Annotated in this window: 51 protein-coding genes (2 of these 51 cut by a window edge); 19 read left to right on the top strand and 32 right to left on the bottom strand. The window is 47.9% G+C overall.

The genetic code is table 11. The features are described 5' to 3' along the window. From D515_RS00500 to bfr (D515_RS00480), 5 genes are all read right to left on the bottom strand, one after another. A protein-coding gene (locus tag D515_RS00500; RefSeq protein ID WP_002535117.1) for a tetratricopeptide repeat protein crosses the window boundary here: on the bottom strand, positions 1-417 show its 5' portion. It extends 957 nt beyond the left edge of the window; 417 of the gene's 1,374 nt are visible here — the first part of the coding sequence; its start codon is at positions 415-417; its stop codon lies off the left edge, out of view. Between the two features lie 168 nt (positions 418-585). Then, entirely contained in the window at positions 586-5,148 is a 4,563-nt protein-coding gene (locus tag D515_RS00495; RefSeq protein ID WP_002535116.1) for a calcium-binding protein, read from the bottom strand. A gap of 306 nt (positions 5,149-5,454) precedes the next feature. Further along, complete coding sequence (locus D515_RS00490; protein ID WP_002535114.1) at positions 5,455-6,054, bottom strand: DJ-1/PfpI family protein; 600 nt, start codon at positions 6,052-6,054, stop codon at positions 5,455-5,457. Between the two features lie 157 nt (positions 6,055-6,211). Continuing rightward, positions 6,212-6,685: a bacterioferritin gene (bfr, locus tag D515_RS00485; protein ID WP_002535113.1), complete on the bottom strand. Its 474-nt coding sequence runs from the start codon at positions 6,683-6,685 to the stop codon at positions 6,212-6,214. 2 nt (positions 6,686-6,687) lie between these two features. Further along, entirely contained in the window at positions 6,688-7,158 is a 471-nt protein-coding gene (bfr, locus tag D515_RS00480) for a bacterioferritin (RefSeq protein WP_002535112.1), read from the bottom strand. Positions 7,159-7,475: 317 nt separating this feature from the next. Between bfr (D515_RS00480) and D515_RS00475 the strand changes: the two genes are divergently transcribed. Next, a complete protein-coding gene (locus tag D515_RS00475) occupies positions 7,476-8,162 on the top strand; it encodes a class I SAM-dependent DNA methyltransferase (protein WP_002535110.1) in 687 nt (228 codons plus the stop codon). Between the two features lie 17 nt (positions 8,163-8,179). Here D515_RS00475 and D515_RS00470 read toward each other — a convergent pair whose 3' ends face one another. Further along, on the bottom strand, positions 8,180-8,773 hold the full coding sequence (locus tag D515_RS00470) for a TetR/AcrR family transcriptional regulator (RefSeq protein ID WP_002535109.1): 594 nt from the start codon (positions 8,771-8,773) through the stop codon (positions 8,180-8,182). A gap of 187 nt (positions 8,774-8,960) precedes the next feature. On the opposite strand from D515_RS00470, the gene D515_RS00465 reads away from it, so the two are divergent. From D515_RS00465 to D515_RS00435, 7 genes are all read left to right on the top strand, one after another. Then, entirely contained in the window at positions 8,961-10,055 is a 1,095-nt protein-coding gene (locus D515_RS00465; RefSeq protein ID WP_002535107.1) for an efflux RND transporter periplasmic adaptor subunit, read from the top strand. 2 nt (positions 10,056-10,057) lie between these two features. Continuing rightward, a complete protein-coding gene (locus tag D515_RS00460; RefSeq protein ID WP_002535106.1) occupies positions 10,058-13,108 on the top strand; it encodes an efflux RND transporter permease subunit in 3,051 nt (1,016 codons plus the stop codon). A 122-nt stretch (positions 13,109-13,230) separates the two neighbouring features. Beyond that, positions 13,231-13,581, top strand: a complete 351-nt coding sequence (locus tag D515_RS00455) for a DUF7079 family protein (RefSeq protein WP_002535105.1) — start codon at positions 13,231-13,233, stop codon at positions 13,579-13,581. A gap of 218 nt (positions 13,582-13,799) precedes the next feature. After that, positions 13,800-14,753, top strand: a complete 954-nt coding sequence (locus D515_RS00450; RefSeq protein ID WP_002535104.1) for a hypothetical protein — start codon at positions 13,800-13,802, stop codon at positions 14,751-14,753. After that, positions 14,750-15,859, top strand: a complete 1,110-nt coding sequence (locus D515_RS00445) for a hypothetical protein (RefSeq protein WP_002535102.1) — start codon at positions 14,750-14,752, stop codon at positions 15,857-15,859. Before D515_RS00450 ends, D515_RS00445 begins: the two co-directional genes overlap by 4 nt. A gap of 524 nt (positions 15,860-16,383) precedes the next feature. Beyond that, a complete protein-coding gene (locus D515_RS00440; protein ID WP_039849395.1) occupies positions 16,384-19,335 on the top strand; it encodes an RNA-dependent RNA polymerase family protein in 2,952 nt (983 codons plus the stop codon). 32 nt (positions 19,336-19,367) lie between these two features. Beyond that, entirely contained in the window at positions 19,368-19,844 is a 477-nt protein-coding gene (locus D515_RS00435) for a hypothetical protein (RefSeq protein WP_038126998.1), read from the top strand. Positions 19,845-20,297: 453 nt separating this feature from the next. Here the strand turns inward: D515_RS00435 and D515_RS00430 are convergent, their stop codons facing one another. Then, positions 20,298-20,555 (bottom strand): hypothetical protein, encoded by a 258-nt coding sequence (locus tag D515_RS00430; protein ID WP_002535099.1) that lies wholly within the window; start codon positions 20,553-20,555, stop codon positions 20,298-20,300. A gap of 388 nt (positions 20,556-20,943) precedes the next feature. Here D515_RS00430 and D515_RS00425 point away from each other — a divergent pair, with 388 nt between their 5' ends. Next, positions 20,944-21,519 (top strand): hypothetical protein, encoded by a 576-nt coding sequence (locus tag D515_RS00425; protein WP_039849374.1) that lies wholly within the window; start codon positions 20,944-20,946, stop codon positions 21,517-21,519. A 127-nt stretch (positions 21,520-21,646) separates the two neighbouring features. Here the strand turns inward: D515_RS00425 and D515_RS00420 are convergent, their stop codons facing one another. Then, positions 21,647-22,021 (bottom strand): hypothetical protein, encoded by a 375-nt coding sequence (locus tag D515_RS00420; protein WP_039849394.1) that lies wholly within the window; start codon positions 22,019-22,021, stop codon positions 21,647-21,649. Between the two features lie 137 nt (positions 22,022-22,158). Between D515_RS00420 and D515_RS00415 the strand changes: the two genes are divergently transcribed. Continuing rightward, positions 22,159-22,545, top strand: a complete 387-nt coding sequence (locus D515_RS00415) for a hypothetical protein (protein ID WP_039849372.1) — start codon at positions 22,159-22,161, stop codon at positions 22,543-22,545. A gap of 63 nt (positions 22,546-22,608) precedes the next feature. Here D515_RS00415 and D515_RS00410 read toward each other — a convergent pair whose 3' ends face one another. The 6 genes from D515_RS00410 to D515_RS00385 form a co-directional block, all read right to left on the bottom strand. Further along, the gene (locus D515_RS00410) at positions 22,609-24,486 is read right to left on the bottom strand and encodes a propionyl-CoA synthetase (RefSeq protein ID WP_002535091.1); all 1,878 of its coding nucleotides are present in this window, start codon (positions 24,484-24,486) and stop codon (positions 22,609-22,611) included. A gap of 32 nt (positions 24,487-24,518) precedes the next feature. Continuing rightward, positions 24,519-25,715 carry a 2-methylaconitate cis-trans isomerase PrpF gene (gene prpF, locus D515_RS00405; protein WP_002535089.1) on the bottom strand — a complete coding sequence of 399 codons (1,197 nt, stop codon included), beginning with the start codon at positions 25,713-25,715 and terminating at the stop codon, positions 24,519-24,521. 9 nt (positions 25,716-25,724) lie between these two features. Further along, positions 25,725-28,319 (bottom strand): Fe/S-dependent 2-methylisocitrate dehydratase AcnD, encoded by a 2,595-nt coding sequence (gene acnD / locus D515_RS00400; RefSeq protein WP_002535088.1) that lies wholly within the window; start codon positions 28,317-28,319, stop codon positions 25,725-25,727. Positions 28,320-28,342: 23 nt separating this feature from the next. After that, on the bottom strand, positions 28,343-29,470 hold the full coding sequence (gene prpC, locus D515_RS00395; RefSeq protein WP_002535087.1) for a bifunctional 2-methylcitrate synthase/citrate synthase: 1,128 nt from the start codon (positions 29,468-29,470) through the stop codon (positions 28,343-28,345). A gap of 134 nt (positions 29,471-29,604) precedes the next feature. After that, positions 29,605-30,504 (bottom strand): methylisocitrate lyase, encoded by a 900-nt coding sequence (gene prpB / locus D515_RS00390; RefSeq protein ID WP_002535085.1) that lies wholly within the window; start codon positions 30,502-30,504, stop codon positions 29,605-29,607. A 12-nt stretch (positions 30,505-30,516) separates the two neighbouring features. Then, positions 30,517-31,221 (bottom strand): GntR family transcriptional regulator, encoded by a 705-nt coding sequence (locus D515_RS00385; RefSeq protein WP_002535084.1) that lies wholly within the window; start codon positions 31,219-31,221, stop codon positions 30,517-30,519. A 350-nt stretch (positions 31,222-31,571) separates the two neighbouring features. Between D515_RS00385 and D515_RS00380 the strand changes: the two genes are divergently transcribed. Next, entirely contained in the window at positions 31,572-32,528 is a 957-nt protein-coding gene (locus D515_RS00380) for an AEC family transporter (RefSeq protein WP_002535083.1), read from the top strand. Positions 32,529-32,631: 103 nt separating this feature from the next. Here the strand turns inward: D515_RS00380 and D515_RS00375 are convergent, their stop codons facing one another. The 6 genes from D515_RS00375 to D515_RS00350 form a co-directional block, all read right to left on the bottom strand. After that, complete coding sequence (locus tag D515_RS00375; RefSeq protein ID WP_002535082.1) at positions 32,632-33,915, bottom strand: ferredoxin reductase family protein; 1,284 nt, start codon at positions 33,913-33,915, stop codon at positions 32,632-32,634. Positions 33,916-34,312: 397 nt separating this feature from the next. Next, a complete protein-coding gene (locus D515_RS00370) occupies positions 34,313-34,978 on the bottom strand; it encodes a TVP38/TMEM64 family protein (RefSeq protein WP_002535081.1) in 666 nt (221 codons plus the stop codon). A 9-nt stretch (positions 34,979-34,987) separates the two neighbouring features. After that, on the bottom strand, positions 34,988-35,425 hold the full coding sequence (locus D515_RS00365) for a DUF2141 domain-containing protein (protein ID WP_039849370.1): 438 nt from the start codon (positions 35,423-35,425) through the stop codon (positions 34,988-34,990). Then, on the bottom strand, positions 35,426-36,157 hold the full coding sequence (locus tag D515_RS00360; RefSeq protein ID WP_002535079.1) for an SDR family oxidoreductase: 732 nt from the start codon (positions 36,155-36,157) through the stop codon (positions 35,426-35,428). Positions 36,158-36,251: 94 nt separating this feature from the next. Then, positions 36,252-36,863, bottom strand: a complete 612-nt coding sequence (locus D515_RS00355) for a Crp/Fnr family transcriptional regulator (protein ID WP_002535078.1) — start codon at positions 36,861-36,863, stop codon at positions 36,252-36,254. A 67-nt stretch (positions 36,864-36,930) separates the two neighbouring features. Continuing rightward, complete coding sequence (locus D515_RS00350) at positions 36,931-37,836, bottom strand: LysR family transcriptional regulator (RefSeq protein ID WP_002535077.1); 906 nt, start codon at positions 37,834-37,836, stop codon at positions 36,931-36,933. A gap of 114 nt (positions 37,837-37,950) precedes the next feature. Here D515_RS00350 and D515_RS00345 point away from each other — a divergent pair, with 114 nt between their 5' ends. After that, complete coding sequence (locus D515_RS00345; RefSeq protein ID WP_002535076.1) at positions 37,951-38,928, top strand: MBL fold metallo-hydrolase; 978 nt, start codon at positions 37,951-37,953, stop codon at positions 38,926-38,928. A gap of 168 nt (positions 38,929-39,096) precedes the next feature. Continuing rightward, positions 39,097-39,639: a hypothetical protein gene (locus tag D515_RS00340; RefSeq protein ID WP_039849368.1), complete on the top strand. Its 543-nt coding sequence runs from the start codon at positions 39,097-39,099 to the stop codon at positions 39,637-39,639. A gap of 58 nt (positions 39,640-39,697) precedes the next feature. Here D515_RS00340 and D515_RS00335 read toward each other — a convergent pair whose 3' ends face one another. Together D515_RS00335 and D515_RS00330 are read right to left on the bottom strand one after the other, a co-directional pair. Further along, entirely contained in the window at positions 39,698-40,315 is a 618-nt protein-coding gene (locus D515_RS00335) for a LysE family translocator (protein ID WP_002535074.1), read from the bottom strand. A 35-nt stretch (positions 40,316-40,350) separates the two neighbouring features. Next, complete coding sequence (locus D515_RS00330; protein WP_002535073.1) at positions 40,351-41,211, bottom strand: LysR family transcriptional regulator; 861 nt, start codon at positions 41,209-41,211, stop codon at positions 40,351-40,353. Between the two features lie 109 nt (positions 41,212-41,320). Here D515_RS00330 and D515_RS00325 point away from each other — a divergent pair, with 109 nt between their 5' ends. Next, positions 41,321-42,655 (top strand): serine hydroxymethyltransferase, encoded by a 1,335-nt coding sequence (locus D515_RS00325; RefSeq protein WP_002535072.1) that lies wholly within the window; start codon positions 41,321-41,323, stop codon positions 42,653-42,655. A 67-nt stretch (positions 42,656-42,722) separates the two neighbouring features. Here the strand turns inward: D515_RS00325 and D515_RS00320 are convergent, their stop codons facing one another. Then, positions 42,723-43,028, bottom strand: a complete 306-nt coding sequence (locus tag D515_RS00320) for an NIPSNAP family protein (RefSeq protein ID WP_002535071.1) — start codon at positions 43,026-43,028, stop codon at positions 42,723-42,725. Positions 43,029-43,067: 39 nt separating this feature from the next. Next, the gene (locus D515_RS00315) at positions 43,068-43,376 is read right to left on the bottom strand and encodes a DUF1272 domain-containing protein (protein WP_002535070.1); all 309 of its coding nucleotides are present in this window, start codon (positions 43,374-43,376) and stop codon (positions 43,068-43,070) included. A gap of 295 nt (positions 43,377-43,671) precedes the next feature. On the opposite strand from D515_RS00315, the gene D515_RS00310 reads away from it, so the two are divergent. The 3 genes from D515_RS00310 to D515_RS00300 all read left to right on the top strand — a co-directional run bounded on the left by D515_RS00310 (position 43,672) and on the right by D515_RS00300 (position 46,020). Continuing rightward, positions 43,672-44,889 carry a DUF418 domain-containing protein gene (locus D515_RS00310; RefSeq protein WP_002535069.1) on the top strand — a complete coding sequence of 406 codons (1,218 nt, stop codon included), beginning with the start codon at positions 43,672-43,674 and terminating at the stop codon, positions 44,887-44,889. 329 nt (positions 44,890-45,218) lie between these two features. Continuing rightward, the gene (locus tag D515_RS00305) at positions 45,219-45,587 is read left to right on the top strand and encodes a sulfite exporter TauE/SafE family protein (RefSeq protein ID WP_051997462.1); all 369 of its coding nucleotides are present in this window, start codon (positions 45,219-45,221) and stop codon (positions 45,585-45,587) included. Positions 45,588-45,639: 52 nt separating this feature from the next. After that, a complete protein-coding gene (locus D515_RS00300) occupies positions 45,640-46,020 on the top strand; it encodes a rhodanese-like domain-containing protein (protein WP_002535067.1) in 381 nt (126 codons plus the stop codon). Positions 46,021-46,025: 5 nt separating this feature from the next. On the opposite strand, the gene punR is transcribed toward D515_RS00300, so the two are convergent. Next, entirely contained in the window at positions 46,026-46,928 is a 903-nt protein-coding gene (gene punR / locus D515_RS00295; protein ID WP_002535066.1) for a DNA-binding transcriptional activator PunR, read from the bottom strand. Positions 46,929-47,028: 100 nt separating this feature from the next. Between punR and punC the strand changes: the two genes are divergently transcribed. Further along, entirely contained in the window at positions 47,029-48,240 is a 1,212-nt protein-coding gene (gene punC, locus D515_RS00290; protein ID WP_002535065.1) for a purine nucleoside transporter PunC, read from the top strand. A gap of 95 nt (positions 48,241-48,335) precedes the next feature. Here the strand turns inward: punC and D515_RS00285 are convergent, their stop codons facing one another. Further along, a complete protein-coding gene (locus tag D515_RS00285) occupies positions 48,336-49,229 on the bottom strand; it encodes a LysR family transcriptional regulator (RefSeq protein ID WP_002535064.1) in 894 nt (297 codons plus the stop codon). A 118-nt stretch (positions 49,230-49,347) separates the two neighbouring features. Here D515_RS00285 and D515_RS00280 point away from each other — a divergent pair, with 118 nt between their 5' ends. After that, entirely contained in the window at positions 49,348-50,019 is a 672-nt protein-coding gene (locus tag D515_RS00280) for a type 1 glutamine amidotransferase domain-containing protein (protein WP_002535063.1), read from the top strand. Between the two features lie 123 nt (positions 50,020-50,142). On the opposite strand, the gene D515_RS00275 is transcribed toward D515_RS00280, so the two are convergent. The 6 genes from D515_RS00275 to htpX all read right to left on the bottom strand — a co-directional run. Further along, entirely contained in the window at positions 50,143-50,715 is a 573-nt protein-coding gene (locus D515_RS00275; RefSeq protein WP_002535062.1) for a class I SAM-dependent DNA methyltransferase, read from the bottom strand. A gap of 180 nt (positions 50,716-50,895) precedes the next feature. Further along, positions 50,896-52,200, bottom strand: a complete 1,305-nt coding sequence (locus tag D515_RS00270) for a DUF1501 domain-containing protein (RefSeq protein ID WP_002535061.1) — start codon at positions 52,198-52,200, stop codon at positions 50,896-50,898. Further along, a complete protein-coding gene (locus D515_RS00265) occupies positions 52,197-53,723 on the bottom strand; it encodes a DUF1800 domain-containing protein (protein ID WP_002535060.1) in 1,527 nt (508 codons plus the stop codon). Before D515_RS00265 ends, D515_RS00270 begins: the two co-directional genes overlap by 4 nt. 410 nt (positions 53,724-54,133) lie before the next feature. Continuing rightward, positions 54,134-56,443 carry a penicillin acylase family protein gene (locus D515_RS00260; RefSeq protein ID WP_002535059.1) on the bottom strand — a complete coding sequence of 770 codons (2,310 nt, stop codon included), beginning with the start codon at positions 56,441-56,443 and terminating at the stop codon, positions 54,134-54,136. A gap of 183 nt (positions 56,444-56,626) precedes the next feature. Further along, entirely contained in the window at positions 56,627-56,944 is a 318-nt protein-coding gene (locus D515_RS00255) for a VOC family protein (RefSeq protein WP_002535058.1), read from the bottom strand. Positions 56,945-57,101: 157 nt separating this feature from the next. Next, a protein-coding gene (htpX, locus tag D515_RS00250) for a protease HtpX (protein WP_002535057.1) crosses the window boundary here: on the bottom strand, positions 57,102-57,671 show its 3' portion. It continues 312 nt past the right edge of the window; only the last 570 of its 882 coding nucleotides appear in the window; the start codon falls outside the window, past its right edge; the stop codon is at positions 57,102-57,104.

Raw genomic sequence — 57,671 nt, 5'->3', positions numbered from 1 at the left:
TCTTTCACCAAACCAGAAAAGGTTACCTGTAGACTGTCGAAAAGCGACCAGATCCAGCGGCCACTCATTCAAAATACCTGCCCAGACTTCCAGAGCAGCTTTGATATCCCCCCGCTGATAAGCTTCTAGTGCAGAAATATGTTGTTGCTCTCGGCTATTGGTTTGTTTGACGAGGGAACGAATGGAAGTCAACACATCAGAAATGCCAGCCAATGATGAATAGCGCCCTTCACTCGCAATGCTATAACCCTTCAAGACGTGGGCCATCACAAATTCTGGGTGTGCTTCCAGGATGGAGTCTATTTTTTCCATGGCATTTGGGCGATAGTCGAAAATCCATTCCAATGCAGCTTCAAACTTTTTAACGCCAGCGTCATCTGTGCCTGTATATATCAATCCTCTGCTGTCTGTGCCCATCGTTTTTGTTCTCCCTAGTCAACGTTTAAGTGAGACTAGCGAGCCCAATGAAGGGTGACAAACTAGGATAATTTGCCTGCAGGGAAACGATTTGTTTGTGTCACTAAGCAAGGATGACAAACAAAAACGCCCGGGATTTCTCCCAGGCGTTTGAATTCAAATCTTGATTTAGAAAGATTGCGTAACGAGTTTGCTCTCTTCAATCATGGCGTTAATGACATCCTGACCGGAAGCATCACTATCCAATCCGAAGGCGTTAACCATGTCTTCAATCGATGTTGATGCAAAGACCACTTGTTGATCCACCGTGTCACCGTCGGAAGCGACTGAAAGCACGGCTTCCCCATCGTCGTTTTCTTCCAGCGCAACCAGATAGCTGCCTAGGTCTTCATCACTGATATCACCCAGTACATCGGCGAAATCAAGCACATCAAGCTCTGGTTCGTAATCCATGATGGTATCCACGGTTCCGACAGAGGCATCGCTTTGCAGGAACACAAACGTATCGGATCCTTCGCCACCATACATGTCATCCGAGCCTGCTCCGCCTGCGATCAGATCGTTGCCTAAGCCGCCATCAAGAACATCATTACCTGCATATCCATAAATCTCATTGGTTTCATCACCCCCATTGAGGTTGTCATTCAGCTCGGAACCTTCGATGACTTCCATGAGATCCCCAAGCGAAATATCAACATCTTCACCAGCATTGATATCCAGAGACATGTCTGCGGTATCGCCGAAGTCATTTTCCAGCTTCAGTTCAAAGTGTTCGATCTCTTCGCCCAGTGAAGCATCAGATGCCAGTTGGTAAACGTACTCACCTTCTGCATGGCGGTCATCGTCCGAGCCATAAATGGTGAGCTCGCCGCGTTCAGTTTGAATCACCAATGTGCCATCTGGAATTTCGTAGACTGCCCCATCAATCTCGACCGTCTTCAAATTCCAATTGCCGGAAGTGTCGGCTTCTGCCAGCAAGTTGCCCGTCACGAGGAAGTTACCGGCAGACTGCTCCACGATACCTTCCTGACTGAAGGTTGGCGCTCCGTCATTGTTGAGTAGTGCTGAGAAGTCCTCTTCACTGACAAATTCAAAGTTATCTTCGGAGAGATTTTGCAACAGTGTATCTTCGAGTGTCAGGGTTTTGCTGCCCATGGTAATAACCACATCGACGCCGACCTGCGCCATCGCAAGCGCGCCGAATGACAGCACATTGGTTGAACGCGAAATCACCACTTTGTCGTCACGAGCGCTGAAGTCTATAACAGCATCATTACCTTTGCCGTCGTAAGCGACGGTATTGTTGCCGCTTCCAAGCTCCAGGCTGTTCTCGCCACCGCCGCCGTAGACGATATCGCTGCCGCTGCTACCTGAGAGCGTATCGTTACCCCAACCGCCAAGCATGATGTCATCATCACCACCGCCGTTCAGGGTATCGTCGCCGCTGCCACCGACCAGCACATCGGCACCGGAACCACCATAGAGGGTGTCATTGCCATTATCACCCCAGACAATGTCGTCACCGTTGCTGCCATAAAGGGTGTCGTTACCTAATCCACCTTTGACGAAGTCATTTCCTTCACCACCGTATGCCAAGTCGTCGCCATCTCCACCCTGGATGTTGTCATTACCATCATCCCCCCAGATGGAGTCGTTGCCGTCACCACCTGAGAGGGAGTCATTACCAATACCACTTTTCAGGATGTCATTGCCGTCGCCGCCGTTCAGGACGTCATCACCTTCCGCGCCGTAAAGCTCGTCGTTACCATCCCCACCATTGAGGACGTCGTCGCCCGTGCCAGCTTGCAGGATATCTGAGCCCTCGCCACCATTTAGGGTGTCATCGCCTTCATCGCCATACATGACGTCATTGCCCATGCCACCGTTCAGCGTATCGTTGCCGTCTTCCCCCGTGAGAATGTCAGCACCAAGACCGCCGTTCAGGACATCATTGCCAATGCCGCCTCGTACAGTATCTTTACCATCGCCACCATTGAGCACGTCATCGCCGACGTCGCCTTTGACATAGTCGTTTCCATCGCCGCCGTTGACGATATCATTGCCATCGCCGCCGTAGAGTTTGTCTGCGCCGGAGCCACCGTTTAGAACATCCGCCCCCGCACCACCGTAAAGTGAGTCTTCACCATTACCACCGTTGAGCACATCATCGCCCGACCCGCCGTAGGCAAGGTCGTTGCCATTTCCCGCATGTAACGTATCGTCGCCGCTGTCACCGCGAAGCGTGTCAGCGCCTAATCCACCATAGAGCTTGTCGTTGTCAGAACCGCCATAGAGCGTATCCGCGCCCCTCCCGCCGTATAAGGTGTCTTCGCCTGAGTCGCCTTTGAGTACGTCGCTTCCTCTTCCACCTTTAAGCGTATCGTTGTCTTTACCGCCGTTGAGCTCGTCGTTGCCTCTGCCGCCGTGCAGTAAATCTGCGCCATCGCCACCATGTAAGACGTCACGGCCTCTACCGCCGTTTAGGCTGTCATCACCCAAACCACCATTGAGTACATCAGCACCTCTGCCACCAAGCAGGGAATCATCACCAGCCCCGCCATCGAGAATGTCAGCACCGATACCGCCATTTAAGGAGTCATTACCTTCACCGCCGTTTAACGTATCATCCCCTCTACCGCCAAATAGAGTGTCTTCACCGTCCCCACCATCTAAAACGTCAGCACCTCTGCCACCTTTCAGATCGTCGTTTCCATCCCCACCACTGAGCGTGTCTTTTCCTCGACCGCCGAACAAGGTGTCTTCACCAACACCTCCCTCTAGAACGTCATCACCTCTGCCGCCTTTAAGTAAATCATCTCCGGTGCCACCATCCAAAATATCAGCACCGTTACCACCGTGGAGCGTGTCGTCACCAGACTCGCCATACAGTTCGTCTTTTCCGTTACCGCCATAAAGGGTGTCGGCATTACCTGAAAAGGTGACGTTTTCTCCGTCGACCTCTACCGTTTCATAGACTTGAACCAGAGAGATATTGTCGATCAGCGCGCCAAAGCTATCAGATTGACCTTCACCCGAAAAAGCAACCTTGATACTTTCTGTCCCCTCAGGCAGTAAAAGCAGACTGCTGAAAGATTCGTAGGCTTGATTTGATTGGTCGTTATCGAAATATTGGTAATACAGCACATCACCATCTTGATCCGTCACACTGACCGAAAAAGCACTGGTTGTGGTGTTACTACCACGATATCGGTTGGCATGGTCGAAACTGATTTCCATCGCCGCATCTTGTTGCGCCGAAATAGATGAAACATCGAATTGTTGGAAAACAGTCGCGTTTGCGGTGGAATCGAGTTCCATTACAGTGTTTGTCACATCATTGGCAGGACCGCCGCCAAAGCCACCCTGCTGGAGTTCCATCTTAATGTTGCCTTCGCTTTCCCAGCCAGGTACGTCTTCATCGTTGAGGAGGCTCCACATTCTCCTGCCATCGTCACCGTAAGATTCGAACCCGCCGTTGAGCACAAGGTTTGGCCCGCGTGTTGCTCCATCACCGTCATCGCCATAGAGCACATCAGCGCCTTGATTACCGCGCAGCACGTCGTTGCCCATGCCGCCTTTTAATTCATCATTGCCTCTGCCACCAGAGAGCGTGTCGTCTCCGGCATCGCCTTTCACATAGTCATTGCCACGGCCGCCATTCACAACATCGTCACCGTCGCCGCCGAATAGACGGTCTGCACCGCGGTTCCCATTAAGCACGTCATCTCCGCTGGCACCATACAACTCATCTGCACCTCTGCCACCGAAGAGTTGATCATCGCCACTGCCACCCTGCAGCAAGTCTGCGCCTTGGTTACCGTACAAGACGTCATTTCCATCTCCACCCCAAATGGAATCGTTACCTCGGCCACCAGAAAGCTCATCATCTCCAGTGCCGCCTTGAATAACATCAGCCCCGCGTCCACCGTCGATAACATCACTGCCGCTGCCGCCGTTTAGAACGTCATCACCATTTCCTCCGAAAATAGTGTCATTGCCTTCTTCACCAAACACCGTATCGTTACCACTGCCTGCATGGATGGTGTCGTTGTCGGTCTGTTCTATCGTTGTTGTTTGCGTAACGCCTATATTGAAAGTGACATCGTCGTAGTCTTTATCACCAAGACTCCAAATGTCTTCCCAGCCAGACGTTTCCCCGTCAAACGTCTCGTGATCCGCTCCGTCATCGTTCAATGACGCGTCGGAAACAAAGACCTCTACAGTGACACCATCTTGCGATACGGTGGGCCTTGAGGACGAAAAGTCCAGTTCAACGCTTCCTACATCAAAACCTCGGCTATAACCGTTGGGGATGAGGAACATACCGATGGTAGCGGCGTTAGAAGGAGTCGCAATGTCTAGAACTGTATCTTCTGCTGCTTTGGCATTATCTATGACGACTTCGGCTGAAAGCACTAAGCCATTTTCGTCCATGATGTAGTAGCCGAGACTGTTTCTAAATCCCGCTGAGGATTGAATATCTGAAAGGGTTATCCGGATGGAGCTATCAGGCTGGACATCGAACAATGTACTGTCCGGCGCGCCGTTTAGCGTGGTCTGCTGTGTCGTTGTTTCTCCAGTAGTCTCTGAGGTCCCGTTGCCAAAAATGACATCATCACCGCTTCCTGCACTGATATGATCATCGCCTAAACCACCGACGATATTGTCGATGCCAGACGTACCGCTTATCGTATCGTTGTCGACAGTGCCAACAATGTTATTTTCAGCCATAGTTTCGCCTCAGTATGTCTTTACTACCACTGGGTAAAAACTAGAAGCGAAAGTCGGATGACTCAAATATGAAAAATGCATCTCATTTTAAGAACTCCGCCCTGATGAGAGAGTTATAAGTAACAAGAGGCATATTGCTCTGTTTTTTCTGTGTTTTTTTCAAACAACGAAAGCAGCCTTATTTAACAATACGTTATGCGCTAAAAACCTTTTTATTTTGGGAATGAAGACGACGCTTGCTTTCTATACAAATTTTCGCAAACACTATACATATTTGGTTAAAAAGCATGAGGTAAGAGTGAACAACTAAATATCGCGAATTTTGTTTAGCGTGTGGTCAATTCTTATCTCCATTTCATCCTTGGGAATAGATGAGGCCAACATCTTCCGAGTGGCATTAATATCTAGTAAATTCAGAGCCATCCAAGACGCAAGATACTCTGCGGCCAGACACCCTCCGGCGGTGGCGATGTTGCCTTTAGAGGAAAATGATGAAGAGGAGAAAGAAAGCCCGGTAGCACTTGCCAGAGATTCTGTCTTTAAATCTGTCGAAATGGAAACATCGCTTCCAATTATTCCCTTAGCAATAAGCAGTAAAGCACCTGAGCATTGTGCGCCTATATATTGGCGATCGGGGTCAAGTTGAAATGATGAAATGAAGGTCGAATTTTCAGCGTATTGATTAGAAAGCTTGCTGCTCCCAAATATCACACCGTCATATTCCTCTAGCCTTTCTAACGTTGGATTAGCCTGAATACGCAAACCATTCATTGAAACGACATTTGAATGCGTTGAAACAATTTCCGCAACCAAACCAAGATTGTTAAGTCGATTCAGCATTGTAAAAGCGATCATCGAATCCATTTCGTTAAAGCCATCCAAAGTGACGATAGCAACTTTTTTCAAAATGGCTTCCTCTTCATTAAAAAGTCCACAATAGATTTAGTACCCCAAAAGCCTAAGATGGAAAGCCAACTAAGCCCATTGTTTACGAATACTATTTAACCTTGGACAACAAAAAGGCCGCTTTTGATAGCGGCCTTTGATTTCAGTCGGAGTCGGCTTATTTGCCCATTTTCGACTGAATGTAGTTTTGAAGACCGATCATTTTGATCAGGCGAAGTTGCTTCTCCAGCCAGTACATATGGTCTGACTCAGTATCATCAAGAAGCTTCAGCAGGATTTCGCGTGTCTGGTAATCCTGCTTTTCTTCACACAGCGCAATCACGGTACGCAGCTCTGCAGCCACCATGTACTCGTATTTCAGATCGTTTTGCATCATCTCTTCAACGTCAGCACCGATCAGCAATTTTTCGCGCGTTTGAACGTCAGGTGTTCCTTCCAGGAAAAGGATACGGTTGATCAGAATGGATGCATGCTCACGCTCATCTTCAGATTCATGATTGATGCGCTCATACAGCTCATCCATACCCCAATCTTCGTACATGCGTGCGTGAACGAAGTATTGATCCATCGCAGACAGTTCATTTGTCAGCAAGCGGTTCAGACCATCAATGATTTCTTGATTACCTTTCATGCTTATTTCTCCATTTTCGCTTGCAGGTAGTTTTGCAGACCGGTCAGGCCAATCAGTTCAAGTTGAGATTCAATCCAGTCCAGATGCTCTTCTTCATCTTCAAGGATGTCGTTCAGCAACTCGCGGGTGACGTAGTCCTGCTTCTCTTCACAGATGGCAATTGCTTCTTTCAACTGAATCAACTGCTCTTCCAACATCACTTTGTCGCATTCGATCATTTCCTGAACTTCTTCGCCAATGCGAAGACGCTCCAGGTGCTGTAGGTTTGGTAAGCCTTCCAAAAACAGAATACGCTCGATCAATTTATCGGCGTGCTTCATGTCCTGAATAGATTTCTTGTATTCGGCTTTATTGAGCGCTTCAAAACCCCAATTGCCCAGCATTCTTGCATGGAGGAAGTACTGGTTAATTGCGGTGAGCTCGGAGGTGAGAATCTTATTCAGCTCAACGACAACGTCTTGATGACCTTTCATCGTGATGATCCTTTTATAACGCTGGTAATCCCAAAAGATGTGCCACATCCTAAGTGAAATTGAATTCAACAACAACCAGAAAAAGTCTTAATTTTCATAACATTAGTCAATGATAACCATTCCCATTTTTATTCACCTTTAGGTTACCGATTCACAATAATCCTTATACATTCCATGGCTTTACCAGCAAGTGTATGGAAAGACTGACCTTATTGAGGCTTTCCAGTTGGTGAAGGATTGTATTTCAGATCACTGAGTCGCAAAATGCAGCTGGTTTCCTTCCCTAACTATCTCTGAGAAAAATCATGAAATCCGACATGTATTCAAAATTTGCCCAGCAATATGACGAAGCAGTTCAAGGCAATATCTACAACGCGCTGTTTGAACGCCCTAACCTGCAAGCCATGCTTGAGCGCATTGAAGGAAAAACAGTGTTGGATTTAGGCTGTGGATCTGGCGTTTATGCGGATTACTTCTTGAGTGAAGGTGCTGCGTCTGTCACCTGCCTCGACTTCTCTGCTGAAATGGTCGACATCGTAAAGAATAAGTTTGGTCAGCATGTCTCGGCGTATGTTCAGGACCTATCAGAAGGCTTACCCAAAGAAGCTGATGGGCAATATGATGTCATCGTGTGTCCGTTGGTCATTCATTACCTGAAAGACCTCACCACCCTATTTAGCGACGTTCACCGAGTGCTGAAACCTGGTGGGTACATGGTGCTTTCGACCCATCACCCGTTTGCTGACTTCGAGTGTTCAACAACGGGCAACTACTTTGATACCGAGCTAGTGCAAGAAGAATGGAACACAGTCGGTACACCAGTTCAAGTGACGTTTTACCGACGACCACTGGTTGAAATCACGAATGCAGTCACCAATGCAGGGCTATCTATCACCCAGATTTCCGAAGGACAGGTTTCAGAAGCCATCAAACAAGCCTGTCAGCAAACCTACGAGCGCTTAAGCAAAAACCCTAATTTTATTTTCATTAAGTGTGAGAAGTAGAAGAACTGAGTTGAGCGTTAGGCTCCACAACTCCCCACCACCACGCTCACCACATGCTCGACCTTCTCATCCAAATCTTTCCCTTCTGGAATTGGCTGCATGTCGAATACCTGAGGCCACACGAACATGCCGTTGAACAGACTTGAATAAGTTTGGGTCAGCAGTTCCAGTTTGATGGCTTTGATTTTCCCGGCCTTCTGCGCTTCATCAAACCAATGGTTCAGCGATTTATTGTTGTAGATTTTTGAAATGATTTGGCTAGCCATATCTGGCTGACGCAAGAACTCCATCAAGATGGTTCGGGTGAAAGGAATTCCATACTTACCATAAAGGTTTTCAACCTCATTTCGCGTAATCGTAGTGAGTTGCTCACTCAGGCTTTTGTCGACGTCAAATTCGTATCTTAGGCTTTCATCAATCGAAGACTGAATGATGGTCAGTACAGATTCAAACAGCACTTCCTTGCTTTCAAAATGACGGTAAAGCGTGCGCTTTGATACTTCTGCTGTTGTGCAGACGCGGTCCATATTCGCAGCCGCGAATCCATACTGGATAAACTCTTCTTTGGCTGCAGTAATGATCGCCAGGCGCTTTTGCTCTGAGCGTGTCATGGGCTCTCTCCTTTTCTCAACGCGACAAATCTACCAAGTTGGAATTAAAAAGTACACTTTTGAGTTTACCTCAATACAAAACACGCTTAAGATAAACTCCAGAGTTTACTTTTGGTTTTAATACCAACCCCAAAATTGTCTGATCAGACCGGCTTTGCAGGCCGGTCTCTTTGTGGAGTAGAACTACATGGTCGTCAACACGTTCGGCAAACCGTCATTCAAGCGCGGCGCGATTGCTACTTTGATCATCTCTTCTTTTCTTCTGGCAGGATGTGGCGAGAAAGCAGTTGAACAAGTCACCGCACCTGTCATCCAACCAGCCTTAACTGAGATCGTCGATACACAACAAGCCGCTGATCTCAGCTTTAACGGTGTTGTGCGCGCGGCTGAGCGCGCAGACATGGCCTTTCGCATTGGCGGCCGACTGACCAACATCTTCGTCAATGAAGGTGATGAAGTGAAAAAAGGCCAATTGCTGGCAATGCTGGATTCTCGCGATGCCAAAACAGCCTTGGAATCGGCAGAGCTTGAATTGAGAAACACCACACTGGAATACGAGCGTGCACAGGCGATTTATAAGAAAAGCCAGGCGATCTCCAAAGCCGATTTAGATGCGATTACCACGCGTTTTGATCTCACAAAGAACCGTGTTTCTGAAGCCAAACGCCAGCTGGAATACACCGAACTTCACGCACCGTTTGATGGCATTGTTGGCCGCAAAATGATGGATAACCACATTCAGGTTCAAGCCAATGAACCTGTGCTGACCGTGCATGACCTCAACGATTTGGAAGTGGTGATTAACATTCCTCATCAAGTCATGTTGTCTGGCGGTAACCGTACTAAAGCCATCGCAGAAATTTCTTCGATTCCGGGGCAAGCGTTCCCGCTGACACTGCGCACTTTTGCTACGCAGGCAGATTCAGTCTCCCAGACCTATGCCGTCGTACTCGGGCTTGAGCAGGTGAATGGCTTCCGCGTTTTGCCGGGCATGGCTGTGAAAGTCATACCAGACACAAATGCTATTACAGACGAAAACAGCCTTATCACCCTGCCGCTGACCGCCGTGGTTCCTGATAACCAAGGCAAGCAGTTCGTCTGGGTAGTCGGTGACGAAAACAAAGCTGAAAAACGTTATGTGGACGTGGGCGCGCTGGTCAAAGACCGCATTGTCGTGACACAGAACTTGGCCCTTGGTGAACGTGTCATCATCGCGGGCGTTTCCAGCGTGAGAGAAGGCATGGAAGTGCGCCCTTACACTGACGAACGCACTGGAGCATAACAATGGACATCGCACGTTATACCATTGCCAAACGCACCAGTGTTTGGGTGCTGATCGCCCTCACCCTGATTGGCGGCTACATCAGCTACCTCAAACTCGGTCGTTTTGAAGATCCGGAATTTGTTATCCGTCAGGCGGTGATTGTCACTCCGTATTCCGGCGCAACAGCACAGGAAGTCTCAGACGAAGTGACCGATGTTATCGAAGGCGCGGTGCAATCGCTTCAGGAACTCAAAGAGGTGAAATCCGTCTCCATGCAAGGCATGTCTGAGGTGACGGTTGAAATCAAACTTGAGTTCGCCAATAGCAGCGCTGACCTCCAACAGGTATGGGACAAGCTGCGCCGCAAAGTTTCAGACGCCCAAAGACAGCTGCCTCCAGGAGCAGGCCCGTCGATTGTTAATGACGATTTTGCAGATGTGTACGCCCTGTTCTTTGCCGTGACCGGAGAAGGATTTAGCGATAAGCAGCTACAGGATTATGTCGATACCCTTCGCCGTGAAATCGTGCTGGTACCGGGCGTGGCAAAAACCGCAACCTTGGCGGAGCAACAGGAAACCATCTTTGTCGAGATCTCCAGCGAACGTCTTGCGGAATTTGGCGTGTCTGCAGAGAAAGTCTTCCAAGTGCTGCAAAAGCAAAATCTGGTGACGGTTGCGGGCAGCATTGAAACCCAAGCGATGCGTATTCCGGTGATCCCAAGCTCCAACATTGATTCCGTTGCCGACCTGAAAAACCTGCAAGTTGCGGTTGGTGATAACAACACCGTGCTGCATCTGGGTGATATCGCCAACATCGTGCGAGGTTACAAAGAACCTTCCACCATGCTGATGCGATACAACGGCGAGCGCGCGATCGGCTTTGGTATCTCGAATGTCACCGGCGGTAACGTCGTGGATATGGGTGATGCAGTCAAAGCGCGTCTGGCAGAGCTGGAAAGCCAGCGTCCGCTCGGCATGGAACTGAATGTTATCTCCATGCAGTCTGATTCGGTGCGTGATTCTGTCGCCAACTTTATCGACAACCTGATTGCTGCGGTTGCCATCGTATTTGTGGTGCTGCTGCTATTTATGGGCGTCCGTTCCGGTGTGATTATCGGCTTTGTCTTGCTGCTGACGGTCGCAGGCACGCTCTGCATCATGCTGATTGAAGATATCGCCATGCAGCGTATTTCGCTGGGTGCGCTGATCATCGCGCTTGGCATGTTGGTCGATAATGCCATTGTGGTCACCGATGGCATTCTGGTGCGATTGCAGCAAGAACCCGATGCAGACCGCAAGGTCGTGGTTTCAGACGTGGTGAACGCCACCAAATGGCCTCTGCTTGGCGGTACTGTCGTCGGTATCTGTGCATTCAGTGCGATTGGTTTGTCGCCATCAGACATGGGCGAATACGCGGGCTCGCTGTTCTGGGTGATCCTGTATTCCATGTTCCTGAGCTGGGTGTTTGCAGTTACCGTCACACCAATGCTGTGCCATGACTTTCTCAAAGTGAAGCCGTTAAAAGCCGATAAGAAACCGGGTCGTATGGTAACAGGTTACAAAGCTTTACTGACCTGGGTGCTGAAACGCCGCATCATCAGTTGTGCCCTGCTGTTCGGTACAATGGCTGCTGCGATTTGGGGCGTGCAATTCGTTCCACCGGGCTTTATGCCGGAATCTCAACGTCCTCAGTTCGTGGTTGATGTTTACTTGCCGCAAGGCTCAGACATTAAGCGCACTGAAGCCGTGGTCGCAGACATCGAGAAAGACGTGAAAGCAAAAGAAGGCATCACCAATATCACCAGCTTCATTGGCGGTGGTGGCCTTCGCTTTATGCTGACCTACGCGCCAGAAGCCCGTAACCCAAGCTATGGCCAATTGCTGATTGATATCGACGACTACACCAAAATCGCCCCGCTTCTCGGCGAACTGCAAAGCGAGTTGGATGCGAAATACCCTGACGCTTCTATCAAGGTATGGAAGTTCATGCTTGGCCGCGGTGGCGGTAAGAAAATCGAAGCTGGCTTCAAAGGCCCTGACAGCGCGGTGCTGCGTCAACTGGCAGAACAAGCGAAAGCCATCATGTTGGCCGACGATAACCTGATTGCAGTGCAAGACGATTGGCGTCAGCAAGTGCCAGTGCTTCGCCCTGTTTATTCTTCTGAAGAAGCGCAGCGTTTCGGCCTGACTATGCAGGAGATTAACCAAGCGATTGCCCAGACCCTGACCGGGCGTAACGTGGGTGTTTACCGCGAAGGTGATGATTTGATCCCGATTGTAGTGCGCGCGCCTGAAAGCGAACGCAACCACCAGCGTGCGATTGAAAACACTGAGGTATTCAGCCCAGCAACAGGCTCCTTTATTCCGGTAAGCCAGTTAGTCGATTCAGTCGACGTGGTGTATCAGGATGCGATTCTTCGCCGAATTGATCGCGTACCAACCATTCTGGTACAGGCTGACCCTGCACCGGGCGTGCTGACTGCCGATGCGTTCAACGATGTTCGCAGCAAGATTGAAGCCATTGAACTGCCAGCGGGCTACGAGCTCAAGTGGTACGGAGAATACAAAGCCTCGAAAGATGCCAACGAAGGTCTGGTGATTTCTGCGCCTTATGGATTTGCAGCCATGATTCTGGCCGTGGTCTTTATGTTCAACGCCCTGCGACAACCACTGGTGATTTGGCTGACTGCTCCACTGGCAGTGGTAGGTGTGACGGTCGGATTGATTGTGTTCCAGACACCATTTGAGTTTATGGCGATCCTCGGCTTCCTTAGCTTGATTGGTATGATGGTGAAAAACGCTATTGTGCTGGTTGATCAGGCGGACGTAGAAATCCGTGATGGTAAAGCGCCCTACTATGCGATTATCGATGCAGCTCTGAGCCGCGCCCGTCCGGTATTGCTTGGCGCATTCACCACCATTTTGGGTGTTGCCCCGCTCTTGATTGACCCTTTCTTCAAGAGCATGGCAGTGACCATTATGTTTGGTCTACTGTTCGCAACCATCCTGACATTGGTAGTGATACCGCTGTTCTATGCGATTTTCTTTAGGGTGAAGGTGGAAGCTGCTTAAAGCAGGCTGAAAGGAAATGCAAAGGGAGCCGAGTGGCTCCCTTATTTTAGTGGCTGATGCCCTTGCCAATCACAACTTCGTTGTTTAAACATCTATCAATCAGAAACTTCGGCAGACGTTAAATGGCAAACCAGCTAACAGAAGATGATTTGATAGAAGCCCTTTCCGGCCTTTTCATCGACAACGAAATTGACTATGAATCCATCGCGTCAGTTGCTCGAGCATTCCCATTGGAAAAAGTAGAACACACTCTTTTCTCTTTGGTTGCACCTATTTGCCACACGAATCTTTCCACACCCGCACCAGAAGTTTGGTTGGCGTTTGACCGAGATAAATTACTTGAAAGTGTTAAAGCCCTCAAAGCTCAAAGAGAGCGAACAGGGTTCTTATCGAAAATCAAACATACGGTTTTAGATAAGTACCTCAGGAGACAGTTCTCCCCTGAGTGGAGTCAGTTAAAAAGCCTGCTATAGATTCATTTGGGAGAACGATGCTAACTGAGTTTTGGACAAAAGTTCGTTAGAGCTGGCGCACTAAACTGTTGGTTTCGGATAAGTATTGTTTGGGCAAATGATGACACCCGAAACGTCTATCAAGTGGTTGGCTACTCACCCGCTAAATGGCTACACATCAGGCCAAAAAACCATTAGAGTATCTGCCCTTTTTTACACCCAGGACTACTTTGTAAGGCATGAAACTCACCGCAATTCAAATCATCCCGGCTATACCTTCGTATGGGTTTCTGCTGTGGCACATAGGCAAATTGCTATTTAAACTTCTCTCACCTGCGGCGACCCTTGCTTATCAAAGATGGATACGCTCTTTCTATCTGCACACTCTGCGCACCTTACCAACGCCGATGTATGTCATCGCTGCAATCTCAGCATTTGTTGCTTGGGCAATATTTGGTATCTACGGTGAAGAATTAGTTAAGTCAGCAACCATGACCTTTCTAGCAGGCTCTGCGACCAGTGTGTTTGCGGCGGTTATCTTCTACTACTTCACCAATCATATTACCGATATAAACAACCGAAAAAGCGCATATGAGGCCCACTATTATGAGCTGCTAAGAATATCGAGCCCTTGTGGAATAGAGGCGCAATTTTTTGGCTGGAAGCACGATGAAAACACTGCAGAAAAGGCAAAAGAATATTGCAACCCCAGCAGGTCTCTCGATGGTCTTTCTGAACAATACATACGCTTCCTAGAAGGGACTGGAAGAACCAGCACTCCGACCCTCTTAAATGAATTTCGAACAACCATGAGTCGCATTGACCGTTCAGTGGTATTTTTCGACCAAGACGTAAGGAATGCCTTTGCACTTGTTGAACGGCGTGTCGATGAATTGCTGGTCAATTGCGGAGACTTTGAGATAGAGGCTAAGCAGATAAAAGACGAAACCCACAGACATAACCTTATGGTATTTAACGAACACCGCGTATTTACTCATTGGCTTTTAAAAACAAAAGCCGAAAAAATAAAGAGTGACCCAACAGGATATGTCCAACTTGCGGAATACCGACTTTCTGGGTTTTCACACACGGTTGCAATTGCAGCCAGTCTCACCCTTGCACGTATCGAGCTGAGAAAGGCGATGGAGAAACACGTTGAGCCGCTGATACCAGAAAAAATGAAGTCCGCATGAAATACATCCAAATACTGCCGCAGCTCGCGGCATTTTTCTTCTTTCCGGTAATGATGGTTATTACAACGTTAGCCGTCATTTACGAAACGGTTGTTTACCCTTTCTATTGTCGGTTTAAAGACATCCCTCAAGAATGGAAAGCCAAACTGTTAGCCTATCGCATAGGTAGTCCTTGGTGGTCTATGTCTTTGAAAATGCACCTATGCCTTTATGTTCCGGTATTAACCTGCGTTCTCATCGCCTACTTATTGCAAAAGCACATGGAGGGTACTTGGCTTACACCCTACGAACAATACTTGGTGCTTGCCGAAAATATCTGCATCGGCATTTTTACTGGTGCCCTTCTTTACTGGTTTACTAGCCACTTCCCCAACCACAAAGCGAAAATTGCCGCGATTAACGCGCATTATTACGATCTAAAGGATATCTCTAAGTCACCTTATTTAGAGCTTTGCTTTGCTGATTGTATGGAGCATGTTCTGCCATTCGATGATGACTGGAGCGCGTATCCTTACCCTAACTACTGTCCGGATAGGGTAGAAGAGGAACTCGCCTTACTTAGAGACATAAAAAGCCTTAAAAGAAGCTTACGAGAGCTGAAAGAAGTCAGTGAAAACATCAAACGCATAGAGAGCGCGCTCCACTATTTTGACCAACCTCTTCAGATTGCTATTTCACGCCACGACAGGTGTACAGACCGACTAATTAAGCAGATAGAGATAGTTTACAAAGCAAGAGAGACTGATATGTTTCCAGAAGAGCTTGACGATTGGTATATTGCCGCCACCATTCCGGAAGTTGCAATTGTTAGTAGATTAACAAGGCCGTTAAATATCCAAGTGCCAGCTTTCAAAAAGATTACCGCTGAATATGTGAGCACCGCAAACTCACATATGTCATTAATCACTTGCTGCCTTAAGTCATTTATAGATTCTCGGCACCACTTGATGGATACCAAAGATCAATATTTACCTGTAATCGCCCCTCAACCCGAGGGAAAGTTCGAGGTTGTTCGTGCCGGAAATACTTTCAAAATACCGCCAAGAAAACCACGAAAAGTAGATGATTTTAGAGGGCTTCACGTCAGGCAGTGGCGCAGATCATAAGCAAGCCGCCTTGAGGATGGCTGCTACGTTTCTGTAAAAGTTTTCATTTCACAGTCACACCGACTTGTTAGACATTACACAGATAAGAAAATGTAAGTCAAACCGTCTCAATGTGATTCATGAGGTCGAACGACGCTGGCACGGAAAGGGGCATGAACTTGCCAGAAAAGATCGGCCTGACACGCGTAGGGAAAGAAGTTTGCTAGCACTTTTCCTAATTTAGATAATCATGGATTACTTTAAGTATGGAATATTCTCAATTCCCGAACAAATATACACGGTCAATTCCGGAAGACGTTAATCACGGAAGTCGCGTCACGCTGCTTGCGTGATGAGTTTGTCGAACGGAAAGGGGGGGAAGAACTGATTTAGCTACTCCAAACGCCCCAGTATAGGGCAAAGTTTAGTCACTAGAAGTATCTAAGCTTATGATTAAAATTGCGAAACATATGATAATATAAGCGCATAAAACCATTGCATAACCACAATGAATTAACATAAATCAATACTGAGACATGAAGAGCATGAAGTTGGATATAGAAACTATCAGAAGCGCATATCTTTCACTCAAGAGCTACGCTTATCAAGATAATCTCAACCTATTTTTGAAACAAAGAGTCGCTGCTTTCGAAAGTACAGACCTTGACACATCTCTTCAAAAGATACTTTCAGTTCTAAAAAGCAAAAATCCCGTGGCTACTAATGATTTTAAAGACTGGTTAGACGAAATTTCCTATCATTTGTTACCGAAGAAAGTATCAAGAACTGAAGATACCAAACAAAACCAGCATAATGAAAGAAATGGTCTTTTCATTTCAAACATTACATCTTCACCTCAGTATCAAGTTGAAAAAGTAAACTACTTTATCAATGCCCCAGTTGAGCTTCATGTTATAGAGATGTTGTGGTGTACAGTAGTTGGCTCTGTAATGGATAGTAAACTGTCTGATGATTGTTATGGGAATAGACTCAAAAGCTTCCTGACCACCAATGACACTGAGGATAAGCCTTCAAATTACACTAAAGATATCTTTAAGCGTTATGTAGAGCAATACAATCAGTGGCGCGATCAAGCTATTGAAGTTGCATCAAAACTTGCAGACAAAAAAGAAGATGTCGCTCTACTATCATTAGACCTAAAGTCATATTTCTATAATATAGACTTTGACTTCGGTTTAATATATGAGTTTATTGATGAAAACGAAGATGAATTTTCGGAAACAGCTCTAGCGGAACTGCTAACACAAGCATTAGAAAAAATTTACATACAATACAATCATGTCACGACTAAATCAGCCCTAAAAACACATCCAGATTGCTATAATAAAATGTGGCTGCCGATAGGTATTGCCTCTTCATCTATCATCGCAAACTGGTACCTATCGGACTTTGATACAAGCATATCTGATCATGTAAGACCATCTTACTATGGTCGCTACGTTGATGATATTTTACTCGTATTTAAACGTCCCAAATTTGAACAAGATAACCCTATAGAAAGCTTTGTTGAATCATATTTTGACGGTTTATTACTACGTGAGGATGGTGAACAAGCAGACTATTTAATAAACGTTAATGGGAACAACCTACCCATTCAACGAGAAAAACTAATATTTCAGCATTTTGATAAAAACCATAGTAAAGCAGGATTAGAGATCTTCAAGCAAGAACTGGAAGAAAGAAGTAGTGCTTTTAAGTTTTTGCCTACTGAACATATCGATAAAGAGTTAGACAAGTTTGCATATGATGTTTTGTATGATGGTTCTGCGAACAAACTAAGAAGTATTGTGGGCTTAGCGGAAAATGAAACTGAGTTAGCTAAATATCTATCAAGCCATATTACTGCTCATAGACTCTGTAAGCTGGATAGAAACAACACAGTCTTGCCAGATATCCAGCTATTCTTTAAAGGCGCAAGTGCACTTCAATTTAACCGTTTGTGGGAAAAAGTGTACCAGTATGCTCTTGTAATCAAGCGCTATGATTTTATCTTATGGTTTGTGCGTTCACTCGAAAACGAGATAGAAAAAACAAAAATAATTTACAAATCTGAAAAAGGTAGAAGAGCCTCCTCGGTTCAAATAACAAACAGAATGCGAGAGGATCTGACGTTATATAATTATTTGTCTTTATCGCTAACCATTGCTTTGCTTGACATCGCAGACCCTCACCAAGAAAGTAACCAAGAATCTTCCAAAGTATTTATAGATGGTGATAAATATAAGCTAGCTACTTTCCTTATCGAGAAAGGGTTGTGTAAATATTCGTGGGCATTTAGGAAGTCAAACTTACTACGTCATCATCTAGTCGCATGGCCGCTAGCTAATTTCTCAGATTTCAATGGTGATCTGACAAACGAAGACTCTTTCTTGAAGATAGGAAATTTGGAGCTATGTAATAGAAAGATACAAATGTCACCAAGATTTATTCACTTGGATGAGTGGCAACTTTTCGAACTACCAAATTCACTTCATTCTAATGAGTTGCTAGATTGGCAAAGTAATTCTCTAGAGTCTTACACTAAAGATATTTTTCAAAAAAACTTACCCGTAGAGTTTTTCACTTCAAATGAGACAAGGTCACACAATATAAAATCAACTTTTCGAGTTGGACACCAAAAACCAAATAGAAGCTTAAGATTAGCTTTAGCAAACATGGTTGTACTTGAGCAAGATATAAACTCTTCATTGCGTAAGGATAAAAAACCTAACCTGAGTTACGAACGCCAAAAAAACTTATACCAAATACTAAATACAGCGACCAAAGAGCAAGCCGATTTACTGGTCATGCCCGAAGTTTCGATACCCGTAAGTTGGCTCCCTTTTATGGTGGCACACTCGCGTAGACATCAAATAGGATTGATATTTGGACTAGAACATTGGGTTGTTGGGGAACAAGTATATAATTTGATAATAGAAGTTCTCCCTTTCAAGGCTTCAAATAAATATAAATCATGTGCTTTATCTGTAAGACTAAAAAATCACTATGCTCCTGGTGAATTAGAAATCATAGATTCACTAAGACTAAAGCCAGCAAACCTCTTGTATAAACCAAAGAATTATTACCATAAGGTTAATTGGAATGGCGTTAGCTTTACTACATACAATTGCTTTGAGCTATCTGACATTGAACATCGGACTCTATTCAAATCAGAAGTTGATATGATTTTCGCGTGTGTATGGAACAAGGATACTAACTACTACCAACATATCTTGGAGTCTGCTGTCAGAGACCTTCATTGTTATGTAGTTCAATCCAATACATCCCAATATGGCGGTTCATGCGTACTTAGACCAAGTAAAACAGCCAATAAAACAATGCTTTATGTAAAGGGAGGGTGCAATGCTTGTGTTTTAACGACCGATATAGATATACAAAAACTAAGAGAGTTTCAGTATAAATCTAGGCCAGGTGCAGGGGACTCATTCAAGCACTTACCCCCAGGTTACGATTGCGAAAAAGTAATAAGCCGTTGATATATAGAATCAAACAATTTTAGGAGGTAAATGTGTGTTTTGATTTTGGTGCAGCACAATTTTTAAGTTTTGAATTCTGGGATGCACGAGCCGATATATTCGTCATGATAATCGCTTTCTTCGCACTTGTATTTGCCATCATCCAGATATTGTCTTCACGCAATGAAGCGAGAAGAGCTACAGCATACGCTTCATATCAAAGTTACTTAAATCTATGTTTTGAGCACCCAGAGCTAGCCAGAGGTATTAAGATGGATATAACAAGCGACCCAGCCACTTATTCAAAGTACCGTTGGTTTATCGCTCAGATGCTCTTTTGTTTTGAACAAGTGTTAGATGCTGAACCTAATAGCGATACATGGAACGAAGCTATCAAATCGCAGCTTAAAAGACATGTATGGCATCTTGAAGTATCAAAATCAGTTGCTAGAAAAGAATGGAGTTCTCGGTTAAGAAAGCACTTACCAGAACCAAGAGAGCAAGCCACGGCGGAACTCATCTCAGACTAGTAACTAACGGTTGTGAGTTTATTCGAAGCATCACGGACAGGAAATTAAATGAGCCAGTTATAAAGACTCATGCATGATTTGGCAGTTTGGATTATATAGTGTCGATTACCTTCATTTTTTAACTCAATATCTACACAGTGCACTTTTTGACAAAAGTTCGTCGAAGGCTTTACTCAATTAGCCACTTTTGAATTACCTGTAGAATGGTTTAAAGCATTACATAATACCACGCGGAGATATGCTGAGTTCGGATAACTTCTAGTAGGGGCAAACGAATGCCCTAGATTTTGTAGTTCATGTGCTCTAAACAATTTTGGGGCATTAATGAGCTATCCAAACTCAAAGGGAGCCAAACGGCTCCCTTTCCTTTCACTGTCCAAAAGCTACCAGCAAAGCCTGCACCTTAGGGGTTCATCACTCAGTCAGTCAGTCAGTCAGTCAGTCAGTCAGCAATCACATTGCCAGTGAAAGTAACGCGAGGGGAATGACAATCACAGAGAAGTGCAAAATGTTGAACCACTTATCACGGTTCTGAACGCGCTTGAACCCAACCACCGCCAGTAGTGCATCTACCACAGGCATTTTGTATCGCGTGATTAATAAAACAATCTGCAACACAATGCCTGAGATAAAGATATATTTCGCTGCCACACCATAAGGCGTCGCCCACATCGCATTTAGGCTTTCAACTACACCCTGCTCTACCGCCATATCACTTTCTTCCCTGTTTGTTTGGTCGATTATCTATTGGGCATCCTGCCCTGCTGCGCCAGGCACAGCTCAATTTTGATTGTCAAAAAAGACTCATCAGACTATAGCGCGGATGTAAAGCAAGATGCGTTTCAGTTTTGTGGAAAAAGCGAAGATAGATAGAGGGTTAAAGCGCTCTGCGCTCGAAGCCATCATGATTTTAGGTAGTCGGCTTCTTCTCACTTTTGTCGATAACTTCGTTTCTTCTGGAAGGTCATTGAACAAGCTGGAAAGAAAGTCATCTCTGTCACCATTCCCGATAAAAGTAGACTTATCAGTCTGAACACGTATGATCTCGGGTAATGTTTAATAGAAACAAACTAAATGTTTGTTTATAAAAGATTTAATTATGGTCAGAGAAGCAACACTTACTCCATACAGTAGATGGGCCAAGCCTTTGGTGTCAGAAGTGGCCGAAGTGATCAACCTATTAAAAGACAACGGCTACGATTCCAATCAATTGGTTAGCGTAACAGGCATACAGCAAAAGAATATCAATGCGTGGACGGCGCGTTATAAGAACGAACCTGACAACGTTTCAACCATCCCTTACCCATGCTGGTGTTTCTTGTGCGCGCTCGCTGGCAAGCCGAATATCCAAAGTGACGGTGAAGTGATTGAGGTTAACGTAAGAAGAGTGCTTTCTTATTTTAAACCGACGGCTTTCAGGCCTAATGACAAGTTTGTGTGCCCCACCAGTGAGCAGTTCAGCAATTTGATTGATAACGACAATTACGAAGCGCTGACCACCGAAAAGCTGTCAGAGGTGTTTAATTGGAATGCCAATAACTTTGCGCGCGGCATTGATAACGGCTCATTGCCGTTCCTGAACTGGAGCCTGATCGTGATGAGCTTGGGCATCGATATTCAAAAGATGATCCTGAAAGAGCTGCAAGGCCCAGTGTCCCTAGACGAATGTGATTGAGCCTCGGCCAACAATTCAATCACCGCAAAAACAAAAAGGCGCTATCAAAATCTCGTTTGATAGCGCCTTTTTCTTTGGAGCATCATAAGCCCCGCAGTCACACTTGGCTTAACGTCAGGTTTCGCGCTTAGTCAATGTCGCAGTCAGTACAGCTTTGCAGCGCGACTTCATGCTCGAAAACAGCTTTATCACTTCCGTCAGCAAGAAGCTCTGCGATTTCATCCTGAACTTCTTGCTCATCTTCCGCTTTAACTTGATTCGCGAGTTCTTCTTCCGAGTAGCCAAAGAAGTTCAACAGCAAGTAATCACGCGCTTCCTGTTTCGTGCAAGTCACGTTCACTGAAAGATCAGGTTCTACCTTGCCTTGCGCAATAATCGCTGCGATTTGAGCGACAACATCGTCTTTCATCGCCAAAGTTAACCAACCAAGATCAGTACTTACTGTGGTGTTTTTGCAGTTAAAACAAGGCAGTTGGTGAAAGTAATATTGAAAATCAGTCATGGTCATTTTTCTTCCCGTGTTTTGTCGCGAGATTATGATCATTTTCTGGCAAAATACTAGCTGTATATACCCAAACGACCTGAAGATGCTCATATTCAGGTTGTTTGGGTACAACTCAATTAATAAGGCCAAAACCAATGTCTAATGTCGTTCAGTTTCCTCAGTTCGGTGGTAATAAGAAGGCTAAAAATTCCCAATCAGCCAATTCACCTAGTCCGAAAGAATTGAGGGAACAAGCGGCATTGAAACAAGAGAATCAATGCTACTTCTGCGGCACGCGTAAAGAACCCAAAGACTTGCACTGGCTTAACCAGGTTGGTTTTAAGCCGAAGACCCATGTTGTCTGTGGTACATGCAGCTCTGAAGCAAAATCACATTCAATGGATGAACTGCGGATCATCCTTGCGCTGAAGGCAATGGACTTCAGAACTATTAAAATGAAGCAGTACCTTGAGTTAAGGGAAAAAGGCGTGCGTATAGACGGTGTCAGTGAATACAAGTTCCACTTTGAAACACTTGAGTGATGATGACCATGAGCCAAAAGGGAGCCAACTGGCTCCCTTCCTATTCCAAATGACCAACCGACTCTAGCGCTGCAACACCCTTTCAATCTCATTCAGGCTGGATGGATCATCAATCGTTGAAGGCACCACATATTGTTCGCCATCGGCAATTTGGCGCATGGTTCTTCGCAGGATTTTACCGGAACGTGTTTTTGGCAATCTGTCGACAACCAAGGCCAGCTTGAAACAAGCCACTGCGCCGATTTCTTCCCGTACTTTGGCGACAAGCTCTCCAGCCAATTGGTCTGAAGCTATGTCGACGCCGTCTTTCAGCACCACAAAGCCGACGGGAAGCTGCCCTTTTAGCTCGTCGTGAATACCGATGACCGCACATTCAGCCACGGCGGGATGTGCACCGACAATCTCTTCCATTTCTCCGGTTGAGAGACGATGCCCGGCCACGTTTATCACGTCATCGATACGCCCCATGATAAAGAGATAGCCCTCTTCATCTAAGTAACCGCCATCACCAGATACATAGTAGCCAGGGAATTGGCTAAGGTAGCCCGTCTCGAAGCGATCGTGATTGCGCCATACCGTCGGCAAACAGCTCGGCGGCAACGGCCGTTTTAGTGCCACATAACCTTGCTGGTTGGCTTTAAGGCTGTTACCAAGTGCATCGAGTATTTCGACTTGATAGCCCGGTGTCGGCTTGGTCGATGAACCCGCTTTCACTGGCATCACTTCAATACCCATTGGGTCACAAGCAATTGCCCAGCCCGTCTCGGTTTGCCACCAATGGTCAATCACAGGTTTTCCGGTTTTTTCGACAACCCAATCGTAAGTCGGAGGGTCGAGCCTTTCACCTGCCATAAAGATGGATTTCAGCGAACTTAAATCGTACTCATTGACGTAGTTACCTTCTGGATCTTCTTTCTTGATGGCTCGAAAAGCCGTCGGTGCCGAGAAAAGCACATTTACCGCATAGTCTTGGCATACCCGCCAAAAGGCACCTGGATCTGGTGTTCGAACCGGCTTGCCTTCGAACAAAATAGTGGTGCAGCCATGGATAAGCGGCGCATATACAATATAGGAATGCCCAACTACCCAACCCACATCAGAAGCTGCCCAGAACACACCATCTTGCGGCATATCGTATACGGCTTTCATAGAATATTTCATCGCGACAGCATGCCCGCCGTTATCGCGCACTACCCCTTTGGGCTTGCCTGTGGTGCCAGAGGTATAAAGGATATAAAGCGGATCGGTGGCCAGCACAGGAACACAGTCATGGCGCTGCGCCGCTTCATAGGCTGCTTGCCAATCCACATCGCGTTCTTGGTCTAACGTTGCAGCACTTTCTGGACGTTGCAGCACCACCACTTTTTCAGGCTTCCAGCGGCTGTCCATGATGGCTTTGTCGACCAACGGTTTATAGGGAATCACTTTGCTGACTTCAATGCCGCAAGAGGCCGTCATCAGCACTTTTGGCTCTGCATCTTCAATTCGAACTGCCAGTTCGTTAGGTGCAAATCCACCAAAGACCACAGAGTGAATCGCGCCCAATCTTGCGCAGGCCAGCATCGCCATGGCGGCTTCCGGCACCATCGGCATGTAAATCACCACGCGGTCGCCTTTCTCAACGCCCATTCCAGCGAGCATACCCGCGATTTTTGCCACTTGGTCGCGCAGTTCCAAGTAGCTATAGGCTTGTCTTTTAGCAGTGACTGGGGAGTCGTAGATCAGCGCGGTTTTGTCGCCGCGCCCGTTTTCGCAATGGTAATCCAATGCCAGCCAGGCGGTGTTTATCACGCCATCCGGGAACCAACGCTCAATGCCATTTTCATCGTTGGCCAGAATGGTTTTCGGCTTTTCGAACCAGTCCAATTGTTCTGCTTGCTCACGCCAGAAGGCTTCTGGCTCGGTTTGCGCTTTCAAGTATTCCTGTTGATAGCCAGACATATTGATTCCTCCAAAATGTCTTTCTGAGCGCGTTAGCTTTCGCCGCGCTCGTTCGCTTCTAAAACGCTGGAAGGCACATGAACGCGTCCCTCCATCAAAATGCGGGCACTGCGGCTCATGATTGCCTTTTCAACCCACCAGCCTTCGGGCTTGAGATGTGCCTTCGCGCCGACTTTTAAAGTGCCGGAAGGATGACCAAAAACCACGTTTTCCCTTTCTCCACCGCCAGCCGCCAAGTTGACGATAGTGCCCGGCACACAGGCCGCTGCTGCAATGGCTACGGCTGCTGTTCCCATCATGGCGTGGTGCAATTTGCCCATCGACAAGGCGCGGACGAGCACATCGACATCAGCCTCTTCCACCTTTTTCCCGCTGGAACTCAGATAGCTTTTAGGCGGGGAAACGAAAGCAATCTTCGGTGTGTGCTGGCGGGTTTGGGCATCTTCCACGGTTTGGTTTAAACCCATTTGAATGGCGCCATAAGCGCGGATTTTTTCAAACCTCGCCAATGCTTCCGCATCATTGTTGATGGCGTCTTGAAGCTCTGTGCCTTCATAGCCAAGCTCTGACGCATCAAGGAAGATGGTCGGGATACCTGCATTGATAAATGAAGCGCGGAATGAGCCGATTTCCGGCACTTCCAACGTGTCGATAAGGTTGCCTGTCGGGAGCAGAGAACCCGGCGCACCCGCAGGGTGAAGAAACTCCACTGGCACTTCAGCGGCAGGAAAAGTCACGCCATCGAGTTCGAAATAGCCAGACTCTTCTACTTCCCCGTCGCGCATTGGCACGTCAACCACCAAGGTTTTACCGATATTGGCTTGCCAAATACGCACAGAGATAACGCCGTTGTCGACCATGCGCTCTTTGGCAATCAAACCTGCATGTACCGCGAATGGCCCGACCGCTGCTGAAAGGTTGCCGCAGTTGCCACTCCAATCGACGAAGGGTTTATCAATTGCAACCTGACCAAACAGGTAATCAACATCGTTGTCGTCGCGAGTGCTTTTAGACACAATCACGGTTTTGCTGGTGCTGGACGTCGCGCCGCCCATACCGTCAATCTGTTTGCTGTAGGGATCAGGGCTGCCAATCACCCGCATCAGAATCGCATCTCGCACTGCGCCAGGCGATTGCGCTTCAACAGGCAAATCTGTCAGCCTGAAGAAGACGCCTTTGCTGGTGCCACCTCGCATGTAGGTGGCAGGAATTTTCAAATTTTTACTCATGCTCACCACCTACTGCGCCAGGAAATCTTGCGCGAAGCGTTGAAGCACCCCACCCGCTTGATAGACCTTCACTTCATCTTCGGTATCAAGACGGCAGGTCACAACGACATCAAGCTTTTCACCATTGGCTCGGGTGATAACCAAAGCCAAATCCGCGCCGGGTTTGATCTCCCCCACCACGTCATAAAGCTCTGTACCATCAATCCCCAAGGTGTTGCGATTAACGCCTGCCTTGAACTGCAAAGGCAACACGCCCATGCCGACCAAATTGGTGCGGTGAATACGCTCGAAGCCTTCTGCTGCTATCGCTTCAACACCCGCCAAACGAACGCCTTTTGCCGCCCAGTCACGTGAAGATCCCTGTCCGTAATCTGCGCCAGCGATGATGATGAGCGGTTGTTTACGTTCCATGTAGGTTTCAATCGCTTCCCACATGCGGGTGACGTTACCTTCCGGCTCGACACGCGCCAGAGAACCTTGCACCACTTCGCTGTTTTCCTTCACCATTTCATTGAGCAGTTTCGGGTTGGCAAAAGTCGCACGTTGCGCAGTCAGGTGATCGCCTCGATGCGTCGCGTAAGAGTTGAAATCGACAGGTACCAAACCCATTTTCGCCAGATATTCGCCCGCTGCGCTGGATGGCAGAATTGCGTTTGATGGTGATAGGTGATCAGTGGTGATGTTGTCGCCCAGCACCGCTAGTGGTCGCATACCTTTCAAGGTGCGCTCACCTGCCAATGCGCCTTCCCAATATGGCGGTCTGCGAATGTAGGTACTCATTGGACGCCAGTCGTAAAGGGGCTCGCTAAGGCTTGCGCTCTCGTCTTGCTGGAACATTTCGATGTAAATACGTTGGAATTGCTCCGGTTTGACGGACTTGCCCACCACCTCGTCAATTTCTGCATCGGTCGGCCACAAATCGTTAAGGTAAACCGGCTTGCCGTTGGTATCAGTGCCTAACGCATCGCGTTCGATATCAAAGCGCATGGTGCCTGCAATGGCGTAAGCGACAACCAGCGGCGGCGAAGCCAAAAACGCTTGTTTGGCGTGCGGATGGATTCTGCCATCAAAGTTACGGTTACCGGAAAGCACCGCTGTCGCGTACAAGTCGCGCTCGATAATTTCCTGTTCGATAACTGGATCCAAGGCACCGCTCATGCCGTTACAGGTGGTACAGGCGTAAGCCACTATGCCGAAGCCCAACTGTTCCAATTCAGGCAACAGCCCTGCTTCTTCCAGATACAGCTTCGCCACTTTCGAACCTGGCGCGAAGGAGGTTTTCACCCAAGGCTTTCGAACCAAGCCAAGCTCATTCGCCTTTTTCGCCACCAAACCAGCGGCGACCACATTGCGCGGGTTACTGGTGTTGGTGCAGGAAGTAATAGCAGCGATGATGACCGCACCATCCGGCATGCTGCCTTCTGAGCCTGCTGGCGCCTGCGCAGACGCAATGCCGCGCGCGGCAAGTTCACTGGTAGGCAAACGGCGATGCGGGTTTGAAGGGCCTGCCATGTTACGTGTCACACTGGAAAGATCGAACTCAAGAACCCGCTCATAGCGAACGCTTTCCAAATCATCTGCCCATAAGCCAACGGTTTTGGCGTAGGTTTCTACCAAGGCGACTTGTTCAGGCTCGCGGCCTGTCAGCTTGAGGTAGTTGATAGTCTGTTCGTCGATGTAGAACATGGCAGCGGTTGCGCCGTATTCTGGCGTCATGTTAGAGATGGTCGCCCTATCACCAATGGTCAGTGCACGTGCGCCTTCGCCAAAGAATTCCAGATAGCTCGACACCACGCGTTCATTGCGCAGAAACTCAGTGAGTGCCAATACGATATCTGTGGCAGTAATGCCTTCCTGACGTTTGCCCACCAATTTCACGCCGACGATGTCTGGCAGGCGCATCATGGAGGGTCGACCAAGCATGACGGTTTCGGCTTCAAGGCCACCAACACCAATCGCTATCACGCCCAATGCATCAACATGTGGAGTGTGACTGTCTGTGCCGACACAGGTATCGGGGAAGGCGACGCCCTGTTGGTTCTGGATAACCGGCGACATCTTTTCCAAATTGATTTGGTGCATGATGCCGTTGCCTGCAGGGATCACGCTGACGTTTTTAAAGGCGGTTTTACACCACTCAATAAAATGGAAGCGATCTTCATTGCGACGCTCTTCGATTGCTCGGTTCTTTTCAAACGCATCGGGTTCGAAGCCAGCATGTTCGACGGCCAATGAATGATCGACAATCAGTTGGGTTTCCACTACGGGATTGACCCGTGAAGGGTCGCCACCTTGGTCTGCAATGGCATCGCGAAGACCTGCCAAATCCACTAATGCGGTTTGCCCAAGAATGTCGTGACACACCACGCGCGCTGGATACCAAGGGAAATCAAGTTCCTTTTTCCCTTCGACAATCTGGGTCAGGCTGGCTCTTAAATCCGCCGGATTGCAGCGACGCACCAGTTGTTCTGCCAATACACGCGAGGTGTAAGGCAAAGTGTCATAAGCGTTCGGCTTGATGTCATTAACGGCTGCGCGAACGTCAAAATAGTCGAGTCCGGTTTGCGCGAGCGGCCTTCGGTATTGGGTATTGTTTTGCGTCATCGTCTGTTCCCTATTTCCGCCTATTAGCGCTGCTCAATCGGTAGCCAATCTCGGGATTCTGGCCCGGTGTAATCAGCGCTTGGACGGATAATGCGGTTGTTTTCGCGCTGCTCAAATACGTGTGCCGCCCAGCCGGTTAAACGGCTCATTACAAAAATCGGTGTGAACAATTTGGTGGGAATATCCATAAAGTGATAGGCAGAGGCGTGGAAGAAATCCGCATTGCAGAACAAGCCTTTCTCGCGCTTCATGACAGCTTCAACACGTTCTGATACGGCATAAAGGTGAGTGTCACCGACGGCTTCAGAAAGTTCTTCCGACCAACGTTTGATGAGCGCATTACGCGGGTCACTTTCACGGTAAATCGCGTGACCAAAGCCCATGATTTTGTCTTTGTTTTCCAGCATGCGCAGGATGTTCTGCTCAGCTTCATCAGGTGTTTGCCAGTTTTCAATCATCTCCATGGCCGCCTCGTTTGCCCCGCCATGCAAAGGACCACGCAAGGTGCCGATGGCCGCCGTAATACAGGAGTGCAGGTCGGACAGCGTTGACGCACACACACGCGCCGCAAAGGTGGAGGCATTGAACTCGTGCTCTGCGTAGAGGATCAGCGAACAATGCATCACTTGCTTGTGCAGGTTGCTCGGCGCTTTGTCCGTCAACATTTTCAGGAAGTAACCGCCGGTGCAATCTTCACTGGTGTCTTCCGTATCAATGCGCACACCGTCGTGGCTGAAGCGATACCAGTAACAAATGATGGCGGGGAACAGTGCCAGCATGCGCTCGGTGGCGTTCAACTGTTCAGAGAAATCCTGCTCTTGCTCTAGATTACCCAGAACCGAACAGCCAGTGCGCATCACATCCATGGGGTGCGCTGAAGCGGGAATGAGCTCCAAAGCCTGTTTCAGCTCTGTCGGCAAACCGCGCAGACTCACCAGACGCGTTTTGTAATCGTCGAGTTCTTTTTGATTGGGCAGATGACCACGCAATAACAGATGCGCGACTTCTTCAAACTGCGCGTTGTTCGCCAGGTCGGTAATGTCATAGCCACGGTAAGTTAGCCCTGTGCCTGATTTTCCAACAGTACACAGCGCTGTTGTACCTGCACTTTGACCACGTAGCCCTGCTCCACTTAGCTCTTTGTTTGGCATGTTGAACTCCTTTTCAGTTCGCGGTTGCCCTCTGTCGGGGCGTTATTGACGAACGGTTTCACGTATTGGATTTAGTTTTTGTATTCAAGCGTGAGTCTCAGCAAGCGCTTGTTAACGGGTATTCGTTCTTGCCTTCACGATTTGTCTTGTGCGAACAGATCGTCCAGTTTGTTTTCGTAGTCGTGATAGTTGAGGTAGTCGTAGAGCTCGGCACGGGTTTGCATTGAATCAACCAACGCCTCTTGGTTGCCCTCTTCGAGAAGGTGGCGATAGACGTTTTCCGCCGCTTTGTTCATTGCCCTGAACGCACTCAGCGGGTAAAGCACCATGTCGACGTCCACTGCGGCCAGTTCTTCACAGGCATAAAGCGGGGTTTGACCGAACTCTGTGATGTTGGCGAGGATGGGCACAGGTTTGCCAATCGCACTGCGAAGCGCGCTTGAGAATTGCTGGTATTGTTCCAGCTTGTTCATCGCTTCCGGGAAAATCATGTCAGCACCCGCTTCAATGCAGGCAATCGCACGTTCAATCGCACTGTCCATGCCTTCCACGGCCAGCGCATCGGTGCGCGCCATGATCACAAACTGGTCATCGGTTCGGGCATCGACGGCGGCTTTTACGCGGTCGACCATTTCCTGCTGGCTAACAATCGCTTTGTTCGGACGATGACCACAGCGTTTTTGTGCAACCTGATCTTCCATGTGCACTGCTGCAGCGCCTGCTTTTTCCATCGCTTTAATCGTGCGGGCAATATTGAATGCGCCGCCGAATCCGGTATCAATGTCCACCAGCAAGGGCAAATCACAGGCATTGGTGATGCGCTCAACATCGACCAACACATCATTCAGCGTGGTAATGCCAAGATCAGGCAGACCGTAACTTGCGTTGGCGATACCACCGCCAGAAAGGTAAATGGCTTGGTGGCCAAGACGTTGTGCCATCATGGCACAGTAAGGATTGATGGTGCCGACAATTTGCAGCGGGTTGTTTTTCTCAACAGCTTGTCGGAATTTCGCTCCTTGAGAGAGTGTCATAGTCAGGTCCTTCTAATCTTTTAGGATTTGTTGTTCGATTGCCTTACGGCTGCCCGCGATATGGCGACGCATTGCCAGCTCAGCTAACTCCTCGTCACGGTTACGGATCGCGTGCAAAATAAACTTGTGCTCTTCTAACGCATGGTTGGGTCTGGATTGAGTCTTGGGTGATTGGTAGCGGTACATGCGAAGCAGGTGATACAGCTCTCCACAGAGTAAGTTGATGAGCTTTTCATTGCGGCTGGCGAGTATCACGCGGTAGTGAAAATCGAAGTCACCGTATTGGTGAAAATAGGACGCGCCTTCGACTTCATCAATATGTTTGGAGTGCTTGGTCAGCAAGTCTTCAATGCCTTGAAGCTCATCTTGCTTGATGTTTCTGGCTGCCAGTCGCGCCGCCATGCCTTCCAAGGCTTCACGCACTGCATACAATTCAACGAGCTTTGCTGGCGTTAAAGTAATGACACGCGCACCCACATGGGGAATACGCTCAATCAACCCCAGCCCTTCCAGGCGCATAATGGCTTCGCGCAGCGGCCCACGGCTGCATTCATAACGGCGGGCGAGTTCTGGTTCAGAGATTTTGCTTCCCGACGCGATTTCGCCGGAGACGATGGCCTCGACCAGCAAGGCTGTCAGATTTTCCGACTTGGTGTTTTCTTTCGATGTGGGACTCACGCTTTCCAGCGTCTCGCTTAATGCGTTGTTTTCGCTCATTGTGTTCCTTGTCCAATGGCTGTGTTGACGGTGTTTGTCGTTGTTTCCTCCAACGCTTTCACAAGCATTTCCCGAGGAAATTGAGATATCGACACACCCTCAACATTGTCTACAATTTAATCTTATGGACATACTTTAGACACTGAAAAGGGATTAGATCAAGAGGATTGTCGACAATTAAGACCAAGGTATAAGGTCATCAATAAAGAAGTTAAGGAAGCGTTAAGAAGTGATAGATTTGTGGGACAGGCAAATGAGAGACACAGTCTTGATAGCATGGCTATTGAGTATTCACGCATAAATAGCGTAGATTTTAAGTAACCCCTTCGCAGTCGAGATGAAGAAGAAAAATGGCTAACATCATGGAGCAATTAGCGTTTTCCCTTTCTCTCGTTGCACCGATCTTTTTCATTATTTCCCTTGGCTATATCTTCAAAAGACTAAAGTGGACCAACGCCAACTTTAACGATGTTGCTTCACGGCTGGTGTTCAATGTCGCCCTGCCAGCAATGCTGTTTTTAAGTATTGCCACGGCTGACCATAACTTCTCGCAAGCCACAGAATTTCTGGCTTTTTCCGTGGTCATGACGGTGATTTTTTTCCTGTTTTGTATCGCGTCCACCAAACTGGCTTTCAAGGGAAACCCAGATCACGGCGTGCTTATACAAGGGAGCTTTCGTGCCAACACTGCCATCATAGGCATCGCTTACGTTGAAAATGCCTATGGCAGTCAAGGGCTGGCACTCGCGGCAATTTATGTGGCGGTGATTACCGTCGTATATAACATTCAAGCGGTGATCTGCTTGTCGCCGCGCTCGGCGGGTTCCAAACTGCAATCGACCAAAACCATATTTATCAATCTGGCCAAGAATCCGCTGATTATCGCGATTGCACTTGGCGTTGTTGTTTCACTGCTGAATATCACTCTCCCACCCGTGATTGTCGACACGGGCAACTACCTTTCCCGAATCGCACTTCCACTCGCGCTCTTGTGTACGGGCGGCAGCTTGGATTTCCGGATGATGAGAGACGAGAAAAAGCCAACCTGGTTTGCAGCATCTAACAAGCTCATGGTTGCGCCTTTCGCCTTTACCCTGATTGGTTACCTGTATGGATTCAGAGGCTTAGAACTAGGGATTCTGTTCTTCATGAACGCAGCACCTGTGGCAGCAGCAAGCTATGCCATGACACAAGCCGCCGGAGCCAATACCACGTTAAGCGCCAATATCATCGGGCTCACTACCCTGTTTTCTAGCGTGACGGTTTGCGTGGGGTCATTGGTGTTGAAAGTGTTGGGGTTGATATAGCGCTAAACCATCCTGCGACTCATAGCTTTTTCGGAAAGTTAATACCGCAAAACGAAGAAAGACGCTTCTAACAGCGGCTTTCTATTTCGCATTGTACAGTGACTTACAAAGCACCCCGAAAATCAAACAGCTCATAATGGGTGTTGTTCTTCGGCATGCCGAGTTGCTCTAGCCCTTCCTGCATTGTCTTTCTGACTTCAGGGTTGCCGCAGAAATAGAGCGAAACATCACCGATATCGCCATTGATATCCTCGGCAATTTTTTCTGGCGTTAGTCGCCCTTGCACTGAATAGACAATGTTCAGATTGACCGTTGGCAAGCCTTCGACTAATTCACCGAGCTCCTTCGCAAAAATTGCAGCTTCTTCGTTTTTCACCAGATAATAAAGCGTGACTGAAGGATGCTGTTTGCTTTGGCTGTTGAGCGATTGTAACCAAGCGATAAACGGGGTGATGCCGATGCCTGAACCAATCCAGATTTGCTCTTTCGCTTTCATATCCAAGCGGAAGCGCCCGTATGGCATATCCAGTCGAATCATCTGGCCGTTTTCCAAATGCTCATAAAGCGTTTTGGTGTAATCACCCAATGCTGCAATCGAGAAGCTTGGCTTACCATCGTGATCGCTGCTTGCGATAGTGTAAGGGTGCGGTTCGCTTTTGATGTTGTCGTTATGGAGGACTGAGACAAAGGCGAACTGCCCGGCTTCCCACTTCGGCTTGCCCTGCAAAGGCTTGGTATCAAAACTGACGATACCATTTTGCTTTTTCACGTTTTCAACTTTTCCGATGTAGTGCTTACTGGTGTCTTTGCCAAAGGCATAGTAATACCAAGCCCAAACACCAATAACTGCTGTCAGATTCATGGCGATTCCCGCTGGCGAGAACAACTGGAAAGGCCTGACGGCAAAAAGATAGTGGAAGACGGAAATGAAGAAAACCAACCCCATCAAGCGATGGCTCCACTTCCATAAGTGGTAAGGCAGCATGCGCATAAAGCTGATCACTACCAAGACCAGAAGCAGCCAAGTTGCCCATTCTCCGGTGTCGGAGCCAATCTCAATCAAACTGGTTTCTTCACGAGCGACTTCAGACTGCGGCACTAACCACCAATGCATGAAGATAGAAAATACCGACCAAATGCCCGCCCATCGGTGCGCTTTGTAAACCCTATCCAAACCGCCAAAGATAGATTCCAGAATTTCCATGCGCGTCGAAAGCAGAAAAGCCAATGCCATTCCCACCAAGGCATTGGCAGCAAAAAAGGCTGCAATCCAGCGTTGAAGCGTTAATTCTTCCGGCAGCAAACTACCTATGCCGATGAAGCTAAGTATTACTGCGCCGGCAACTAAGATGTTTTTCCGGTTATCCAGTGCGAATTTCAATTTCAAAAGACTTGCCTGTCGTGTGTATAAAATTGGTTTGAATTAGAAAGGCTTCCTCTTTTGAAATATAGTGCTTCGAATGTCGAATTGTTGTGAAATCTAACTATCGAAACACTGTTTTTAATCCTCTTTATAGGGTCTGTTGGTCTTTGGTGATGATTTTTGCAGCAGTTTGTGGGGATTTTATACAAGGCAGAGGCTTCGATGTGTAGCTGGCCTACATGAGAAGCCGATAACGCAGGAGAAAGTCCCCACAAACGCTGCCCAGAGGGTTCTGCCCTAAGCGTTTTATGCTTTGTTGAGGTGTATTTGCTTAGAATGACTAGGCGGCATACACCTCGCCGCGCCTAAAACGCTTATGGCTAGAACAAAATTTAACCACCAAAGGCCAACAGATCCTAGGCTAGTCCGCGCGAATAGGTCGTTTCAACGAAAAGCGTCTGAGTAATCCCCATCCAATCCAAAAGAAGACTGAGAGTGCAATCGCGGTGAGAATGGCCGGTTTTGGGTTTTCCAGACTGCTGATGGACCCTGCATAAGCAGCAATAAAGGTATACGGCACGTTGACCGTGCACCAAGCCAGTACGAAAGTTGTGAATTTCATTCGGCTGATACCTGACATACATGCTGTGACTTCTGGCAGAATCGGCATGGCGCGGGAAAGCAAAATCATTAACACACCATGCTGACGGAAGTGACCACGTAACTCAGCGCGCTGTTTCTCATCTTTCACGACGACATTGACCAACTTATCTCCAAACTTTGCACTCAAGACATACCCGGCAATTCCCGCCAGCAAAGTACCTATGAAGGCTGCCAAGGCGCCAACATACGCCCCTGCGAAATAGCCGCCGAGAATCATGATGGAAAGCGTGGGTACCGCGATGAACAAATCCAAAAACAGCAGTGAAACGACAATAGTGGCAACAGTCAGTGCACTCAGTGACTGTGCTTGCTCAAACCAAGTTTGAATCTGCTCTACCGTTAGCCAGCCCATCGCATTCACCGCAATAAAGGTCGATGCAAAAAACAGTGCCATGATGCCCATGAGTTTAAAAAGTGATGACATAAATCCTCCTTACGGATAACGGATAGTAATTTCGTGGGGAGAGGTGATACTTGAAGCTTCAAGCTGCGCACTGGAAAAACTTGGCGCTTTGAACGTGATTCGCGCACCGTTGGAGAAACCCAAGCCTTCTTTGGGCCAGACACCTGTCCAGTTCTTGGTGACTCTCCCATCCTCGTCTTCGTCGTGTAGAACCTTGACAGCAAACTGCGTTGGCACATTTTCGAAGGTGACGTTCCGCTCTGCTTTGTCAGCGGTGTAACTCACGATCCTTAGCGCTTTGTCGTGCTTCTTTGGAAAACCGTCTTCAGCAAATAACATCACCAACACATTTCCTGGCCTTGTTGTGTCTATCCCCTTCACAACGATGTCTACGCTGTTTTCTGTCGCCGTTGCACTCATTGAAATCACTCCCCAAATAAATCCCAGCCAACTCTGTTTTGTGACCATTTATGACGCCTTCAGTAGTTTGCGTGCTGCAAAAGGTGCCAAGGCATTCAGCACTCGTAAAAATCGGGTCGCACCAATGTCAAAGTCGTCCTCGCCTTTTTCGATACCAGCGATAATTTCAGCGGCGGCCACATCTGGTGAGATTTTGTTCTTGCCTCTGCCTTTAGTCATTGCGGTATCTACCAGAGGCAAAAAAGCCTGTTGTACGCCAACAACAGAGCCTTCCAGTTGATAGCGCAAACTCTGGGAGAAGATGTTGAGTGCGCCTTTCGTTGCGCAATAAACCGCAGAAGATGCCTTTGGCACTAATCCGAGTGCAGAATTAATGTTGATGACGCGAGACGATTCCGATGCCAAAAGCGCAGGCAATAAGCCATGAATTAGCGCGCAAACAGAGGTGAAGTTGGTATCGACTTCCTTTTTCACCGTATAGAATGTGAACGCCTCATCAGTGAATTTCGGCATAAACTGGGCCGCAGCGTTATTGATGAGCAAATCTATTTCGGGTTTCGCGGAGGCAATAGATTGGGCGATGAGATGAACCTTATCCACATCCGCCAAATCAACCTGAAAAGTGATGATGGAAGGCCATTGTTTCTTTAATGTGCTGAGTTTCTCTGCATCCCGCCCAAGCACTATCAGTTGGTTGTCGCCGACGAGTTGTTCAACTAACTGGCGGCCAATGCCGGACGTCCCACCAGTCAGCACAATGGTTTTATTGAGTAGTTTCATCCTGACTCCCTTTTTCGACAGTTCGGGAGTCAGCTTATCGGGAAGGGGCAGCTAACACTTTAACAAGAGTTAAAACCACCAAATTTCTTCTTTTTTACTGGCGCTGATAAGCGTTTTGGAGGCCGAGTTTAGCGCGGATGCGGGAGAGTGAGACTTCCGTGATGCCAAGGTAGGACGCGATATGGTAGTTGGGCAAGGATTGCGATAAATCAGGGCAGGTTTCGACAAACTGAATATAGAGCTCGGTCGGCGACAGCATCAGTAGATCAGCTTCCCTCGCCTCTTTTTTTAAGGCCAATGCCGTCACCATCTGTAGGAAGGCATCTTTCCACCCCGGTGATGACCCACTTAAACTTCTTAACGCCTTCGCAGGCAATTCGAAGCACACTGAATCGGTTAATACTTCACAGCCAAAGCGCGCTGGCAGCCCTCTTGCGAAAGACGATAAACACGCAGACACCTCGCCCTGTTGGAGAAAAGACTTGTTACGTCGGTTGCCGTCTGGCGTGAGATAGAAATTGCACAAGGTACCCGCACAAACAAACCCTACTTTGTCGACAACATCTCCGGCGCTGAACAGGACATCACCCTTGCTGTAGAGCTTGAGTTTTCCCTGATCGATAAAAGACTGCCATTCGTCATCGCTCAGAGCAAAATGCTGTCTGAAACCCACTTCAAACTGTGCCAGTATCTGCTTTTCTTCCATCCACCTTTCCGTTCTTCATCGGTTGACCATCGGCTAATTCATTACGTGTTACAGCGAGTTACAGATCTTACTTATCCCAATAAGGTGTGCCTTCAAATCGGGCGACCAGGAAATCAATCAAGGTTCTAACTCGGCGTGATAAATGCCGTGTTTGCGGGTAAATCGCATAGGCGTTGAGTTCACCAAAGGCATAGCCGGGCAGCACCACTTCTAGACGCCCTTCCCTGATGGCCTGATGGACAACAAATGTTGGCAGATGGGCAATACCCATCCCTTTTTCTGCCGCAGATAGCAGAAATTCCCCGCTGCTCCCCTTCAATGCGGGCTTAATCTTCACTTTTTGCAGCTTACCTTCCGGTGTGTTTAGCCGCCAATGACTGACATCTTTGCTCAGGCTGTAGACCAGCGCTTGATGATGACTTAGACCGGAAAGGGATTCAGGAGAGCCATGTGTTTGTAGGTATTCTGGGCTGGCACAAAGCACATGTCGAACTGTAGCAATTTTTCTGGCGAGCAACGTAGAGTCAGGCAGGTCAGCAATGCGAATAGCGAGATCGTAGCCTTCCTGAATCAAATCAACCTGTCGGTCATTGAAGTCCAGTTCAAACTCAATTTGTGGGTGCTCTTGAAGAAAGTCGTTAATGGCTGGGCCGATATGTAGCACGCCGAATGTTGAGGGAACAGCAACCTTTAATGGTCCTTTCAGTACGCAATGCGCCTGAGAAGTCATTTCCTCCGCTTCACGCAAGTCTTCCAGAATACGAAGGCAATGCTTGTAATATTCCGTGCCTGTTTCCGTGGCATGCATGGTGCGTGTTGTGCGGTGGAACAGTTGAACATTCAGGTGTTCTTCCAGCTCTTTTAAACGTCGGCTGACTGCGGATTTGGCAATGTTCATGCGGTCTGCTGCACCGCTAATGCTGCCAATCTCAACCACCCGCACAAAGGTTTCCATATTGGTGAACTTGTCCATCGCCTCTCCAATTGTTCTCTTTGGGAGAACACTGAATTACTTAAAATGCTGTTTTTTCTTTATTCAAGAATTTCTAGAGTGAACACAAATGGACGACAAGTAAAGGAAAGCAAGATGAAAATAACCAAAACAACAGTGGCAGTACTTGCTGCGACTTCACTCTTAAGTCTCTCAACGCAAGCTAATGAGCCAGTATGGGATGCCAACAAGGTTCAGCTCGTCGCTGAAAAGCTCGATGATGGGGTTTACGCCTATTACCCAACTGATGCCAAAGAGCTGGAAAAGAAAGGCCTACCTGTTGCCACCAGCGGCGGTTTTATTGTGGGTGACGAAGGTGTGCTTGTGATTGACACTACCCTCAACGAACGTCTGAACAAACAGCTACAGGGAATGATTGCCGTTGAGACAAAGAAACCCATCATTTATGCGGTTAACACCAGCTTCCATGGGGACCACTCCTACGGAAACATGTACCTGCCGGAAGAAACAAAAATCATCCAACATGAGGTGACTCAAAACTATATCGACAATCATTTTGAGGCAGATACACAGTGGATGATGCAAAGCTTCGGTAAAGGACGCGGCATCGAGGAAATCAAACCGACTGACGCCGATATTCTTGTAGGGAAAGATGGGAAAATAACCATCGACCTCGGTGGCAAAAATGTTGAGATCATGGATTTTGGATTCGCACAGACTGGTGGTGATTTGTTTGTGTGGGAACCGGAATCAAAAACCATGTACACGGGTAACCCAATCGTTACTGTGAAACCTTCACTGCCTTGGCTTTTGGATGGTCACCTGCTGGAAACCCTGAGTTCACTTCAGAAAGTGAAAGACTTTCTTCCTGAAGATGCGACGGTAGTGCCGGGCCACGGTTCACCGATGACACCGGAAGATATTCAATGGCACATTGATTATCTAGAAGCGATTAAAACCCAAGTACAGCAAGCGATTGATGATGGGTTGTCTCTTGGCGAGACGGTGAAGAAAGTGCAGTTGCCAGAGTTTACCGGTTACGCACTTCGTGATTGGGTTCACCCTGGTTTGAACGTACCCGCAGCTTACCGCGATTTGTCTAAGCAGCAATAACCTCCAGCTCCCGTTCTAACGACAAACAGCCACCTTTAGGGTGGCTGTTTTGTTCAGTTCTTTCCTAAACCATTGCGGTGCGACTCGAAGAATCAGTGCCAGTCTGCCTTGTCTGAATCATCAAGGGGTATCCTTTCACCAGACGGTATATGGAGAAAGGAAAGGATAATGAGGGGAAAACTCATAGCGATGGTATTGGGTACCTTGGTAGCCACTGGTTGCGTCAACAGGGATGAAATTTATGCCAACCCGCCTCAGGAGTTGATTGACGGTGTCGAGCAACTGATGCCTGCAGCAGCCAAGTTCACCCACGAAGCCGAGGCAGAAGCACTGGAGAAAGGTATTCCATTAACGCCTCAAGAGGCACTTATCGCGGAAAAGATGGGTGTAAAACATCCCGAAAAGGTTCGGGTGTATTATGTAGATAAACTGCCTGCACCAACCGACCCGGAGTTACTCGACATCGCCAAACGCGTGGGTTACACCAATCCTAATATGGCAGGGTACACCTTTGGCTACGGCATTTGGATTCAAAACCGCTACAAATCCCAACGTGATCTACTTCCTCACGAATTAGTGCACGTGATGCAATCAGAGAGAGCAGGACTCACCGCCCAAACCCGCGAGTACCTGATGCAGATGTTTGTATATGGCTACTACAACGCGCCGATGGAAGTCGAAGCGCGAAAACTCACCTCTCACTATAACTAATCACGACAAAGGGCGCCGTTAAGCGCCCTTTCTCCAAATACTTCCTGAAAACCCACAATCATCTTCGATTCATCATCAGCAAGTTACCGCCAGAGACACCAAGTACAACTGCACATCCGCGGTTAAACCATCGCGCCATTTTAGGCTTACTAAACCATTGGCGAAGATAAATACCGAAGAGCGCATACATAGAAATCGCGACCACTTCCAGCACCAAGAATGTCAAACCCAGAATAAAGAACTGCTGATTGATGGGTGCAGACGGGTCAACAAACTGCGGCAGAAACGCAGTAAAAATAAGGATGGCCTTTGGGTTTCCAGCAGCGAGTGCGAACTCTTGTTGAAGCAATGCTTTCACCTTTTTATCTGCTTCTACATCACTTACCGGGCTCGACGTTGACCGCCAAAGTTGGAAAGCGATCCAGAACAGATACATAGCGCCAACTAGCTTTATCGCCAGAAAGACCTTTTCTGATGCATAGAGGATGACCGCCAATCCAGAGGCAGTTAATGCAATCATTACCGCAAAGGCGGCAATTCGGCCAAAGCTGGCCACCAGCGCAGGTTGAAAGCCATAACAACGGGCATTGTTCATCGCGAGCAAGTTGTTTGGTCCCGGCGTCATGTTTAGAGCAAAACAGGCAGGGATAAATAACAGAAAGGTGATCAGTTCCATAAGCGTATCGTACGTCCTTTTGGTGACGTTTTACCCTATCGGGAAGCACACTGCACCGTCAACCAATCATAGAAATGATTGGCCACAGGATGATCATCACAGGCGGCGCTTCGATAAAGATAGTATCCACCACTTTCCACCTGATTCACTGAATCGTCAGGCCAAGGCACCAGCTCACCACGATCCAAGTAATCCTGCAGCAGGGAAACCCGCCCAACCATCGCTCCCTGCCCGTCCAAGACTGATTGCAACAACAAAGCATACAAACTGGAGCGACGCGTTCGCGCTTGGATACTGCTGAACTTGTCTTGCCAGAATCGCCAGTCGTCATGCCAGTGCATGTCTTGGTAAAAGACGGGGTCATCCTTACCTATATAACTGGGGGCACTAACAGGTAACAGAGTCTCGCTCCAAAGCTTTTTCCAGCGGCGGCCAGGGTCATGAAGGAAATAGCCCAGCGCAAGATCGGTTTCTTCCGGCTGACCGGAAATGGTAGACACAGCGGTGATCTCCAATTCATGTTCCGGGAAATCATGCTGATAACTTCCCAAACGCTTTTGCAACCAGAACTGAGCAATCGCATGCTGTGTCGCCAAGCGAACTGGCCTTAGCTTTCCATGCCGAATCCGTTCAACATTTTCCTCGAAACCTTTGAGCGCTTGTTTAACCAGCACTAAAAATTCTTTACCTTTGGGAGTGAGTGAAACCCCTTTCCCGTGCCTTGCGAACAAAGAAACGGCCAAATGGCTTTCGAGTTTTTTGACCTGATACGCCACTGCAGATGCAGTCAGGAAGAGCTCTTCTCCCGCTCTCGCAAAGCTTTCATGTTCGGCAGCAGCTTCAAACGCTACCAGCGCATCTAAAGGAGGAAGTTGAGGATAACGAACAGAACGCATGCGTTAAGCCCAAAATTATTTTTGCCTTATACAAAAAATAATCCATTTGAGCGAAATGGTCTTCCGCGTTGAGATAGATACATCACGAAACGGAGAAGGAACGGCAAAAATGGCATTTCATAAGAAGCCTTGGGTAGCAGAAAGCATCAATGATTACGCGCAAGAAACCATAGGCAATATCGGCACCTTAAACGAATCAGGTGTCATTGCGGCAATTTATGCGCTTTCCGATGAGAACCGAAACATCCACGAAAGAGAGTGCATCAACCTCAACCCGGCCACGAATATCATGAACCCAAAAGCGGAAGCGCTGTTGGCAACAGGTATTGGTACTCGCCCTTCTCTCGGCTATCCCGGCGACAAGTATGAAATGGGACTGGAAGCCATCGAGAAAATCGAGATCATCGCTGCGCAGTTGGCGTGTGATGTTTTCGATGCCAAATTTGCTGAAATCCGCGTCGCCTCTGGCGCAATGGCAAACCTTTACGCCTTTATGGCGACCGCACAACCGGGCGACACCATTCTCGTTCCGCCCGCTTCTATCGGTGGTCATGTTACTCACCACAATGCAGGTGCAGCGGGATTGTATGGGCTCAATATTGTCGAAATGAAAGCGGACGCCGAGCACTACACCGTCGACTTAGATGCGCTGAGAGAGCAAGCACACGCCCTCAAACCCAAATTGATCACCATTGGCGGAAGCCTGAACCTCTTGCCCCACCCTGTTTCAGACATACGAGCCATTGCCGATGAAGTGGGTGCCAAAGTGCTGTTCGATGCAGCGCACCAATGCGGGATCATTGCTGGTAAAAGCTGGCCAAACCCTCTGAATCAAGGCGCTCACCTGATCACTATGAGCACCTACAAAAGCTTGGGTGGGCCTCCAGGTGGGCTGATCGTGTCGAACGATACCGAACTGATGGAACGTATTGATGCCATCGCCTTCCCGGGTTTAACCGCGAACTTTGATGCTGCTAAATCTGCCGCACTCGCTGTGTCGCTGCTGGATTGGAAGACGTTCGGCGCGGATTATTCCAATGCCATGATTGAAGCCAATCAAGCACTGGCTCGTGCATGTCAGGCTGAAGGACTGCCAGTTTTTCAAGTCACTGGCCCTGATGGTCAAACTCCCTCCGAATCTCACCAGTTCGCCATTCAAGCAGCACCTTTCGGTGGCGGGCAAACCATGGCGAAGAAGCTGCGCCAAGCGAATATCCTTACATGCGGAATTGGTCTGCCAATTGAAGCGGTAGAGGGCGACATGAACGGCCTCCGCTTTGGTACACCAGAGATTGTCCGGGCTGGTTTCACTGCGGAGCACATGTCTAAAGTGGCTAAGCATATAGCCGATTCATTGTTAGGCAGAAAACCTGATGAGGAAATTGCTAAAGCGGTCTCCGCACTTCGCCGAGAGTTTACGACGATGCGTTATGTTCACAGTTAATATTTGCCAATGCGTCGGGTGAAGCGAATTCTCTCGACGCATTTCCCTTTTGGGGCAGGTTTAAGGCCTATTCAAAAACGGGGCGGAAAAAACTGCGTTCATAACTCACGATACAGGCAGTCTCTTCTGCGAATTTGAAAGCCGCTTTGCAGGCTTCATCATCAAACGATTTGATGCGATAGGCTTCGTATTCCGCAAGGCTTGGAAACGTGAACAACGCCAGCGCGATATTATTCGCCCCCTCAGAAGGCAGAAAATATCCGTTGTGCTGACCGCCAAACTTGTTCACCAAAGGAATCCACATCTTGGCATATTGCTCGAACTCTGCCGTTTTCGTCGGGTCGATGACATACCTCAGATAACACGTAACCATTTCACTCTCCCTGTTTATCAAGTTGGCTTGTTGCTGGCATTAGCGGTTTTCAGGCGCAATATGTTTGTACTGCTCACCAAAGTCTTTGAGTTCTTCAATGGTGTAAGGCGTATGCACCCGCTTAGTTGAAGGCAGTTGGTGATGAATACTCAACCCTTCACGCCGCGCTGTTTTTGGACGGATAGGCCTAGGCATAAATCCACCGCCACAGTTTGGACAAACGTTAGAAAGGATGTCTTCCACACAAGTGACACAGAAAGTGCACTCGTAAGTGCAGATCATTGCCTCGGTTGATTCAGGCGGCAGGTCTTTATCGCAGCATTCGCAGTTAGGTCTGATTTCCAGCATAGGCAAATTCCTTTTTTGAAAGTGGCCACATCAATGCAATCACTTACACAGATACTACCTACTGGGGCCTCCTAATCCACGGAAAGAAACATCAATTTTTCTGCAGGGTATTGATAAGAAGAATAAAAACTGCAACCCATGTCATTCACCCGGCGAATTATAGAGCCGCTTATCACTCCTTCAGTTACATTGCTTACCGTACCCGCAAAAACACCTCTATCTCATTGAATCAATGAAATGAGTTCCATATAGATGTCACAGCACAGTTTTTAATCATTTGAATGAGAGAAGTGAAATGACAACTGCACCGCCCAACCCAGCAGAACGGATACTCAGTCTCGATGTCATCCGCGGCATAGCGATTCTTGGCATTTTGTTTATGAACATTTTCGCCCAACAAGCTTTACCGGCTTTAGCGCTGCATGCTCCAGATTGGCAAGGAACGGCGACTGATATGGACATGGCGGTGTATACCTTCCAAGCCATATTCCTTGATGGGCGCTTTATGAGCCTGTTCAGTCTGCTATTCGGGGTTGGCTTGGTCATTCAAACGGAGAGTTGGCAGCGAAAACAGCAATCAGCGGGTAAGTGGATTTCGCGACGACTGTTCTGGCTTGCTGTGATTGGTTTACTTCATGCAGCTCTCATATGGCCGGGCGATGTCCTGTTTATCTATGCCATCACAGGTCTTGTTCTCTTCCGCGCCGCTAACTGGCAAGCCCGCACCCAGCTCATATTGGGTGTTTTCTTCGTTTCATTAGCCGTATTGCTCTTTTTAGCGCTTTCTGCAGCTATTGCATTTGCGCCACCGGAAGAAGCCCCGCCTCCGATTATGGGCACCTACCTTCCCGTTTCTCCAAGCAAAGCTGCCGAACTCATTCAAGCTGCCACTGGCAATTACTTTTTCGAACAGATCCCTTTGCGTTTAGAAATGTATCACCGCGTTTATATATCTGGCTTACCCGTGCTTATGTTCCATGTCGGCGGTCTGATGTTGATTGGTATGGGGCTTTATAAAACAGGTTTCTTCAATTCATCAAAACGTTTAATTATCTGGTGTGTAGTCGGCGCTTTAACCGCTTTTGCATCGGTATTTTTAGTGAACTTCAGAAACGAAATTGGCTTCAACGAAGAGCTAGGCCTGGCGTTGCAGTTGCTCAATATGTCCATGTCTCCGCTCCTTTCGCTGTGCTATGCAAAACTGCTGATTTGGTTGGTGGAAAAACGGTCGGTCATTGTGCAACCTTTCGCAGCCTGTGGGCGCATGGCATTTACGCTATATCTTTCGCAATCATTCATTGCCGTGGCGATTTTCCAATGGCTGCTTCCAGATCTTTACGGCACGCTAAACCGTGCACCATTGATTAGCATCGTCTTGCTAATGAGTGTGGTCCAAGTGCTGTTTGCAAACTACTGGCTGAAACATCACCGAATGGGTCCACTTGAGAAGGTTTGGAGACGATTGGCGCTGGGTAAGAAAATGACCAGTCAGTTGAAACAAGCCAAGGTGTAATTTAAACGGCTAATTCGGATACCGCCGTCAAAGAGATCTTTGCCGGCGGTTGTTTATTGAGGCAAAACTCTAGAGTCAACTGGGCTCCATCAACGCAGAAGGATAATAAACCCCATATAACCACGCCAAATACTTTAAAACCGCGAAATATACCCTCAGCCAGCCACTCAGACGCCAGTAAATTTAACTTAGTTAGTGTCCAATAAAATTAGTCAACACCCAGTGGCAAACAATCCCTTGTCGAGCAAACAAAGTTTCATAAGTTGTTGAGCGCCACTCTCATCATTTAGTGTTTTATCAATACGATTACTAATTAATGAGACAAGGGAATGGGGTTACTTGGAGCACTTTTTATCAGTTTCTCACTAGCAACTTTAGGCTCGGGAGGCGCCATCATTACCATACCAGTATTCGTATACGGTACAGGTATGCCAGACAAAGAAGCAATCATGTCTTCCCTGGTTGTTGTCGGTATTCTTAGCCTCCTATCCTCACTAAAGAACCCTTTCACCAAAAATATCGACATTCATCTCCTGTTGGCATTCGGTGTACCGAGTGTTCTAGGCGCATTTTCAGGCGCTGAAGTTGCCGTCATCGCTCCTGTTACAGCCCAACTGATTGCTCTGTGTTGTTTGGACACAGGCTTCGCAATCACTTCCCTCAAACACATATTTCACGTTTGTTTGGAGCGCTACTAATGATCATTTCTACCGTTTTTGTATTCAATCAAATATTGTGAGAGGAAAAGATATGCTCTTAACCAGCCAGCAATTCGTCGATGTTATTAAAGGCAAAATCAAAGAAATAACACCAAAGCAGCTCAGCGAAAACGCAGATAACGTTGTCCTCATTGACGTGCGAGAGCCCAACGAATTGGATAGCGGCATTATCTACGGTGCACATGCTATTCCCAGAGGAATACTGGAAATGAATCTCGTGGCACACCTTAATAATATTTTGAAAGTAGAAGATGTCTCTAATGCCCCTATCGTTCTTTACTGTCGTTCAGGCTCACGATCAGCTTTAGCAACAGAGTCTTTAAGGAGAATGGGGTTTAATAACGTGAGCTCACTGAAAGGGGGAATTACCCAATGGTCTTCTGCGGGGTATCCGTTGGTAACGCAAAGTTAATCGGTTTATTCCAACCATTCCCGGTGCGCTTTTTCTGCATCGCCCAGATAATCCAAAATCCAATTCACCGCCGGATTTTCTTTGTCTGAGCGCCATGCAATACAACATGGGCTTTTGGCGGGAGGCTCCACCAGTGTTTTCTCTACCAGCTCTCCACTTTCTAGATACGATTGAGCCATATGCGAAGGCATGGCTCCGATCCCTAATCCTGAACGAAAACACTGAATCGCACTGTGCCAGTTGGGTACAGTGAGGCGACGCTGATTATCGAGCAGCCAGGTGGCTCGTTTGGGAAGAATGCGGGAGGTGTCTTCCAGACAAATTGCAGGGTACGCCAGCAATTGTTCATGTCTGAGAGGCTCAGGTTCTGCCGCCAGAGGATGGTCTTTCGAAACCACAAACCGCCAGGTGAGAATACCCATATCGCGATAACTTAGGTTTCCGCTAACTGGCACCGCCGCTGTCGCGCCTATGGCTATGTCTGCCCTATCGTACGCCAGTGCATCCCACACGCCATTGAACACCTCCATGGTCAGCAGTAATTCCACGTCAGGGAAAGCATCGTAGAAGTCCCGAACCAATGAATCGACACGATCTTCACGCACCACGTTATCCAGTGCCAGAGAGACACTTCGCGTCCAACCATTGGCAACACGCTGGGTTTGATCGCGAATCTCATCCATCCGCTTCATCAAGTCTCTTGCCTGTTGCACGAAGAACACGCCAGCAGGCGTGAGTTTCACTGAGCGGTGTAATCGCTCAAATAAATTCACAGCAAGTTTCTCTTCCATCTGCCTGACGGTATAGCTCACCGCACTGGGAACTTTGTGCAATTCTTCAGCTGCGGCGGAAAAGCTACCACGACGCGCAACAGCATCGATAACTTGTAGATCTTGATAGGAAAACATACGAATCAAATTTTTTGAAAGCAATGTGGAAATTTTAGCGTTTCACAGCGCTTTTCGCTAGCAGTAGACTGCGCGCATATTGCAACAACGGATAAGTAAAATGAAAAATACTGTTCCTATGACAACAATGATTTGGTTTGCCGGCCTGAGCATGCTCGGTTTTCTGGCGACTGATATGTACCTGCCCGCTTTTGAAAACATCCGCCTTGAGATGGGTACAACTCAATCCATGATTGGTTTGTCGCTGACCGTGTTCCTGTTGGGCATGGCGCTGGGTCAAATCGTTTATGGTCCACTGTCTGACCGCATCGGCCGCATCAAAGTGCTGGTCGGCGGTATGGCGCTGTTCAGCGCTGCAACTGCAGCCTGTTTTATGGCTGACAGCATTGAAGTGTTCCTGGCTGCACGTTTTGTACAGGCACTGGGTGCGTGTTCTGCTTCTGTGATTTGGCAAGCGGTAGTTATCGACCGTTACGACAGCAAAACGTCTCAACGTGTGTTCGCTACCATCATGCCATTGGTCGCTTTGTCTCCTGCCCTTGCGCCACTGGCGGGTGCGGCACTGGAATCTCAGTTTGGCTGGCGTAGCATTTTCATCGCACTGGTTGCTTTGGGCGCGGTGTTGGTGACCACGACCCTGCGTCAGAAAGAAAGTGCGCCGGCAGTCAACAGCGATGAGAAGCTGGGTGCGAAACTGGTTAGCGATTACAAGAACATCATCAGCTCGCGTAAGTTCGTTGGCAACATGTTGGTATTCGCAGGCTGTTCTGCAGCGTTCTTTGCTTGGCTGACTGGTTCTCCGTTCGTGATGACAGAAATGGGTTACAGCGGCGCCGACATCGGCATGAGCTATGTACCACAAACTATCGCGTTCATTGTCGGCGGTTACAGCTGTCGTGCACTTTTGAACAAGTTTGATGGTTCTGTGCTTCTGCCGTGGTTCGTGGGGCTGTTCATCGCGAGTGTTTCAATCATTTTCGCGGTGTCTTGGCAGACTGATGTGACCAACATCTGGCCGGTACTGATCCCATTCTGCTTCCTGGCAGCGGCGAATGGTGCGATTTACCCAATCGTCGTAAACAAAGCACTGGAAGAGTTCAAAACCTGTAGCGCAACGGCAGCGGGTCTACTGAACTTCCTACAGACAATGATCTGTTTCGTAGCAAGTGGCGTGGTATCTGCATTGGCAATCCACGGTCTGTTGACGGTGTCAGCAGTAATGATGGGTGCTGGCGCAAGTGTGGCGCTGGGACTGATGCTGAGCTGGAACGCTAACCGCGTAGCGATTGAAGACGCGCCTCAAGCGGCTTAGGAAGCTATCCAATTTAAAATACCGCCTGCGATGACGCAGGCGGTATTTTTGTTTGTAGGGTCTGCTGACCCTAGGTTTTCATCTTACTCTCTGCGTTATTCGTTCCACTCTTTGAAATGCTCGAGCAGGTGGTCGATAGCAAGACGGGCCTTGAGAGGCAAGAATCGGCGATTTTGATACACCACCCACGAAGTAATATTCTTCGTCCAGTAAGGTTCGAGAACAGGCACCAAGCTCCCTTCTTCAACCGCCTTTTGAAAGCTGCTTTTCGGCATATAGCCAACGCCTAGTCCCGCTTTACAAGCTTCAACCATGGCATTCGCATTGTTACACCGGAAACGGCCAGATACCTTTATCGGCATCTCTTTACCATTCCTTTCGAAAAGCCAAGTGTCGTTATTGGTAATGAGGCATGAATGCTTTGCCAATGCTTGAGGATTCTCTGGTTCGCCCTTCGCTGACAGGTATTCTGGCGAAGCAACAGCCATCAAGTTTCTGTTTGCCAGCTTTCGTGCCACCAGCCCGGAATCCTGCAAACGCCCGTAGCGAATGGCAAAATCAAAGCCATCTTCAACAAAATTCACGTGGCGACTACTGAAATCCAACTCAACGGCGAGTTCCGGGTGGAGCTTGGCAAACTCCACCAAAGCAGGCGCGACAAATTGTTCAGCAAAAGAGCCTGCCATACTGATTCGCAACGTTCCCTGCAAATCAAACTGCGCGCCAGTCACCATTTCATTGGCTTGAGAAAGACCACTTACCAACTCTTGGCATTGAAGATAATACTGCTGCCCATTTTCCATCAGTTTTACGGACCTTGTGGAGCGGGCAAATAACGCCGTTCCCAAGCGCTCTTCCAAACGGGAAACCTGCCGGGATACATGGCTTACAGAACAGTTCAGTCGCCGTGCCGCCTCACTGAATCCCTTTGCGTCAGCCACGGTGACGAACTCAACAATACCTTCAAAACTGAGTGAGCGTTTCTTCATTGATTATTGCCATATAGCAAAGTCGGTTTTCCATATTAATGGATTATCACCTAATTAGCGAAAGTATAGAGTAAATACCCAAACCATCTGCACCCGCTCAAGTTAAAAGGATTACAGCATGAAAAAGATTCTGATCATTGTTACGAATCACGCCACACTTGGAACCACAGACCAGGCAAACGGCACATACGCACCAGAGCTGACTCACGCGCTGGACGTATTTCTAAAAGCTGGCTTTGCCTACGACGTTGCTTCTATCAATGGCGGCGAAGTGCCTTTCTATGGTGAAGATATGGAAGGTGACGACGTTAACAGCCGTGTTTTCAACAACGATGAATTCCAGTCTCGTGTAAAGAACACTATTCCGGTTAGCCAGTTGAATGCCGACGACTATGACGCGATTTTCTACCCAGGTGGTTTTGGTCTGCTTTCTGACCTTGCGCAGCATGCTCCAACGGCAAGTCTTGCAGCCAAGCTTTATGAAAATGGAGGTGTTGTGGGTGCAGTTTGTCACGGCCCTGCGGCTTTGTTGCCAATCACGTTGAGCAATGGTCAGCCGTTGATTGCAGACAAAACAGTGACCGCTTTTACCCGTGAGGAAGAAGTAGATTTCGGCACCATCAAGGATATTCCGTTCTTGCTGGAAGAGTCTTTGACACGCAAGGCTGCAAAATACAGCAAAATCCAACCTTGGGGCGTTCACGTGATTACTGACGGCAAGTTGGTGACAGGCCAAAACCCTGCAAGTGCGCATGGTGTAGGTGAAGCCATGGTTGAGCTTCTGAAATAATCATCACCAAAGGTCAACAGCCCCTAGGAAGCGATTAGCAAAAAAATCAAACGTCAGTGAAGAGCAATACCACTGCCTGCTCGACACTGGCGTTTACTTTTGCATGCGCTTTGGACTAACTGATTAGGCTTCCCGTTGTCCCACTGCCATGATGACCCTCATGTCTCCCATGCAGAATGGATGGGTGATGGAAACCACATTAAGCCCTGCACTTTCGTAAGCCTCTTCAATTTCAGTTGAAGAGAAGCCCACACTGGAGTCCCCCACTTTCTCCCAATCCCACTGAACCAACACACCTTTGTCGGCGAGCAGCATGGTCAGTAATTCAATGGTTTCAGCATAATCAGGGACAAAAGCCAGCGCTGAAGAGGCCACCACCACATCAAAGCGTTTGCCTGATTGGCGACAGTCACGAACAAAATCTTCGTCTACCTCACCCACCACCGTAGTGACATTGCCAAAGCCTTTATCCTCCAACACTTGGACCATTTTGGTGGCAGGATCAATTGCCGTCACTGACGTGACACGAGGGGCGAGTTGCTCAGTCAGCAATCCGGTACCACAACCGAAATCCAGTACTTGTGCGCCGCGGATCTCGATGACTTCACAAAGGGTGCCGAAAGCTTTCTCTGAATAGGCAATGACGGCTTCGTTTTCATCCCATCCCGCCGCCAGATCATCCCAGCTTTCGCTCATTTTAGTACCCATACTACGTAGTGAATCTATGGAAATGGTATGGCATTTTATAAAATGAATCTATTCAGTTGGACCAAAACCCTTTCTAATTTCGACATTTTCATCGGTTCTTATGATTTTTCTCTGGCCCCAAAGCGAAAAAGCCCGCTACTGCGGGCTTTGAATAGACTGAGAAGAGGCTTATGCCATTGGGCCGCCAAACCGGTGGAGGTTCGGGAACACGGTAGACAATCCCGCGTTATTCATTCCTAGCCATTTCACCATGTGCGCAGCATATTGCTCATGGGCGATTTTAGGAATCAGGCGACCTTGACCGTTGTCATCCTGCCCACCGCGGGTAAAGTCTGGGTAAGTGCCGAAGCAAGTCCCCGACGTAGTGCCACCACCAAACATGAAGTGACCACCACCCCAACCGTGATCGGTTCCCTCTCGCGAGTTATCGTGCATCGTGCGGCCAAACTCCGACAAAGTACACGTCAGTACGTTATCAGTGAGCCCTTCCTCATCCAATGTGGCATACAGTGCTGCAATCGTCTCAGAAAACTCTCTCATCAGTTCATCCTGACGACGAACTTGATTGTCATGAGTATCAAAACCACCCAGCGACACATAAAATACCTGGCGGTTATGACCCAATAACTGAGCACCTTCAATCATTTGTTTCACCGCACGCAGCTGCATACCCAGATTGGAGCCTGGAATACGGGTGTCCATAGGGATGGAATCGACAACAGGGCTCATCTGATCCTGCGCGTACATGGCTTGTTTTACCGCTTCGGCATAACCTGCCGTCAGTGGCGAATCATAGTATTGGTTGGCATTGTCTTCATAACTAGAGCGCATCGCTGCATTTTGAAGCATGTTAAACGACTCAAAGCCGTTCTTGTTAACGAAGATCTTGTCGGAATCGTAGGCATCTAACAGGGTATTTGGTCCAGTGTGGAAGGCGTTCGGTAAGCCGCCATAGCTGCGCGACAGTACATCCATCGACATACCCAGCCAACCGTTTTCACTGTAGTCCTGCCCCATCCAACTGTGCTGCCAAACTTCCTGTTGTTTGTTGTGCGCAAACAGGAAAGGAGGAAGCTCTGCGCGGTCTGCTGCTATATCATCCGCAGTAACAGGAGCAAGAAGTGGACCCACATTCAGGGCGACATTCGCTTTGCCTTGGTTAAAGAGGCGCATCAGGGGTGACATCGCTTTGTGCAGACCAAACTGCACACCATTGGCATCCTTGATATTCAAAGGGTTGATCTGGCTGCGCGAAACTAATGTGGAGTTACGTGACGACGCGTACTTATTGTAGTTGGTGCTGTCCAGTGGCAGTACCTGGTGGAAAAAATCGTTACCGCCAGCGAGGAAAACGCAAATCAAAGCTTTGTAATCTTCTGCGCCATTCGCTTTTACGCTGAAACTCATTGGAGCGGCAACCGTCGCACCCGCTGCACCCAGAGATTTGATGAAGTGTCTTCTTGTCAGTTTCATGCGCGGTTCTCCTGAACGTGGAAGTATGGTGATGCCAGAGCAATAAACAGTAAACGCTGTACCCATTTGCCCGGGTTCAAGTCCATCCCGTTATAATGTTTACGAAGTTCCTGTTTTAGTGGAGTAGGCATCGCGCCATTGAAAAAGCGTTCTGATGTTTCTTGGATAAAGCCTTCGATATTTTTAGAGGCAATCAATGATTTAAACTCTTCAACATTGATATAAAGCTCTTTAGCCAAAGGCGCGCTTAATTTCTGAAGATTCAGACGAATAAGACCGTAAATAAAGTTGTGAACATAAATAATATGTGACCAGTCAACGATTTGTAGTTCTGGCGCGACCAAATTATTCTCTTTCACTACGCCTTTAGGTGCATAGTCTGGCAAGAAGAAATTAAATACCGACGGTGAACCCAGTGGATATTGATTACAGGTTTTCAAATAAACCAAATCAGTTTCCACCACTGCACTGCCAGCGCCCGGTTTAACATCCAGGGCTCGATATATAGCCACCAGAGACAACCAAGGCTCACGTACCTTACTCATAGTCGTCGGTGTTGCGGTGTAAACATCAGGGTCTGTCAAAATGGTCCAAACGACCGCTTTCAGGTCACCCGTCACGCCCATACCGTTATCGAGGAACACCTCTGCCACTCGGCGAACGTAATCAGGTGATGGATTCGAGGTGGTCATTCGTTGAATCAGACCATGACAGATATTAGGTGCAGTCGATGGATGATGAAGCAACATATCGATGACCTGATCCATTTCCTGCTCTGCTGGCATGTCTTTCGGGAAACGATGCCCCAGCACTGATTTTTCACCGCGGTCATGGTCAACTGCGTTATTCACCATCGGCACCATCAGATCCGCATCCGCGTGGTTCCAACCTGTGAAGACACGTGCCAGTTCCTGAATATCCTTTTCGGTATAACAAGGAATTGGCTTGCCGTTACCATCCAGATAGTAGGTACCGTCCAGATCACGCTCATAAAGTCCGATTGAAAAGAGTTGCATGATCTCGCGGGCGTAGTTTTCATCAGGGCGACGACCTGAAGCTGGGTCTCCTTTCTTGTTACCGACCATAGACAGGTATTGTCCCATCACCGGTGACACGGACACATCTTTCAGGAGGTCACGGAAGTTGCCAAACGCATGCTGGCAAAGAAGATCGTTGTAGTTCGCGATAGCTGGCGCATGGTTGGCCAGATTCGGATCTTGATCCGACGCGACGAAGATTTGTGACAACGCATAAGCGACACGTTGGCGAAGTTGGTCTTTAGAGTAGAATGCGACATCCAGCCAGGCTCTTACACGGGTGGACTTTGAAGGTCTCTTCCCGTAGCCCTGCGCCACAAATTGCTTCTGGCATTGCTCTACGTGGGATGTCGTTGGAAGTGCTACTTGTTCATCAAACCAAGTTTTAGCGCGCTTATTTATTAAAATGTTTGCTTCGCCTTTCTTAGGACCGAAAGTCGCGAGATCCAACCAACGCGAAGCATGTGCAAAAGAATCAAACTGCATATCAAATACCCTCAATTTGCCGAGGCAAACGGACCACTCTCCTTTGAGAGGCTGTCCGACTTTAACACCAGGTGTTATGCAAATGAGAATATTCATACTTTTCTAATCAAAAAATGTTTTGGTCTTAATTCTGGACTACATATTCAGAAAATAAATATTTTCTAATAAATGAGCCATGCGTTTATTTGATTTTTTACACCAACATGTTCTATGGGGTTTCATTCCCACAACTGGTTGTTGATAACGAATACAATGAATATTATTGATTAAATTCAATTGTTTTTGACGAGAATTAAGTTGTCATTATTTTTTACAGTCAATCAATATTACTTTAATATTCATTTATTTATATTTGTATTTATCATTAAAAATAGACTAATTAGACATTAATTTTGTCGAATTTCACCGATTCACTGGATCGGAGCCTGAGGTTGAAAAGATATTTGATGGATAGGCGTGGCAGGTAACAGCGGCGTAAATACATTATTTACATAATTTTCAAAGCCTTCACGATAAAAAGGCGATAATGGATGACCACTTTGCCCTCCTGGAAGCGTCAGAACCCCATTGACTTCGTCTCCAGGCTGAACAATAAGACGTTGAGAAGCACCAAAGGTTCTCCCCTGCACCGCAGGCATAAATCGGTCGCCAAACCCAGTCACGGGAGGCATATCTAAAATACCGCCTAAAATGGGGATTTGCTTGCTGAACGGATGCTGCACCTTTAGCTGATTAACCTCTCCCCATTTCAATGCTTGCAAAGAACCATCGGCATGGCCTGTCATTTCAATCATAAGGGCATCACGCATACCCAAGTAGGCTTGCGTTAGAAAAGCATTCCAACTTTCATAACCAGCAGGTAGCCAAGTCGGAGGCTGTTCCAACATCAGTTGCCAAAGTGCTGGTTCAATCTGCCGTTCAATGAGGGAAAGCGAAAGTTGCTGAGATTCAAGCTTGGTTTCAAGCGGTGCAAATAACGCATCAATAAGTGCATCACGGAATTTTCGCACCAAGGTATAACCAACAGACTCTGCACAGGCGCAGTTATTCCATCTGTTGAGCGCAACGATATCTTCCTGAAAAACGCCGGCATCCTGCTCTAGCACCTCAAGCAAGCGAGCATGCCAGCGTTTTAAGAACACGGCCTCATTGTCCAACTGGATGGCGTAGAAATCTTCAATATCGAAAAGATCTTTTTCCATCAATCTCTGTTTTATTTGTGCACTTCTAGCACCGAGCGCGTATCCACCATTGCCAAAGCGTGGATCCTGCTTGGCACTAACGACACGGCTATTGCCTGTCCAAATTCGATCAGTTTTAGGGTTAATGGAAAAAGGCACATCTGTCGCTTGCTGCCACCAGCGTTGGTCGAATCGCGAAGAGGCTTCCGGCCTCGAGAGCGGTTCGCGTCTATCAGGTATGGCTCCCGTTGCCTGCCAAGCGATATTACCGGCAGAGTCGGCCACCACTAGATTCTGTACCGGTATACCCGTATTTTTGCTGACTCCCAAAGCTTCCTGAACCGTTTTTGCCTGTTCCAGTTTCATCAGGTTCAAATTGACGGCATAGTCTCGGTGCGCCACCCAACTCAAGGCATATTTAAGCCCATTTATCACCTTAACCGGCCCATACTGACTTTGCTCAAGCAGGTACTTGTGTTCCCCTTCTTTTAGGGGAATGGTTTCTGTTTCCAGCGTCGTTTTCTCTTTGGGGCTCAACAGATACCAGTCCGCCGTATCCATATATCCATTGGTAAAGCCCCAGGCCACATGACCATTTGTTCCTACCACGACGGCAGGTGCGCCCGGTAAACTCACTCCCGTAATTTGAGTCAGATCTTCACCGGACAGGAGATTGATTTGGGTGCGATACCAGATAATGGGTACATTCAAACCGAGGTGCATGTCATCAGAAAGCATGGCTTTGCCATTTCGGGTTAAAGAACCGCGTACCGCCCAGTTGTTACTCCCCACCGCCTGCGGCTTTTCTATTGTGATCTGCTGGGCATTAGCCAATAAAGATGGGTTCAAGTCTGGAACAGACAGGGGCTTTATTGTGGTGGTTGAGCTATCCAATGCAGCCTGAAACGGCGAAGGTTGAAGAATGAAACGGGCGATTTCGTCACCAAAATTGTTGTGTAGCGCGTCGATCAGTAGATCACGTTCGAGGCTTCTTCCCTGCAAGTCCAGATACATACTGAAGATTGCCAATACCGAATCTTCTGGTTTCCATGGCAATGGTTGTGTTTGAGTGACCAGATATTCAAAGGACGGTAGTGAAAGCTGGGCTAATGCATCATTCACGCCATTGGCGTAGGTTTCTAACGTTAGCTGATCTTCTTTTGACAGCTGTTTAAAGGCGACTTCACTTCGTTTGCGGAACTGATGGAAACGACGGTTTTCATCTATAGGCAATGCCGCCTCTCCAAACAAAGCAGACAATTCCCCTGCTGCGTTTCTTCTGAGCAGATCCATCTGGAAGAAGCGATCTTGCCCATGGGCATATCCAAGCGCATAGGAGGCATCAAGACGGTTTTCGGCGATAATAATAGCGGTGCCCAATTCATCGCGCTGCAGATGAACTGTATCGCTCACGCTGTTTGAAGAGGCAGTACCAGAGAGTGTTGGAAGGCTGAGCGTCAGCGCACCGTAAAACACGGCGGTCGCGAGCAGTGCCAAAACTACAGCACTGTAAATGACAAATCTAATTGCCTTCAGCATCCGTCTTCCATGAATCCTTAGTTTTTAGAATGTAGTCAACACTGACTGGTTTATTAGACTAATTGAACAGCGTGCAAGCGCATGACTGCCATTTCAACACATTGAGGGCGCTGAAAAAATAACCACCCAAGCAAAAGCGGCCACAAACGTGACCGCCAAGCCGAATTTCTTACAACTTGTCGCTTAACTGTGACTATGGAGACCTATCAAGTTCCCTTCACTGTCACGAAGCTTTGCGAAAAAACCAAAGTTTTCACCAATTGCTGTTTTCGGAACAACGACAGATCCTTCCTTTACGCGGCTTAATACATCTTCAATGCTTTCTACCCCAAAGTAGACAGTGGTCGCTGAAGCGCCGGGCTCACCCAAGATCAATGCACCCGTCGCGCCATAGGCTGTTTCTTTTTCTACGGTGAACCACGCCATTTGCTGCCCGCCCACTTCCTGTTTACTTAGCGTCATACCCAAAGTGGCTTCGTAAAATGCCTTTGCTCTATCCATTTATACCCAAACAACCCAACAGGGTTCATCTTCCTTTCTCCTTCTGTGTTTTCTTGAAATCTAGCTGATGATTATCTTTCTGGCTGAAAAAGAGGGGGATAAAAAAACGCCCCCTTAAACAAGGAGGCGTTTTTATCAAAGTCAGGACGAATACCTGTTACAGATGCTCACCGGTACGCAGTGATGCAATGCGCTTATCCAATGGAGGGTGAGTCATGAACAATTCGCTCAGCGACTTCTTGCCATTGATACCAAATGCCATCATAGAACCTTCAAGGCGGCTCTCATGGCTCACTTTCAGGCGCTCCAGCGCTGCAATCATTTTCTCTTTACCTACCAGCTTGGCAGCACCAGCATCCGCTTTGAACTCGCGATGGCGGCTGAACCACATGGTCAGGATGCTTGCCAGCAGGCCAAACACGATTTCCAGAATAGAAGATACGATGAAGTAAGTGATAAAACTGCCGCCACCTTCACCCTCTTCATCACTGTTGTTTACACCACTAATGGCGCCAGCAATAAGGCGGGAAATGAAGATAACGAAGGTGTTCACGACACCTTGCATCAGAGTCATAGTCACCATGTCGCCATTTGCGATGTGGCTGACTTCGTGCGCCAGAACTGCTTCTGCTTCATCACGTGTCATGTTTTCCAGCAGACCGCTGGAAACCGCAACCAGAGAATCATCGCGCTTCGCGCCTGTCGCGAAAGCATTGATGTCGTCCGA

The sequence above is a fragment of the Grimontia indica genome, assembly GCF_000333895.2.
GTDB classification, from domain to species: domain Bacteria; phylum Pseudomonadota; class Gammaproteobacteria; order Enterobacterales; family Vibrionaceae; genus Enterovibrio; species Enterovibrio indicus.
Note: the sequence above shows the minus strand (reverse complement) of the source record. Positions and strands in the feature narration are given on the sequence as shown.

What these genes read in the sequence shown, in the direction of transcription:
- D515_RS00495 (WP_002535116.1), bottom strand. Translation starts at nt 5,148, where the DNA reads ATGGCTGAAAATAACATTGTTGGCACTGTCGACAACGATACGATAAGC.
- bfr (WP_002535113.1), bottom strand. Translation starts at nt 6,685, where the DNA reads ATGAAAGGTAATCAAGAAATCATTGATGGTCTGAACCGCTTGCTGACA.
- bfr (WP_002535112.1), bottom strand. Translation starts at nt 7,158, where the DNA reads ATGAAAGGTCATCAAGACGTTGTCGTTGAGCTGAATAAGATTCTCACC.
- D515_RS00475 (WP_002535110.1), top strand. Translation starts at nt 7,476, where the DNA reads ATGTATTCAAAATTTGCCCAGCAATATGACGAAGCAGTTCAAGGCAAT.
- D515_RS00470 (WP_002535109.1), bottom strand. Translation starts at nt 8,773, where the DNA reads ATGACACGCTCAGAGCAAAAGCGCCTGGCGATCATTACTGCAGCCAAA.
- D515_RS00465 (WP_002535107.1), top strand. Translation starts at nt 8,961, where the DNA reads ATGGTCGTCAACACGTTCGGCAAACCGTCATTCAAGCGCGGCGCGATT.
- D515_RS00460 (WP_002535106.1), top strand. Translation starts at nt 10,058, where the DNA reads ATGGACATCGCACGTTATACCATTGCCAAACGCACCAGTGTTTGGGTG.
- D515_RS00455 (WP_002535105.1), top strand. Translation starts at nt 13,231, where the DNA reads ATGGCAAACCAGCTAACAGAAGATGATTTGATAGAAGCCCTTTCCGGC.
- D515_RS00450 (WP_002535104.1), top strand. Translation starts at nt 13,800, where the DNA reads ATGAAACTCACCGCAATTCAAATCATCCCGGCTATACCTTCGTATGGG.
- D515_RS00445 (WP_002535102.1), top strand. Translation starts at nt 14,750, where the DNA reads ATGAAATACATCCAAATACTGCCGCAGCTCGCGGCATTTTTCTTCTTT.
- D515_RS00440 (WP_039849395.1), top strand. Translation starts at nt 16,384, where the DNA reads ATGAAGTTGGATATAGAAACTATCAGAAGCGCATATCTTTCACTCAAG.
- D515_RS00430 (WP_002535099.1), bottom strand. Translation starts at nt 20,555, where the DNA reads ATGGCGGTAGAGCAGGGTGTAGTTGAAAGCCTAAATGCGATGTGGGCG.
- D515_RS00425 (WP_039849374.1), top strand. Translation starts at nt 20,944, where the DNA reads ATGGTCAGAGAAGCAACACTTACTCCATACAGTAGATGGGCCAAGCCT.
- D515_RS00420 (WP_039849394.1), bottom strand. Translation starts at nt 22,021, where the DNA reads ATGACTGATTTTCAATATTACTTTCACCAACTGCCTTGTTTTAACTGC.
- D515_RS00415 (WP_039849372.1), top strand. Translation starts at nt 22,159, where the DNA reads ATGTCTAATGTCGTTCAGTTTCCTCAGTTCGGTGGTAATAAGAAGGCT.
- D515_RS00410 (WP_002535091.1), bottom strand. Translation starts at nt 24,486, where the DNA reads ATGTCTGGCTATCAACAGGAATACTTGAAAGCGCAAACCGAGCCAGAA.
- prpF (WP_002535089.1), bottom strand. Translation starts at nt 25,715, where the DNA reads ATGAGTAAAAATTTGAAAATTCCTGCCACCTACATGCGAGGTGGCACC.
- acnD (WP_002535088.1), bottom strand. Translation starts at nt 28,319, where the DNA reads ATGACGCAAAACAATACCCAATACCGAAGGCCGCTCGCGCAAACCGGA.
- prpC (WP_002535087.1), bottom strand. Translation starts at nt 29,470, where the DNA reads ATGCCAAACAAAGAGCTAAGTGGAGCAGGGCTACGTGGTCAAAGTGCA.
- prpB (WP_002535085.1), bottom strand. Translation starts at nt 30,504, where the DNA reads ATGACACTCTCTCAAGGAGCGAAATTCCGACAAGCTGTTGAGAAAAAC.
- D515_RS00385 (WP_002535084.1), bottom strand. Translation starts at nt 31,221, where the DNA reads ATGAGCGAAAACAACGCATTAAGCGAGACGCTGGAAAGCGTGAGTCCC.
- D515_RS00380 (WP_002535083.1), top strand. Translation starts at nt 31,572, where the DNA reads ATGGCTAACATCATGGAGCAATTAGCGTTTTCCCTTTCTCTCGTTGCA.
- D515_RS00370 (WP_002535081.1), bottom strand. Translation starts at nt 34,978, where the DNA reads ATGTCATCACTTTTTAAACTCATGGGCATCATGGCACTGTTTTTTGCA.
- D515_RS00365 (WP_039849370.1), bottom strand. Translation starts at nt 35,425, where the DNA reads ATGGTCACAAAACAGAGTTGGCTGGGATTTATTTGGGGAGTGATTTCA.
- D515_RS00360 (WP_002535079.1), bottom strand. Translation starts at nt 36,157, where the DNA reads ATGAAACTACTCAATAAAACCATTGTGCTGACTGGTGGGACGTCCGGC.
- D515_RS00355 (WP_002535078.1), bottom strand. Translation starts at nt 36,863, where the DNA reads ATGGAAGAAAAGCAGATACTGGCACAGTTTGAAGTGGGTTTCAGACAG.
- D515_RS00350 (WP_002535077.1), bottom strand. Translation starts at nt 37,836, where the DNA reads ATGGACAAGTTCACCAATATGGAAACCTTTGTGCGGGTGGTTGAGATT.
- D515_RS00345 (WP_002535076.1), top strand. Translation starts at nt 37,951, where the DNA reads ATGAAAATAACCAAAACAACAGTGGCAGTACTTGCTGCGACTTCACTC.
- D515_RS00340 (WP_039849368.1), top strand. Translation starts at nt 39,097, where the DNA reads ATGAGGGGAAAACTCATAGCGATGGTATTGGGTACCTTGGTAGCCACT.
- D515_RS00335 (WP_002535074.1), bottom strand. Translation starts at nt 40,315, where the DNA reads ATGGAACTGATCACCTTTCTGTTATTTATCCCTGCCTGTTTTGCTCTA.
- D515_RS00330 (WP_002535073.1), bottom strand. Translation starts at nt 41,211, where the DNA reads ATGCGTTCTGTTCGTTATCCTCAACTTCCTCCTTTAGATGCGCTGGTA.
- D515_RS00325 (WP_002535072.1), top strand. Translation starts at nt 41,321, where the DNA reads ATGGCATTTCATAAGAAGCCTTGGGTAGCAGAAAGCATCAATGATTAC.
- D515_RS00320 (WP_002535071.1), bottom strand. Translation starts at nt 43,028, where the DNA reads ATGGTTACGTGTTATCTGAGGTATGTCATCGACCCGACGAAAACGGCA.
- D515_RS00315 (WP_002535070.1), bottom strand. Translation starts at nt 43,376, where the DNA reads ATGCTGGAAATCAGACCTAACTGCGAATGCTGCGATAAAGACCTGCCG.
- D515_RS00310 (WP_002535069.1), top strand. Translation starts at nt 43,672, where the DNA reads ATGACAACTGCACCGCCCAACCCAGCAGAACGGATACTCAGTCTCGAT.
- D515_RS00305 (WP_051997462.1), top strand. Translation starts at nt 45,219, where the DNA reads ATGGGGTTACTTGGAGCACTTTTTATCAGTTTCTCACTAGCAACTTTA.
- D515_RS00300 (WP_002535067.1), top strand. Translation starts at nt 45,640, where the DNA reads ATGCTCTTAACCAGCCAGCAATTCGTCGATGTTATTAAAGGCAAAATC.
- punR (WP_002535066.1), bottom strand. Translation starts at nt 46,928, where the DNA reads ATGTTTTCCTATCAAGATCTACAAGTTATCGATGCTGTTGCGCGTCGT.
- punC (WP_002535065.1), top strand. Translation starts at nt 47,029, where the DNA reads ATGAAAAATACTGTTCCTATGACAACAATGATTTGGTTTGCCGGCCTG.
- D515_RS00285 (WP_002535064.1), bottom strand. Translation starts at nt 49,229, where the DNA reads ATGAAGAAACGCTCACTCAGTTTTGAAGGTATTGTTGAGTTCGTCACC.
- D515_RS00280 (WP_002535063.1), top strand. Translation starts at nt 49,348, where the DNA reads ATGAAAAAGATTCTGATCATTGTTACGAATCACGCCACACTTGGAACC.
- D515_RS00275 (WP_002535062.1), bottom strand. Translation starts at nt 50,715, where the DNA reads ATGAGCGAAAGCTGGGATGATCTGGCGGCGGGATGGGATGAAAACGAA.
- D515_RS00270 (WP_002535061.1), bottom strand. Translation starts at nt 52,200, where the DNA reads ATGAAACTGACAAGAAGACACTTCATCAAATCTCTGGGTGCAGCGGGT.
- D515_RS00265 (WP_002535060.1), bottom strand. Translation starts at nt 53,723, where the DNA reads ATGCAGTTTGATTCTTTTGCACATGCTTCGCGTTGGTTGGATCTCGCG.
- D515_RS00260 (WP_002535059.1), bottom strand. Translation starts at nt 56,443, where the DNA reads ATGCTGAAGGCAATTAGATTTGTCATTTACAGTGCTGTAGTTTTGGCA.
- D515_RS00255 (WP_002535058.1), bottom strand. Translation starts at nt 56,944, where the DNA reads ATGGATAGAGCAAAGGCATTTTACGAAGCCACTTTGGGTATGACGCTA.